Raw genomic sequence first — 57,671 nt, 5'->3', positions numbered from 1 at the left:
CAACCGCTCAGCGGGAACAGCTGGGTACTTTGTCGCGGCTGACCGTACGGGTGCCGGATGGACGTTTCGTGCCGTTGAATCAGGTCATGACGCTGGACCACTATCAGGGATTCCAGACCCTGCGCCATGCCGACAGCGAGCTTGCGGTGGACGTAGGGGCCGCCCTTAATGCCTCGGTGCTGACGGCAGACCGGGCGCTGGAAAGCCTGGAGGCCTCGGTGTTGCCGGAGCTGGCCAATCGTTACAACCTGCATTACAGCTTTGAAGGCCGCTCGGCGGACCAGCGTGAGACCCTGCAGGACATGAAAGCCGGTCTGTTTATCGGGCTTGGGCTGATGTACGTGGTGCTGGTGTGGGTGTTTGCCTCCTGGAGCCTGCCGCTGATTGTGATGGCGATCATTCCGTTTGCCCTGGTGGGCGCCCTGTTGGGGCACTGGCTGATGGGGCTGCAGTTAACCATCCTGTCGTTGTTCGGCCTGTTCGGCCTGTCGGGGATCGTGGTCAACAACGCGATTATTCTGGTGTCGTTCTACAATCAGCAGCGGTCGCGGGGGCTGTCCATCGAGGCGGCATTGAACGAGGCGGTTGTGCAACGGGTGAGGGCTGTGCTGCTGACCTCGCTGACCACCATCGGTGGCCTGTTGCCGCTGCTGTTCGAGACCTCGCTGCAGGCCCAGTTCCTGATTCCCATGGCAACCTCCATCGCCTTCGGGCTGGGACTGTCGACACTGCTGGTGCTAGTGGTGATTCCGGCGTTGCTGTCCTATCTGGAAGGATTCCGGGTACGATTCAAACGCCAGGGCGGCGCTGATGCTGAGGGCGGGCTCCGCGAACCGATGAGCTGAATGCGAAAAAAGACGCCCGGCAGGGCCGGGCGTCGTCAGTTCGGGTCAGGCAACGTTATTCGACGGCGGTGGAACCGATGCGGTGGATGCTGACATCGGCACCGTTGAATTCCTCTTCCTCCGTCAGGCGCAAGCCAGCAACGGCATTGATCACGCCGTAAACAATCAGGCCGCCAATAAAGGCAATGGCCACCCCTGCGGCAGAACCGATGATTTGCGCCATCAGGCTGACGCCACCGAGACCGCCGAGGGCCTGCTGGCCAAAAATACCGGCGGCGATCCCGCCCCACACGCCACAGATCCCGTGCAGCGGCCAGACACCAAGCACGTCATCCAGACGTTCGATTTTGGCCTGGGCCCATTCAAACAGGTAGACAAAGATGGCTCCGGCGACGCCGCCGGTAATCAGTGCACCAACGGGGTGCATCAGGTCGGAGCCCGCGCATACGGCGACCAGACCGGCCAGCGGGCCGTTATGGATGAAGCCGGGGTCTTTGCGGCCCAGCACCATCGACACCAGGACGCCGCCCACCATGGCCATCAGGCTGTTGACGGCGACCAGGCCGCTGATGCCGTCCAGGGTTTGCGCAGACATCACGTTAAAGCCGAACCAGCCGACGGTGAGGATCCAGGCGCCCAGAGCCAGGAAGGGAATGTTGGACGGGGCGAATGCCACCACCTTGCCATTGCGGTAGCGGCCATTACGGGCACCGAGCAACAGGACCGCGGCGAGTGCCACCCAGCCGCCAACCGCATGCACCACAACAGAGCCTGCGAAGTCGTGGAAGCTTGCACCAAACTGGGTCTCGAGCCAGTTCTGGAAGCCGTAGTTGCCGTTCCAGATCATGCCCTCGAAGAACGGGTAAACCAGGCCGACAATCAGGCCCGAGGCAATCAGCATCGGATAGAAGCGGGCGCGCTCGGCAATACCGCCGGATACAATGGCGGGAATGGCTGCGGCAAAGGTCATCAGAAAGAAGAACTTGACCAGTTCATAGCCGCTGTTGGCGGTCAGTTCAGCGGCGCCGGCCATAAAATGGTTGCCATAGGCGATGTAGTAACCGAAGAAAAAGTAGACCACGGCGGAAATGCCGAAATCGGTCATGATCTTGACCAGGGCATTGACCTGGTTTTTATGGCGAACGGTGCCCACTTCAAGAAAGGCGAATCCGGCGTGCATGGCGAGGACCATGATGGCGCCGAGAAGGATGAAGAGGGTGTTGGCGCTTTGGGTCAGCGTGTGTACTGCACTCGTGATATCCACGGGTTGTCACTCCTGATTATTGGCCGCCCGGTTGCAATCGGGCGGGTTGTGCATGAAATCGACCCCTTCCGAAGCAAGACTTGTTCCAGATTGGGGCGCATGCAGTTTTTTCAGGAAGTTGGTGCTTTTAATTGGGGCGGCATGCCGTAACTTTCGATGAAGTTAGGTGAACTTGGCTCTAAAATGGTGCATTTTTGCCTGGGATTGCATGACTAAGCTTACTAGTGGTGCAATCTTCGAGCCCTACCATGCCAGACCGGCCGATGGTGCCGGGCTGCTCTCGATGTTCGGTATCAGGATCTCGTCCTGGTGGCCTTCGATCAGTTCCCGGAGCCGGGCTTCCTCTTCTGCCATCGGGCCGCTCAGGTCGATGATGATCTCCACCCGGCGGTTCAGCGCACGAGATTCCGTCGAATCGTTGTTTGCCCGCGGGCGGGTGTCGGCCAGGCCTTTGACCACCAGGCGCTGAGGTTCCACTGCGCCGCTCTCCAGCAGCACATTGGCCACCGAGGACGCGCGGACGGCTGACAGGTCCCAGTTGCTCCTGAAGCGGTCGCTGCGAATGGGCACGTTGTCGGTGTGGCCTTCAATGGTGAGTTTACCGGGGATGTCGGCGAAGACTTCCGCCATTTCCAGCAGCAGTCCTTCGAACTCCCAGGTGATGTCGGCAGAGCCGGATGGGAAGGAGCCCCGTTCCTCGATGCGGATCACGATGCGGTGTTCATCTTCGGCCAGCTGTACCCGGCCATCGCGGATGGCTTCATCCAGTACCTCGGCCACTCTGGTTGTGGTTTCCTGCACTTGCTGGTCAAGCTGACGCTGAATGTCGGCCTCCGCACGACCGCGTAAGGTGTCCAGTTCCGGTGCCTGTTCCGAGGTGGTTTGGCGTACTTCGTTGACCACCGTAGGCTCTGGCGGTGCGGGTGAGAACTGGTCGAAGACCGGACTGGTGCCCATCGGGATTTCCAGTGCAGGTACCTCCCTCTGAACGCCGAACGCCTGAGCCAGCTCACCTGCGATCTGCTTGAATTTCTGGGCGTCGATTTCAGAAAACGACAGCAGCAGCACGAAGAAGCACATCAACAGCGACATCAGGTCGGCAAAGGTGACCACCCATGCCGGGATACCTGCTTTTTCCTCTTCCGGAAGTTCGTCCATGCCGTGTTACCCGGCAGCCTGTTCGGCGTTACCGCTTTTCTCACGTTTGTCGGGGGGCAGATAGCTGGTCAGCAACTGCTCGATGATGCGGGGGTTCTTGCCTTCCTGAATGGCAACCAGCGCGTCGATATAGAGCGACTGCATGCGCGCCTCCTCGGTCATTCGCAGAGTCAGCTTGTCGGCAATAGGGCCAGCAATCATTGTGGCGAGCATCGCGCCGTAGAGCGTTGTCAGCAGCGCAACTGCCATGGCGGGACCAATGGATTTCGGGTCTTCCATATTGGAGAGCATCTGTACCAGGCCGACCAGCGTGCCGATCATTCCCATGGCCGGGCCGACATCGGCAAACGCAGAAAACACCTTGGCGCCCGAACGGTTGTGATCCAGCGTCATCAGGCGTTCCTTGGAGAGCAGTTCTTTGATGGTCTCGGCGGTCTGGCCATCCACCAGCATCTGGATGCCCTGCTGCAGGAATGGCGAGCTGGCTTCCCGTCCTTCCAGTCCAAGCACGCCACTCTTGCGGGCGACCTGGGCGATCTCGATGATTTCCTCGATGCTGTCCTGGGTCGCGGGGAGTTTGAACTTGAAGGCCCGGGCTGCCACCTTGAAGGCGCTGAAAAACTGGCCCACGCTGAACTTGGCCAGAACCACCAGCATGCTGCCGCCGAGCACAATCATCAGCGAGGGAATATTGAGGAATACGCCGGGCGACGCACCAAGAATAACGGAGGTGGCGATAAGGGCGGAGGCCCCTATCAGGCCGATCAGGGTGGCTAAGTCCACAGCGACTCCAAGGGAAATGGCATAAAAACAGGCGGAATATCATTGGCCCGGACATGTTCACGGGCTTTCCGGGCCGCCTCGAAACGATGACTTTACTGACGAATCATATCAGCCCAGGCATTTGGCAAACACCATCAATTTGTACCAGGCCCAGTGCCGGGGGCGGGATTTCCCTTGCTGGCTCTCCAGGCGGCGTAGCGGTGGAGGTCTGCTTCCACCAGGGTCAGACAGGCGGCGACGACGCCGGCGTCGTCGATCAGTCCGAAGCCGAGGATCAGGTCCGGAATCAGGTCCAGAGGATTGAGTACGTAAAACAGGGCGCCTGCGATGGCGGCGATGGATTTCCAGGGAATTTCCCGGTAATTGCCCTGCCAGTAATCCTTGAGCATATCCATCATCAGGCGAATATCGGTGCTGAAGCGGGACAGCCTGCCGCTGCTTTTCACCTTCTGTTCAATCCGTTGCTGTTCTGCCAGCAAGGTTTCGAGATTGCTCGGATCCACACGCCCGGCCTCTGAGTCGAGGGCCTCGCGGGCCTGTTTCTGGCTGATGCCTGCCATGATTTGCCTGCCTTCGGGTCTATACTTTCGAGTATGTCACTTTACCGCAAATCCAATCCATCGCCCTACCGCGATTCCCTGGTCGTGGAGGCCAAAGGGCTTGAACTTATCCGCCAGACGCTGGCCGCGGCGGACATCGGAGAGTTACGGGTGCCGCGGGTGGAGTCGGTCTCCGGGCGGCAACTGGTACTGGAGCAGATTGCCCCGGGGGCGCCGACCCCGGAACTGATGGCCCGGTTGGGGTTGGGGCTTGCACGCCTTCATGGCCTGAAGCAGGCGAGGTATGGTCTTGAATACAACAATTGCATCGGCTTGTCGCGGCAGCCAAACCGGATGACGGAAGCGTGGGGGCGGTTCTTTGTCGAGGACCGGCTAGGCTATCAGGTAGCCCTGGTCGAGGATGCCCGGCTGAAGGGCCAGTTCGAAGCGCTGCTGACACGCAAGCGGGATCGTCTGGTGGCGTTTCTTGACCGTCATTGCGAACACCCGAGTCTGGTCCATGGGGACCTCTGGGGCGGCAATGTCCTGTACGGGAACGATCAGGTCTGGCTGATTGATCCGGCGGTCTATTATGGAGACCGTGAGGTGGACCTGGCCATGACGGAGCTGTTTGGTGGCTTCAGTGAGGCGTTCTACCAGAGCTACGACGGTCAGCTGCCACGCAGCCGTGCCTATCCGGTCAAGAAATCCATCTACAACCTCTATCATGTGCTCAATCACTACAATCTGTTTGGCGCGAGTTATCTGCCCGCTTGTCGACGCCATTTCAAGGTTCTGGAGAGGTTGTGACACAGGGTCCTGCGGAGTTTCGGGCATAAAAAACCCCGGCAGGGCCGGGGTCGAAGACGTCAGAACTCAGTGTTGCCGGCGGCGACGTGCCATCAGCAGGCCGGCAAGGGCAATGCCCATCAGGGCGAGAGTGCCGGGCTCAGACACCGTGGCATAGGCGTGGTTGTCACTTTCAAACGCGTAGTTGTCGCTGGCAAGGTGAACTTGGTCGAAGCGCAGGTCGCCGAAAAAGAAGTTGATGAAGCGGTTGGTGGCGGAGGCCAGCTGATTGCCGTCCGCAGGTGCTGCAACATCGCCGCCGCCGAAGGTGTCGATCAGTACACCGGCCAGGAAGAAGGAAATGGTGTTATAGCTGTCGATGGAACCCCAGTACAGGCCGAAGTAGTTGGCGGTTTCACCCAGCTCAAGAATGGCCGTTCCACTCTGGTTGGGGTTGGGTACGCTCAGGTAGGGGTTGTCGCTGCCGGTGCCGGCCGGTGCCGCATAGCGGCCGCTCAGGTCACCGGTCACAATCTGGAAGTCGCCGCTGCAGCTGGCGTAGCCACAGCCCTCGCCGAAGTCGATTTCAGTCGCGCCCGCGACCTCCGTGTGCATCTCGCCTTCGTCGGACTGGGTGATCACCGTTGCCTGGGCGCCGGTAAAAGCCAGAGTCAGGGCGAGGGTGGTCATCCATTGGCAGAAGCGATTCATCGGTAATTCCTCATCCAGATGAAATTGTATTGGGGTTGTAAGACACCAGAGCAGGATGAGTGCCAAAAATTAAATGGCTTTAATAATCAGTGCGATATAAGGGTAAGGTTGGTTCTTTCGGAAAGCAGTGCTGTAAAGGAATCTGACGAAAGTCCGGGTTCTGGCTGGATATGCGTAAAAAAAGTGGACGCAATGCGCGCCCACCTGTTTAACAAATTTTACATTTCAGCGAGTGGCGACCGCCCGCGCGTCCTCGGTGCTGTCTTTACGGCGATCGAAAAAGATCTGCTTCGCCAGCGGCAGTCCCTTCACGCCCTGAATGGACAGGGTGGTGATCAGACCGCCAATCATCGCGCCGACCACGCCGCAGGTGAGGATGTCCTGGCCGGTAAGGAACAATCCGGGAATATCCGTTTTGGGCCGTAGCCAGGTCTGCTCGAAGCGTTCCGGTGTGTGGTCGAGACCGTAGATCTCGCCGCGGTTGTAGCGGCAGAACCAGGCGGTGGATAACGGTGTTGAGGTTTCAATGTAGTCCACCTTGCCCCGGAGTTGCGGCAGCTTGTCGTAAAGGGCCTCCATCAGCCTGTCGGTGATGGCCGTCTTGAGCGCCTCGTAGTCATCGCCGCGCTTGCCCCAGGTGGTGTCTTTCCAGCCCTCGAACTGCTCGTAGCTGGTCGGTGCCACAATCTCAATAGTGGCGGTGCCGGGCCAGCGGTTCTGGTAATCCGGATCTTTGGCCGCCGGAAAGGAAATGTAGATCACCGGAAACTCACTGTCTGGGTCTGCCAGAAAATGTTGCACGTTTTCGTCGTGGTGGGCGTTGGGGTAAATCCAGAAGTTGGTCTTTGGCAGGCCCAGTTCCTCGGGCGTGCCCTTGAGCCCGATATAGAGACCAATGTGTGGCATCGACGGCTCGATGTGCTGACGCTTGCGACGATACCCGCAGCGTTGGGCGGCTTCCGCGGGCAACAGCTGTTCAAAAGTGTTGATCACCCCGGCGTTGCTGATGATGAGCGGTGCGCGGATTTCCTCGCCGTCGCTCATGCGCACGCCTGCAGCCCGGCCGCGTTCAATCAGAATGTCGGTCACATCGGCGTAGGTCATGACCTCGCCGCCGCCCGCGCGAATGACCGGCAGGATGGTGTTGGCCATTTCCGAGGCACCCCCCACGGGGTAGTAGCCGCCGTGCAGGTAATGCTTGGCGATCAGCGCGTGGATCATGAAGCTGGACTGCTTCGGGGTTACGCCGCAGTCGCCCCACTGGCCCGTCAGTGCCCCGATCAGTTCCTCGTTGTCGGTCAGTCCGGACAGCACCTCGTAAGTGGTTCGGTTGAAGCAGTCTGGCAGTGCCACCGCTTTGAGCAGTTTGCCCAGGGCCTTGCTGGTGATCCCCGGCGCCAGCTTCGACAATGTGTACCACTGCATGCCTGCGGCGACCTTGCCCAGCAGTTGCAGGTAATCGTCGATGGCGCGCTGTTCTTCGGGGAAGGCTTTGAGCAGGGACTGGCGGAAGCCGTCGCGGCCGGCCTTGAGGTTGATGATGGTGTCGCCGAGGTAAAAACGGTCGTAGTGGCTGTCCATGGGCGCCCAGCGCAGCTTGCCGTCGGTGATGTAGTCGAACAGCTTGCGGCCAAGGGTATTGGGGGAGCCCATGTCGCCAATGTAGTGAACACCCACATCCCACTCATAGCCATTGCGGGCATAGCTATGCGTGTAGCCGCCTGCGGTGTAGTGCTGCTCCAGTACCAGCACCTTGCGGCCAGCCTTGGACAGGCAGGCGGCGGTGGTCAGGCCGCCGATGCCGGAACCAATCACGATGGCATCGTAGGGGCCTTCAAGCCGGTTGGCACGGTAGCGACGGCCAATCCGAATCGAGCTGGGTTTAAGGTTACTGGGGGATTCCGGGCGAGGCATATCGGTGGCTCCTGTTGGCGTTGTTGTTGAGCTGATTCCGTTTATATCATCATCGGGGACTGGCGGGTTAACAGAGTGAAACAGAACTTATAACGGGTGCTGTCTGTCTGGCCTTCTGTAACAAGGCGTGGGCGACTGAAATTTAGATCGGCTGAACATTATTCAATTGCATTGAAGATTGACACTTTATTACAAATATCGGAGCAAAGCGGTTTGCGCTGGGGCGTATCCGGGGGCATAGTTGGACTAACATGACAATTGCGTACGTTCGTACAGAAAAGGTGAGTGACGATGAAACTGAAAACCCTTCGTAATGCTTCAACCAAAGCTCTGATCAAGGCTCAGCTGGCGATGTCGGCTCCCAAGCAGCAAAAGGGTGCGACCGCACTGGAATATATTGTGCTGGCTGCCGCTATCATCATTATTGTGGGTGTTCTGGCCAGTAACACCACGGTGCAGACAACACTGACAAACGCGTTCAACAACCTGTTCACCAACGCCCAGACTCCCTAAGCCTTTCGGTAAAGCTGATTCAGGTAGCCAATCATGACTGGATGCAAGGTGGCGGCCTCTACGGAGTGCCGCCAGCGAGGGGCTGTTGCCCTCGAATTCCTGATGCTGTTCCCGCTGGTGGTGGCGATGCTCTACGCGGCGGCTATCTACAGCGTGCTGTTCTTCAGCAAATACCGCATGCAGGATGCGGTGGATCAGGCGGTGTCCAGTGCCATGCGGATTGATCGTAGCGCCTATGACAGCACGGAATTGGGCAATGCTGTTGTGACCCTGTCTTCGGGTACACTGGCAACCATGATTGCGGGCCTTCCCGATGCGTTGGTGGCCGGTGTGGATACCAATACCACCAACTGCGTCATGGTCGCGAGTAGCGGTGTGGATCTACTGCGCTGCAGCATTACGGTTAACAGTGCAGATAACCCGATCGTACCCACGATGAGCTTTGGCTTTCTGGGCGAATTTCCACCACTTCCGGACACCCTGAGTGCGCAATCGGTGATTGCCATCTGACAGATGTGCAAATTACGTCTAGCCTTCTGATGATGAGTACAGGGAGCAGTAACACGTATGAATTCCAGGCTAATGTATGCGTTGCCGGCATTCGCGCTCGCCCTGGTGGCCCTGGTGCTTGCCATTGCCGGTTTCCTCCGGGCACCTGAGCCGGTGGCCGGCGCAGCCGTTGTCACCCAGCCTGCGGAACCTGAACTTCCTCCTCCACCCAGTTATGACTATCTGGTCGCCACGACGGCGATGTCGCCTGGGGACGAACTCGAGGCGGACAACTTCCAGCGGGTCAGTTCACCCAGCCCGATAGAGGGTGCCGTGCCTGCGGATGCAGTGACTTTTGGCGAGCCGGTGGCCGCCGTCATGCGGGCTGGTGATCTTCTGCGTCAGGAGCAGCTGGAGGCCAGCAGCCTGGTGCGTTCGCTACTCAAACCCGGTACTCAGGCGATTGCCATTCCGGTCAACGATGTGTCCGGAGTGGGTGGTTTGCTCAAGCCAGGGGATGAGGTCAATGTTTACGCCTCATTTGACCGCTCCGACAAGAACGAGCCTGCGGCGTTGACCGTGCTGCGTAACGTGGTGGTGATCGCTGTGAAGGGGGTCGCCTATTCCGGTGAGGGGGTCAGCGAGGATGAGCGTCGCCGTAATGCCTCCGTGGTGCTGGCGGTGCCTGATGAACATGTGGCTGCCTTATTGCTTGCGTCCAATGAGGGTGATGTGCGGCTGGCTGCGCTGGCGGCCCCCGAGATGGATGCGGACACCTCGGACTCTCCCGCCGCTGTGGTCGTTGAGTCCAATGACCCGGATCCCACCTATCTGAAAGATCTGTTCCCGGCACCGCCGCCACCCCCGGCCGCGGCCCCGGCCCGGCCTGCCGGAAACCGGGTCCAGGTGTTTGAAGGTGCAGAGCAAAGGAGTGTTTATGTCCGCTAGCGCCATTGGCCGCGTTTGTGCGGCTTTGCTGTTATTGTGCTGGGGTGCGGCTGTCCAGGCGTTCGGTCAGGGCGCCCCGGTGACCTTGAGTAAAGGCGAGCAGCAGGTATTGTCGTTTCCCCAGCCGCTGACCAAGGTGGCGGTGTCCGACCCGGCCGTCGCTGCCGTGTCGGTGTCTGACGACAACGAGTTGATTGTGACGGCCATTGCCGAAGGCGTAGCGGTTCTGTCGGTTTGGCAGCGTGGCAGCGAAGAGCCCCTGCGAGCGCCGGTGGTGATTGCGCCCACGCTGGGGGACACCATGCCCTTCGGCACCCAGGTCCAGACCGATATCCGTATTGTTGAAGTGAACCGGAGCAAGCTCAATGCGCTCGGTTTTTACTACGCCAAGTTGTTCAATGGTGGTAGCTCGGCGGTGGGTATGGCCCCTCCCGGGCAGGGCTTTCGGGGCTTCCCCGGGCCAGGGGCGGGGCAGGCTCCGCTGAGTAGCGACGGCTTCAATCTGTTCAGCTTTGGCGCAAGCTCGCTGGCCATTATCAATGCCATGGAGTCTGGAGGCTTCGCCTATACCCTGGCCAAACCAACGCTCACGAGCCTGAGCGGGCAGTCCGCCACGTTTCTGTCGGGGGGCGAATTCCCGGTGCCGGTGTCGAGCGACAATGACTCCATCCAGATTGAATTCAAGGAATTTGGCATCAGCCTCAGCCTTACGCCGACGGTGATCAGCGAGCAGCAGGTGATCGTCAAGGTCGCACCGGAAGTCAGCGAGCTGGATTTCAGCAGTGGTGTTGAGACCGGTGGGGTGGCAGTTCCGGGGCTGCGGGTGAGGCGAACCGAAACCACGGTCTCGATGGGGCCGGGCGAGAGTTTCATCATCAGTGGACTGGTCAGTCGCAACACCATCAGCAACAGCGACCGTATCCCTGGCTTGGGCAATATTCCCATTCTTGGTGCCTTGTTCCGGTCCGACCGGATTGCCCAGGAAGACAAGGAACTGATCATGGTGGTTACGCCTCGCATTGTTTCACCGTTCGGTGCTGACCAACAGGCACCGGCGGAGATTGGTGTGGAGTACCACAACAGCAGTACGCGCTGGCTCGATATGGCCACTGGCTCAGCCAGTGGCTCTGAGCCGGTTCAGCATGGACTGAGTTGGTAAGCTATGGACAATCAGGACATTATCGTTTGTGTGGCCGATGATCTTGGGCTGCGGGTATGGCTGGAACGCTCTGTTGATGGTGCCTGGCCTATCGATTTCGTGGCCAGTTCGGACCTCAACCGGGTAATAAAAATGGTCGAGGCTACCCGCAGCTGCCTGGTATTTGTTGCCGTTGATGACGCCGAACCGGACCGGACCTTGCGGGTGATCAGCGCCCTGGTCAAGTCCTACCCCAATCTGAACGTGGTAACGCTGGCGAAACGGGTCACTCAGGACCACCTGCTGAAGTCTATGCGAGCCGGTGCCCGGGACTGCTTCCTGTCAGACAGTGACGCTGAGGAAATGCGTGCCCAGATCAAGGTGTTGCTGACGCGCGAAAAGACCCCGGCTGCGGGTGGGGGCAGGACGGAAGACCGGGCGAGACCGCTGGTGAATCTGATCACCAGTGTGAGTTCCACGGTGGATACCCGTTTCCTGACCCAGAGTTATGCGTTTGCGGCCGCCCAGCGGCGACCCGGTCAGCGGATTCTGGCCATTGATACGTCGGCCACTGAGCGCCACGTATTCTATCTCGATTCCAACAACCGCCTCACGCTCAATGACCTGCTGCTCAGTTCAGACTCGCTTGATGAGTCGCTGGTGGATACCGCACTCGAAGAGTATGTACCCGGGTTGAGAATGCTGGCCGGCAACCTGCCGTTGGCCAATCTGACGGAGGAGCGCAACGCCGATCTGTTCATCGCGTTTGCCCAGCTGATGCAGATGTTTGATTATATTGTGATCAATGTCGATCCTCTGCTGGCGGACTATTGGGTCAAGGTGATCGGGTTGCAGGTCTCACGTCTGGTGATGGCGATCCACCCGGTGGTGGAACAGGCTCATCTGGCAAGGGAGAAGTTCCAGTCCTGGGATTCAGAACTGTCAGAGAAATGTGCGCGTCTGTTGCTGGTCGATGGCTACGAGGACAAAATCCCGCCTGGGCTCAGTCAGCTGGAGGCTGCCGTTGGTGTGCACTCACTCGGGGCATTGCCGCTCGACTGGTCAAACCGTCTGCTGGCGATGAATGCGGGTATTCCCATTCATTCACTACCTCGCCGTTCGGCCTTTAACCGTAAGCTGGACAGCATGCTAAAGAGGGCGGATGAGCGTCTGGCTGGGGGTAAGTCGCAGGGCAAGGCGGCCAATACCCTTCGCCGAGCCTGAGGAGGGATGACCGTTGGCACGAGTTGACCAGGAATTCCAGGAGCTGAAAAAACGTGTCCACTTCTTTGTCGTGGAACGTCTGGACGAAGAAGGCATTGAGGTCGGTCGAACCGGCCGTGATGCGCTGTTCGACTTTGTCGAAAACAACGTATCCGGTTTTATCAGCCAACACCGGGTGCCGTTGTCGACCAATGACCTCAACAGCCTGGTGCGGGAACTGTTTGATGAAGTGACCGGCTTTGGCCCCCTGGAGCCGTTACTGGCCGACAATCGCATCAACGATATCCTCGTTAATGGCCCGGAAGATGTGTTTGTGGAAATCTCGGGGGTGTTGCAGCGCTCCAGTACCCGCTTTATTGACGACGACCATGTGATCCGGGTGATTCGCCGCATCATTTCGCCTCTCGGCCGGCGCCTGGATGAAGCCAGTCCGATGGTCGACGCGCGCCTGCCGGACGGTTCACGGGTCAATGCGATCATTCCGCCGATTGCCCTGGACGGGCCTTCGATCAGTATCCGTAAGTTCACCCAGAAGCACCTGTCCGCGAATGATCTGGTCACCAGCGGTTCCATGACACCGGAGTGTCTGTCGTTGCTGATCAAGGCGGTGGAGTCCCGACGCAATATTGTCGTCAGTGGTGGTACCGGTACCGGCAAGACCACGATCCTCAACATGCTGAGCCAGTACATCCCCCGTGAGGAACGGGTGGTCACCATCGAGGACTCGGCGGAACTGGCCCTGAACCATCCCCATATCGTGCGCCTCGAAACCCGGCCGGCGAATACCGAAGGTACCGGTCAGATCAGTGCCCGTGAGCTGGTGATCAACTCTCTCCGTATGCGCCCGGACCGGATCGTGCTGGGTGAGGTCCGTTCCGGTGAGATTATCGAACTTCTGCAGGCCATGAACACCGGCCATGAAGGCTCCATGAGCACCATTCACTCGAATTCGGCCCGCGATGCCATCATCCGAATTGAAACCTTGCTGGCGGTCAACGGATACGACGCCGGCGAGCGCGCCATTGGCCGGCTGATCGGATCCTCCCTGGATGTGATTGTCCAGCTGGTGCGGCTTCCCAATGGGCGCCGTTACATCAGCGAAGTGGTGGAACTGAAACCGACCGCGGACGACCCCGTCCACATGGACTACCTGTACCGGAGCGATCTCAATGAGCAGTCTGGACTGGTATAGGCTGGCGACAATTGTGGCGGTGGCCGCCCTGTTGGTTCTGGGCAGCCAGCTTACCTGGTCGTGGCTGAGGTCACGGCGAGCAGTGGCCCGACAGGTCCAGGCGCGGCTGGTTCCGGCCCGGGAATTGGGATCGGGCAATGTTGCGCGGGTGAAGCTGGGCCCGCTGGAAAAATTTCTGGTACAGGCTGATATCCATATTTCGCCGGGTAGGGCGCTCACTTTCCTGTTTGTGGCACTGGTTGGGGTGCTGCTGGTCGCACTTTACGAGGGGGCCATCGTTACCCTCGTCACCGTCTTTTTTCTGGCCACCGTCTGCGTGATGTACTGGAAAGTTCGATTCCAGAAGCAGCGGCGGATTATCCACGAGGAATTGCCCGGTATTGTCGACTCGGTTATGCGAAATATTGACGCGGGCCGCTCACTCGAACATGGACTGATTCATGCCTTTGAGGATTCGTCACCGGTCTTTGAACCGCTGGTGTTCCGCCTGCGCAGTGCCGTGGAAGCCGGACGGGACTATACCCGGCTGTTTGAGGATTTTGCCGCGATCTACAACATTCCATCGCTGATTATGGTGTCCATCGCGCTGCGCACGTCGTCCCGCTTCGGTTCGTCGATCCGGCCGGTGCTGCAGCAGGTAGCGTCGTCCCTGCGTTCGCAGCAGGACATGCGGCGCGAGTTCCTGGCGGCTACTGCGGAAACCCGGTTTACCGCTGTGACCTTTGCGGTGTTGCCGCCGGGTCTTGCGCTGTACATGGTGACGATCAACGAACAGTACTCGCAGGTGCTGATGGAGACCTCCACCGGTCACACCATGCTGATGGTTGCCGGGGTGCTGCAATTGCTCGGCATGACCCTGATCTGGCGCATGATCCAGGGGGTGGGCCGTGAGTAATTTGCTGTTTTCCGCCTCGATCCTGCTGGCATTGGCGTCCGTCTGGATGGCCCTGGTCAAGATCCCCCAGTGGCGGATGAAAGCCCGGGTCATGGCCCGGCTTCGACACCAGGGCGCCCTTGAGGAAGAAGCTGCGGCGACGTGGCTGGCTTCGCTGGCGGAACGCTTTACCCTGCATCCGGCGATCCGGGGTGATTATGAAGAGATGGGGGAGGCCCTGGAAATTACCGGCCGTACCGAGGAGCAGGCGCGTATCGATTATCTGCTGATTTGCTGGGTGATGCCCGCGATTGCCATTACGATCGGCTTTGTACTGACCGGTGTGGTGTGGGGCAGTCTGGTGGCCGTTGTGGGTTTTTTGCTGCCCCGGCGCATCATACGCTCGATGGCTGTCACCGCGGAAAAGGAGCAGAACCTCGAAGCCATTGAACTGTGCCACATGACGCGCATGCTGCTGGAAGCCGGCCTGTCTATTGAGCGTGCCCTGCGGCTTATCGCCGCCCAGGCAAGACCGGTCATGCCCCGGCTGTCGCTGCGGCTGGACCGCTTCAACCGAATGATGGAAGCGGGTGCGGACCGAACCAATGCACTGAACGAACTCGGCCGAAACAAGCGAATTGTGGTGCTCAGGAACTATGTCTCGCTCATGAAACAGAGCAGCAAACTCGGTGCCGGCGTGTCGAAAAGCCTCGATCAGGTTATCCATGAGGCCCAGAGCGCCGAGCGAAGCCGTTTGAAGGAAGAAACCAACCGGATCGGTGCCAAGATGACGGTGATTATGATGGTGTTCATGTTGCCGGCATTGTTTACTCTGATCGGTGGGCCAGCGGTGATGTCCATTGCCGAAACCCTGTCCCGCTAGATGTCCGAATAGAAGAAAAAAGGAAAACCGAATGCAGCAAACCCGTTTACAGCACTTCTCCCGCGCGGCTCCCATGAGTTGGCGGCGGCTGGCTGTGACCACCCTGATGGGGCTGGTGCTGTCCGGATGCGCCGGTACACCATCCAGTTCCCGGGAGGATGAGGTGGAACCGCTGGACGTGAACTGTCAGGCGCCAATCCAGCCCGAGGAAGAGGTTCACCTGGACCTGGTGGACCGGCTGGCGGAAAGCGGCAAGCCCTACGCCGCGCTGGCGCAGCTGGAGGGCCAGCCACTGACCACCCCGGATCACTGGGTGAGAAAGGGGCGCCTGCTGGCCTCCACCCAACAGCTGAGGGCCTCGGAGCAGCTGTTCCGTTCGCTCGCGCAACAATGCGACACCGCGGAAGCCCACCATGGCCTGGGTATGGTGTTGTTGAAGACCTGGCGCACCGAGGCCGGTCTGGCGGAGCTGCGGATTGCCCGCGCTGATTCGCCGTCATCCGGCAATATTCGCAATGATTACGGCTACGCCCTGCTGCTCAGCGGTGAATATGAGCATGCGGCATACGAACTGCGTACCGCACTGGAACTTATGGATGGGAAGGGCCCTGTGCGTCAGAACCTGGCGGCGGCTTACCTGCTGACCAACAACGATCAGGGGCTGAAGGTGCTGACCGAACGCTACGGTTTTGGTGTCGATGAAATCGCCCATGCCCAGCGCCTGGCCGATAGTATCCGGAGGTAAATATGAAAAAAACCGTTGCATTGGCACTGCTGGCGTTGCCCCTGTTGGCCCGGGCGGGTGATTACCCCCACGGACTGTCCGACACGATGATTGAGGAAAAACCCCGGTCCCAGCTGGAGCAGGAACTCGACCGTCAGCGGGCTTCCGGCCCCCCCGAGCAGGGCGAGATGTCGGCCCAGGTCTATGTCGATACCCAGAAGCGTATTTCTGAGACTTTTCGTCGGCCGGTACCGGACAATCTGTCTGACCTGAATTCCCGGGGGGAATGATATGTTGCGTCGCCAGCGGGGAGCTCTCATTTTTATTACCCCCCTGATCCTCACCATTATTGCGTTGTTTTCGGTGATGGCATTGGACGGCGCGCGTATATACGGTGTTCGCAGCAATCTCCAGAATCAGGCCAATGCGGCTGCCTCGGCCGGGGCCGAGGCCAGCCAGGCGTGCGGTGGTGTTGATGTCAGTGTCGACACCATGAAAGCGAGGGCTCTGGCTGCAGCGCAGGCGCAGGGCTTTACCGGCACGGCGGAGGATCTCGACCTCCGGGTTGGCGTGATGGTCCCAGACCCGGCCAACCCGGACCAGTTGCTGTTCCAACAGGTCAACGACATCGCCGCCAGCAACTCAGTGCGGGTTGCACTGAGCCAGACGGAGCCGGTTTCAAGGCTCCTGCCCCAAGCCATTCTGGGTACGGTGACCTTGTCTGCCTCCAGTGCCGTGCGCAAGGAGGTCAGGGCAACACTCAGTGCCGCCGGATCGACCCTTGGGGTCAGCGGCGGGCTGCTGGGTGGTTTGTTGGGGGCGGTATTCGAGAACCCGGGCTATAGCCTTGACCCAACCAGTCTCGAAAGTCTGGAAGGTACCCTTTTTGAACTTGGGGAATTGCTGGCGTTTCTTGGCGTGGATACCCTCGAGGAGGCGCTTCCGCTGGGTGCGGATGAACTGGCCGCGGCGCTGAGGGAGATTGTCGGGAATGCGACCCCGGCGGGGGCCTTGCTGGACGATCTGGTCGGAGCGACCGGTATTTCCACGCTGCAGATTGCCGATGTGCTGACCGCCGTCGGTGATGTCGAAGTGTCCGGGACCAATAAGATTGAACTGCTGAACCTGGTCAACAGCCTGTTGCTGAATGTTATTCGTCAGCAGCAGCTTCTGAATGGCACGCCTTTGTCATTGGTAAATCTCGGGGCGGCCGGGCTGCCGCTGCTCTCCTCGATTGACGAAAACAGCCTGGTGGTGAATCTGTACGTCAATCGACCGCCCAAGGTTGTGGTGGATGTGCCGGCGAGAAAGAACCTGAACGGCGAATGGGAGGGGGCGTTCTACGCACCGGATATCGGTATTGAAGTGATCGTGAATGCCGAAATCCTGCCAATCAATCTGGTGATTGCTGAGCTGGAGGTTGCGAGTCTGACCATTCCGTTGGCCGTGGACCTCGGAGGCGGCGATGGCTATCTGTCATCGGCCCTGTGTGCCCGGGGCGTCAGCAACGACGTCAAGTTTGGTTTGCAGCTCAATCGCCAGGTGCTGGAGCTGGCCACCGGAAGTATCGATCTGAACACCGGTGACATCGTGCCGCAGCCGATTGATGCAGAAGTGGGCAAGGTGAGTGTGCTGCTGGGGCTGATAAGTCTGGATCCCATTCTTAATGTGGAAGCGGAAATTACCGGAGAAATGGCCGGAACTTCCGGTGAGGTGATTCTTGAGCCGGATTACCCACTGTATTGCTCACCGACGGGCTGCTCCAAAGTGACCTACAACGATGCGGGCGGTGGCCTCTCGGCGTTGAATACCGATGTGAACCTCATCGACCTGAGCCTGTTGCAGGGCTCACTCGGTGGCGTAGACCTGACGCCCATCGTTGCCCCGGTTACCCCTCTGATCAGCGGTTTGTTGTCGGATGTAACCGCCAGTTTGACCGGGGCGGTGGTGAGCCCGTTGCTGCAGTTTCTGGGGGTAGGGGTCGGCGGCATCAGTGTGACGGTGAGCGAAGGCAAGCAGAACTATACTCAGATGATTGAGAACGTAGGTTTGGCCAATGGCGGCCAGGCTCTTTAAGCTGTGCCCCGCGGGGTGGATGGATAGACCTGATGACTGATGTTTCGTCCCTGATCCTGCCTGCAGTGATTGGTCTGGCCGTGCTTTTGCTGATTCTGGTGATTCACCGGGAGTGGCGGGTGCGCCGGCTGCGGATGGATAATCTGGTGCTGTTACAGGAACTGGGGGAGTCACAGCGCCGGGTCAAGGAGAGCAGCCGGGAGTTGCGGGAGCTGTTTGACCATTCCGCCATCTCGGTGATGTTGCTTGACCGTTACGACCACAGTGTTCGCTATGCCAACGATCTGGCCCTGGAAATGTTCGGGGTCGACAGCGCAAATGCCCTGACGGTGGAAGTCATGCAGCAACCGGATGCCTGGCCGGTTTCCCCCTACAGTCTGGTGGATTTTGAATCGTGGCTTGGCAAGGCCGGCCGCCTGGGCATGCAGCGTTTTGAATGGAAACTGGTTAATCGGAGCGGCTATCCGGTCTGGCTTGATGCCACCCTCGCGTCTATCCCGTACGAAGGCCGCCAGATCCTGATGTTTACCGGGGTCAACATCAGTGCCCGCAAGATTGCGGAATCCACAGATTGGTTGCGCAATCGGGCGATGCTGGCGATGAACGGGGACCGGCCGTTGTCCGCTGCCCTCGACTTGATCGTGGCCATGTTCCAGTTCACATCGCCTTACGCCCGCTGTGCCATCATGACGCTCGATGAGCACACCCAGACCCTGCAGTGGGGCAGCCGGCCCGGTTTCGGCGAATCCTTTCTCAAGGCCATGGACAACCTGCCGGTACGCTATGGTGCGGCCACCTGTGGGAGCGCAGCGTCGATCCAGGGCCGGGTGGTCACCGCCGACATAGACAAGGATGACCGCTGGGACCGCTACCGGAAGGCCGCGGAGCAAGCCGGTGTTGCATCGTGCTGGTCGGAGCCGGTGCTGGCCAGCGATGGCCATGTGCTGGGTACCTTTGCGGTCTATCACGACAGGCCCTGGGAGCCTGCCGAGCAGGACATTGAGTCGCTGACCGGGCCGCTCTATCTGGCCAGTCTGGCGATCGAGCGCTACCAGGCCCGTGACCGTCTGCAACGTATGATCGCGGCGGAAAAAACCATCCGCGAGATCAGTGTCCAGTTGCAGACGATGGATGCGTCGTCCACCGACAGCGGGGTGAGTTCAGTCCTGAATTTCCTGTGCGAGTATCTGCAGGTCGACCGCAGCCTGGTGCTGCAGGGCTCTCAGGACGGAACCCTGTTCGAGGCGGTGTACAGCTGGCCGTTACTGGAACCGGACGAGGACGGTGAAGGTCTGGCGCTGACCCGGGAGGAGCTGGACTCGCCGTTGTCCGCCATCCGCGCCAAGGGTTTCTGCGTTATACACTTTCAGCAGTCTGACGCTGACGACGAGGTGTTGGAGTTGCTGATGCCCGAGCACGACACCGGCAGCTGTCTGATGGTGCCGATCGTACAGGGCGACCGTATATCTGGCCTGCTGGCCTTCTGCACCGGCGATGACAAGCATCGCTGGCAGGAATTCGACATCAATACCGTTACGCCAGTGGCGGCGCTGCTTGGCAGCGCCCTGAGCCGCAAGAACCTGATGGACGAGCTGACGTTCCAGGCGCTCCATGACCGTCTGACCGGGCTTTACAACCGGGGCAAGACCGAAGACCGGCTGCGTCAGGAAATTGCGCGGTCATCCCGCTATGGCAACACCTTCTCACTGATCCTGTTCGATGTGGATCACTTCAAGCTGGTTAACGATCGCTTTGGCCATAACGCCGGTGATGATGTGCTGGTGGAAGTGGCAGCGCAGCTGAGCAATAACATCCGCGTGGCGGACTTTATCGGGCGCTGGGGCGGAGAGGAATTCCTGGTGATTCTGCCGGAGACCAGCCTGGAATCCGGAGGCGAGGTGGCCGAGAACTTGCGAATGCATGTGGCCCAGCGAACGTTTCCCATACCCGATGGTGGTGTCACGGTCAGTGCCGGGGTTTCCGCGTACCTGCCGGGGGACAGCATACAGGACCTGGTCAAACGGGCGGATGCGGCCCTCTATCTGGCCAAGGAAGACGGTCGTAACCAGGTCAAAGTGTCGGCCTGAGTCAAAGGTCACCCAGAGGCTGCAGAAAGGCGACTATACTAGAGTTTCCGGTGCTGTCCGGCGCTGGAATATGTGAAACGAGGTCCAGTGGACAGGGAGAATAGCGTGGTCCGCTTAATTATTCTGGCGATGGGCGCGTTGATGGTCTCCCAGTGCCTGGCCGGTGAGACTGTGCGGGTAGGGGTTAATCACGCTCCGCCGTACCGTATTATTGCAGAGGGTGGGGTTTCCGGCTTCTATGTTGAAGTCTTTGAGGAAATCGCCGATCGCCTCGACTGGGACGTTCAGTACATTCAAGCGCCGTTCCGGCGGATTTTGCGACTGATGGAAAGTGGCGAGGTCGACTTCATGCTGGGGCCGCTCAAAACGGCCGAGCGGGAAGTCTACATGGATTATGTCGTTGACGCCTTTCCCCCGGAGCGCCGGCTGTTTTTCTACCGGCAGCCGCAAAACCGGATCCTGTCCTACGATGACCTGCTGGACAAGCGCATCGGAGTGTTGCGGGGCAGCCGCTACTTCCCCGCGTTTGACAACGACCCGCGGCTGATCCGCGAAGCGGGTATTCGCTATGAAAACCTGATGCGCATGCTGGAGCGGGATTACGTGGATGTGGTCATCGCGCCGGAGCTGGTCGGGCTTTATACCCTCAAGCAGGAGGGTGTAGAAGCCGAAGTGTCCCCGTTTTTTGTGCCCGGGGAGCGCTCGTGGATTGCCGTTTCCCGCAAGTCCCGGTTACTGCCTTACGGCGATGCGATCCGCCAGGCCATGGCTGAGATCCAGGCCTGGCATATCTACGACCGCCTGTTGCTCCGCTACCTCCAGCGTACCAGTCGTATGGGCGAACCGTCGGTCACGGAAGAGGTGAGTGTGCAGTAGGGGCGGGGGCCGGAGGGAACCGGCCCCGGTGTGAATCAGTCGTTGCTGTTGCCTTCCCAGCGTGCGACCTGCTCCCGATCCTGTCCTTGCTCCAGGATACCCTGGTCCTGGCTGCTGAGGGCAACCTGGGGATCCCGGGACAGCCCCTGGGCCGCCATGTCACCGGTTCTTCTCGCTTCCTGCTCCTGACGGATGTAGTCCAGTCGCTCCTCACGATCGGCCCGCTTTTCTTCGCGGAATTCCTCGTTACGCAGGCGGAACTGGTTTTCCAGGTCACCCACCACGCTGTTGATGAAACCGTCACAATTGTTCAGTGACAACAGGTAGCGGGGCTGCTCCAGGTTGTACTGGCCAGACACTGCAAAGGTGGAGCTGACGGCTTCGGTGGCGAGCGCGAAATAGGTGGCATCGAAGCTGAACACGTCCTGTTCCGACGATGCGCTGTGACGGTCGGCGCCGCGGAAGTGGGTGGCGCGCATCACGGTGCCTTCGCAGTGCAGGTCAAACAGGTTGGATTTGAAGAAAATTTCTGACCAGAACAGGTGACAGATGCGCGCGATGGAGCGACCAAAGCCCAGCAACAGCAGGGCGGCCAGAACGATGGCAACGGTGCCGCCGGCTGGCACCAGCAGTTGTTCAATCACTGTGCTGGCGTTTCCGGAACCTTTGCCGCCGAACTGCTGCATGGCCGAGAGGTGATCCAGGCCGCGTTCCACGCCCAGCCACAGCATCAGGGTGCCGATGAGCATGAGCAGCTGGCCGGCAACGGTGCCGCCGATGCGTGCCCAGCGGAGGGCTTGCGGTTCGGGAATGTCCTCGACGGTGGGTTGGATTTCCGCAATCAGATCGCCGTTGAACTGCTCGTTTTCGCGGTTGGCTTCGCCGGTATCGTTCTTGTCCAGATAGACCCGGTTCGGCAGCTCAAGCTGGCGTTTCTGCATCAGCACCAGGTCACGCAGGGTGGTGAAGATCTGCCGTGGGTGGAGGTCGAAGCGCCAGCTGTTGTTCAGTTCTGAACTGGAGGTCTGGATGCGCACCATGCCAATACGGGCTTTTACCATGACCGTTGCCAGGGCGGCGGTGATCAGGGCGCCGATCACGGCGAGGGTCAGCAGGGCGCCGGTGTTAAACACAGGTTCCAGCAGTGGCATGCCTTCTGCAAGGCGGGCCTGGTCGCGGGGAGACTGAACGTCCCAGAAGAAACTCCAGCCTTGGGCAAACAGTATGGGAATGGCGATGGCACCGATCACTACCAGGGCCAGTCCGCCGCTGTTGAAGCTGTGGAGCCGAGTCATGTTGTTGCGGGAGAGAGGGTTGCCGAGCTTGACCCAGACCAGTGCCAGATAGATAAACAAAGCACTCTGTAACAACAGAGAAACCACCGTGGAACCAACCTCACCGCCGGTGCTGCCGGCAAAAGCCATGTACACCACGAGGCTGGCCACGAGGAAGGCGGCAATCGCAACCAGGCTCTTGGTCAGTTTCATGGCGATCACCTGCGCCATGTTGCGAATGGGCCAGGGGGTCACGATCAGGTTGGGAAACACAGAGTGTACCGCCCGGGCGAACCAGGTCTTGGGCTCCACAAAGGTCGGGTTGGACTTGCTCATCAGCATGTTGTGCAGCGTTGAAGCGGTGTACAGGCTGGGCTCATTCTCAGCGACCGCTTCACGGGCCACGTTTTTGCTGAGGCTGGCGGGCGCCGCGCGACCCACGAAGAATCGCATCATCTGGAACAGGCCGCCGCCAAGGGCCTTGAGGCCAGCACCGACAAACAGACCGCCGAGAATCAGGCTGACCCAGGCGCTGGTTTTGTCTGTGTTCAGCAGGGATTGGATCTGCAGCAGCAGATAGACGCCGATCGCGGTCACGATCAGTCCACGAATGGAACGCACCAGCCCCTCAAAACGGAACGGGTTGCGGATATTGAGTTTTTGAGCTCCGTACTCAAATGCCATGGTCGCTTTCCTTCAAGAATATACGCCGGTCAGAAAAACGCAGAAGTCTAGCCTGATTTTGTGACATCATTCAGAAGTTTTTGAAAAATAGTGCAAAATTCTCGGTTGCCGAGCGCTTGAGATCTTTCAGAGGAATACTGCCATGACCACTGCTCCGTTCGACCCTGGCCGGCCATGCCCTTGTGGCAGCGCCCGGCCGTACGCTGACTGTTGTCAGCCCTGGCACGTTGGTCAGCCGGCGCCGACGCCGGAAGCGTTGATGCGGTCGCGCTATACCGCCTTTGTACTGGAGCTGGCCGAGTACCTGAGTCAGACCTGGCACAGCTCTACCCGGCCGTCGTCACTCTCCCTTGAGGGCTCGCCCCAGTGGCTGTCGCTGCAGGTGCTGTCGGCAGGGACCCGGGGCGACCGCGGGCAGGTGCATTTCCGCGCGGTCTACCGGTCGGGTGACGGGTTTGGCTATCTGGAAGAGCAATCGGATTTTGTGCTCGAGCAGGGCCGCTGGTTCTATGTCGCCGGTGATACCCGTGAGGGCACCCTCAAACCTGGCCGCAATGATCCCTGCCCCTGTGGCAGTGGCCGTAAACACAAGGCCTGCTGCCGCTGAGCGAGTGTCGGAATAGCGCTGTTTACGCATAGGTTTTGGTTAAAAAATGTGCTATTGTCCGCGCCCTTTTTGAGAATTATCAATTGTGCTCGCGTACAATGGCGTTTTCGGGAGCCGCAGCCGGTTCCTGTGCTGCTGTCGCGCCACCAACGAGGATTTCCGGTTACTCCATGCAAACCGCCAAGCCCCTGTTCGATCACCCCAAATACTGGGCCGAGTGTTTTGGTCCGTCGCCGTTCCTGCCGATGTCGCGGGAAGAGATGGATCAGCTGGGTTGGGACACCTGTGACGTCATCATTGTCACCGGTGACGCTTACGTCGATCACCCATCGTTTGGCATGGCGGTGATCGGCCGCCTGCTGGAAGGGCAGGGCTTCCGGGTGGGTATCATTGCCCAGCCGGACTGGAACTCGAAAGAAGACTTCATGAAGCTCGGCAAGCCCAACCTGTTTTTCGGGGTGGCCGCAGGCAACATGGATTCCATGATCAACCGCTATACCGCTGACCGCAAAGTCCGCTCCGATGACGCCTACACCCCCGGCGGTGAAGGTGGCAAACGCCCGGATCGTGCCAGCCTGGTGTACAGCCATCGCTGCCGTGAAGCCTTCGCCGATGTGCCCATTGTGCTGGGAGGCATTGAGGCTTCGCTGCGCCGTATTGCCCATTACGATTACTGGCAGGACAAGGTCCGCAAATCCATCCTGGTTGATTCCGGTGCCGATATCCTGCTGTTCGGCAACGCCGAGCGAGCCATTGCGGAAGTGGCCTTCCGCCTGTCCTGTGGTGAAACGGTTGAAAGCCTGACGGATATCCGTGGTACCGCTTTTGTCCGCAAGGACAGTGCGGATGGCTATTATGAACTGGATTCCACCCGGGTGGATCGCCCCGGTCGGGTCGACAAGATCATCAGCCCCTACGTCAATACCCAGGAGCTCCAGGAGTGCTCCAGCAGCCAGCAGGCGGCCGTGGAAACCGGCACTGAGCTCGACTCAGACACCACGGTGGTGGTCGATCTGTTGCCCAGCTCCCGCATCGAGCGGGACAAGACCGTCATCCGGTTACCGTCCTACGAAAAGGTCCGCAACGATCCGGTACTGTACGCCCATGCCAACCGGGTGTTGCACCAGGAGACCAACCCCGGTAACGCCCGGGCCTTGGTGCAGAAGCATGCGGGCCAGGATATCTGGTTCAATCCGCCGGCGATTCCGCTGACCACCGAGGAGATGGACTACGTCTTCGATCAGCCGTTTGCCCGGGTGCCCCACCCCAGCTACGGCGAGGCGCGGATTCCGGCCTATGAGATGATCCGCTTTTCGGTCAACATCATGCGTGGCTGTTTTGGGGGGTGTACTTTCTGCTCGATCACCGAACATGAGGGGCGGATCATCCAGAACCGGTCCCACGATTCCATCATCCGTGAAATCGAAGCCATGCGCGACAAGGTGCCGGGCTTCACCGGTGTGGTCTCGGATCTCGGCGGCCCAACCGCCAACATGTACCGCATCGCCTGCAAATCGCCGGAAATCGAGGCGGCCTGTCGCAAGCCGTCCTGCGTCTACCCGGGTATCTGCTCAAACCTCAATACCGACCACTCCTCACTGATCGAGCTGTATCGAAAGGCCCGCGATCTGAAAGGGGTGAAGAAAGTACTGATCGCCTCCGGTCTCCGTTACGACCTGGCGGTGGAGTCCCCCGAGTATGTCCGCGAGCTGGTCACCCACCATGTAGGCGGTTACCTGAAAATTGCTCCGGAACACACCGAGGAAGGCCCGCTCAGCAAAATGATGAAGCCGGGAATCGGCAGCTATGACCGCTTTAAGCGGATGTTTGAGAAGTACTCGAAAGAGGCAGGCAAGGAGCAGTACCTGATTCCCTACTTTATCGCGGCTCATCCGGGCACGACCGATGAAGACATGCTCAATCTGGCGCTGTGGCTGAAGCGAAACGGCTTCCGTGCGGATCAGGTGCAGGCGTTCTACCCATCACCGATGGCGACCGCCACCACCATGTACCACACCGCTCGCAATCCGCTGAGCCGGGTCACCTACAAGACCGATAAGGTCGACACGGTGAAAGATCCCCTGCAGCGACGCCTGCACAAGGCATTCCTGCGTTATCACGATCCCAACAACTGGCCGATGCTCAGAGAGGCCCTGATGCGTATGGGGCGGGCTGACCTGATCGGGCCGGGCAAGCATCAGTTGATTCCCAAACATCAGCCCCGGGTGGAAGGTTACCAGAGCGCACGTCGCAAAAACTCGACCCCGCCTGGCAGCCGTAAATCTGGCCGACCTCTGTTGACCCAGCACACCGGTTTGCCTCCACGTGACACAGGCGCTGGTGAGGGCAGCCGCAAGGCCGGCAAGCGCCGTCCGGTCAAGAACGTTACCCGGCGCTAAGCTGACGCGTTGAAAGAAGGCCGCCCTTTTAATGGCCTGCGTCACTGCGATTGGCTAAGGTGAAAAAAAGTCGCCGATTGGGAATACAACTTTGGGAATGGTCAGGGCATGAATCTCCGCAAGCGCAAGCCCGATGTCCGCACGGTTTTATGGGGTGGCTGGCTTTGTGTGCTGCTGGTAACGGTGCTTGGGGTCCGGGTGCTGGACCAGCAACACCGTGACAGTTACCAGCAGCAGGTTCGGGGTGATGTGACGCGGGAGCTGTCGATCCTGCGGGCACAGTTTGAAGGCGCCATCGGTGAGAACCTGCAGGTTGTGCAGGGGCTGGTGGCTGTGATCTCTTCTGACCCTGATATTACCCCGCATCGTTTTGCCTCCATTGCCAGTGCGATCCTGGCTCAGAAGCAGGAACTGCGCAATATTGGTGCGGCCCCGGATATGGTCATTCGCATGGTGCATCCGTTGGCTGGCAACGAAGCGGCGCTGGGGCTCGATTATCGAAAAAATGCCCTGCAGTGGCCGAAGGTCCGTCAGGCGGCGGAAACCGGTGAGCTGGTTCTGGATGGCCCGGTCGATCTTGTCCAGGGGGGCGAGGCCTTTATTGGCCGGGTTCCTGTGTTCGTTGCTCCGGCAAGCGGCGAGGAACGTGTCCTTTGGGGACTGGTGTCGGCGGTTATCGATGTTGAGGCCCTGTACCGGGAAGCCGGTCTCTATCAGAGTGGGAACCTGGCGGTGGCCCTGCGTACCCTGGGTAATGATGCCGTGCCCGGTGAGGTGTTTTTCGGGCCTGCGGGGTTGTTCCGGCAGCAACCGGTCACCATGCCGGTTGTACTGGGTGGTAGCCGCTGGCAGCTGGGTGCCACGCCAGCGGGCGGCTGGCCGACTCACCCGCCCGATGTTGTCCGCTTCCGTGCCCTGTTGCTGCTGGCGTCGGCCCTGATCCTGTTGCCGGGTCTCGGAATGACACTGTCGATCCAGCGCGAGCGGAAGAGCCGGAGGCGCCTGCAATCCCAGTTTGAACTGTCGCCCCAGGGGATGGCTCTGGTGGAGAGCCACAGTGGTCGTCTGCTGCGGGTCAATGCCTCTCTGGGCGCCATGACAGGGGTGGACGCCGAGACCCTCCGCACGACTCCGATCAGTCGTATCCTCCCGTCGCCCATGCCTTGGGCCAATCGCGACCAGGACCGTCGCTTTGGGCCTGTTGAGAGCCTCTGCCTGCACGCGGATGGCGGCAGCTTGCCTATCCTGTTGTCGGGCGTGCGGGTTCGTGAAGAGGGCGACCGGGAATTGGTGTGGCTGTCGTTTCAGGACATCTCCGAACAGAAAAAGGTCGAACAGATGAAGAGCGAATTCATCTCGACCGTCAGCCATGAGTTGCGGACCCCGCTGACGTCCATTTCTGGCGCTCTCAAACTCCTCTCGGAAGGGATGGTTGGCGAGCTGCCGGAGAAGGCTCGTGACATGGTCGGTATTGCCCGGAAAAACAGTGAACGACTGACTTTGCTGATTAATGACTTGCTGGATATGGACAAGCTGGTGTCCGGAAAACTGGGCTTCAATATCCGCCCACTGGCCCTGGCCCCCCTGATCAAAACCAGCCTGGAGAATCTCTCCACCTATGCCCACAACCACGACGTCAGCCTCGCCTACGACAACCAGTCCGGGCAGGCGGCGGTACTGGCCGACGATCTGCGCTTCCAACAGGTGATGGATAACCTGTTGTCCAATGCCATCAAGTTTTCTCCCGCCGGAGGCCGCGTTACGGTGACCAGTGAGTTACTTGATGGCCAGATCCAGCTGTCAGTCTGTGACCAGGGCGAGGGTATTCCCGAAGCGTTCCGCACCCGGGTGTTCGAGAAATTTGCCCAGGCCGATGGCTCTGATCGACGGATCAAGGGCGGGACGGGGCTTGGACTGGCAATAACCCGGGGCCTGTTGCAGCACATGAACGGCAGCATCCGTTTTGAGTCGGAACCGGGGATCGGCACCTGTTTCTACGTTCTGCTGCCACGGGCGAACTGATGGGCGGCGTGGCGGGGGTTTGGGTTCCCCGGCAACATCGGTATGATTGGCCGCTAATCGATTGATACGATGACCAATCCGAGGACTCCATGAAACAATTACCCCTGCTGGTTGCGGTGTTGCTGATGCTGGTTTTGAGCACGGCAACGCGGGCAGAACAGACCTATACCCTGAAGCTGGCTGAAACCTGGGGACCGAATTACCCCATCCTCGGGGATGCCACCCGCAATATGGCGGCGATGGCTGAAGCCATGTCCGGCGGACGCCTCCGGATCCGCATCGATTCCTCTAACCGGCACAAGGCGCCCTTTGGCATCTTTGACATGGTCAAGGCCGGTCAGTACGACATGGGCCATACCGCGTCTTACTACTACAAGGGCAAGATCCCCAACGCCATGTACTTCACCACCGTACCGTTTGGCATGATCGCGCCCGAACAGTATGCCTGGTTCTATTTTGGCGATGGCATGGCGCTGATGGAAAAAGTCTACGCGCCCCATGGTTTGCTGTCGTTCCCTGGCGGTAACACGGGCAACCAGATGGGCGGCTGGTTCCGCGAGGAAATCACCTCCCTGGATGACCTGCAGGGGCTGAAAATGCGTACCCCGGGGTTTGCCGGCGAAGTGATGGCGGAACTCGGGGTGGCGGTGACCAACATTCCCCCGGGTGAGCTGTACACGGCCCTGGAGCGGGGCACCATTGATGCTTTGGAATGGGTGGGGCCGGCACTGGACTTCAATATGGGCTTCCACCAGATTGCCGATTATTACTACTCCGGCTGGCAGGAGCCGGGTGCCGAGGTGCAGTTCCTGATCAATCAGCAGGCCTGGGAGCGACTCCCCGCCGACCTGCAGGAAATTCTTCGGGTGGCCATGCGTACGGCGGCCTATGACATGTACATCCAGAGCACCCATCAGAGTGGCGTTGCCTGGAGCCAGATGCAGCAGGCGTACCCGGATGTCCAGCACCGCACGTTCCCGCCGGAGGTGATTGACGCCCTTCGTGCAACCACCGACCGGCTTTTGCGGGAAGCGTCGGAAAATGACCCGTTGGCGCGGGAGATTGTTCAGTCGCAACAGGACTATCTGCGTCAGGTACGCCCTTGGATCAACATGTCTGACCGTGCTTATCTGAATACCGTCGCTCCGACCGACTGAGGTCGGGGCCGATAGCCTCGCCCCGCCTTACTCCCCGAACCGCTCCGCTCTCATGCCGCCTTGTGGCCCTGGCCGGAATCTCCGGTACCAGCGCCATGGGAGCCTTGAGGGCTTCGTCCGCATCCGCTTGGTGCGGCTCATGTGCTTCCACAACGATACGCGGTTGATGAGGCGCGGTGAGAATGACGAAAATTTAATCAGTCAGTGCTAAGCTTCCTGAACAAGCATAATAATTATAATGGCCTTGATCAGGATGCTGCCCGGAGCCGGTGAAGGCCTTGTTCAGCCATTATAACGGCGATCACCAAGAGGTGAGCATATGAACGATGGCCTTGGGGAGTGGTTGAATTCGACGTTCATGGGGCATGGGCACTGTTACCTGTGGCGAAATGACCTGGTTTATCTGCACTCCATTTCTGATGGCGCGATCGCGCTGTCATATTTCACCATTCCCGCCGCTCTGTATGTATTGATGGCCAAGCGCAAGGACCTGGAATACCAGTGGATGTTCGTGCTCTTTGCCTTGTTCATCTTCGCCTGCGGCGCCACCCACGTTCTCTCGATCTGGAATATCTGGAACGGCGACTATTATCTGTCCGGCGTCGTCAAGGCCATCACGGCGGTGGTGTCCATCCTGACCGCTATCCTGATCTGGCCACTGATTCCCCAGGCGCTGGCTTTGCCCCGGCCCATGCAGCTGCAGCAGGCCAATGAGGGGCTGCGTGCGGAGATTTCCCTTAGAGAAAAATCTGAACGGATGCTGGCGATGGCCAGTTCCGATTTACAACGTCGGGTCGATGAACTGACGGAGACCAAGCGGCGCCTGGAGCAGGAAATCAGCCAGCGTGAACGCATGGAAATGCGGTTCCGCAATCTATTTGAAGCAAGCCCGGTCGGTCTAATGCTGGTCAAGCAGGACGGTCGCATCCAGCTGGTCAATCAGAGGGTGGCCAGTATGATCGGTATGAGCGTGGATACCCTGCACGGCTCTAATGTCAGGGAGCTGGTTGTTGGGCCAGATTGGCGCAAGCATGGCTGGCAACGCCAGGATGCTTTGGCCTTGGGAGAGGGCGGCCGGCAACTGCCGGTGGAAGTGGGTGTGAATCCTTTGGAGGCAGGTGAGGGTGCCCCCATGGTTGTTTCTCTGGAAGACACCACCGAGCGTCAGCAGCATGAAACGCGCCAGCGGGAATACACCGAGGCGCTGAAACGATCCAACGAAGAACTGGAGCAGTTTGCTTTTATCGCCTCCCACGATCTGCGAGAGCCACTGCGCAAACTACTGTCATTTACCCAACTCCTGACCTCGGGGCGCTATGGCCAGTTTGATGAAAAGGGGCAGCAGTTCGTAAGCTATATTCGGGATGCTGCCGAACGCATGGACGCGCTGCTGAGCAGTCTGCTCAAGTATAGCCGGGTCATTTCCCAGGGTAATCCGTTTGAGTCGGTGGATCTTAATGACGTTGTGCGCGACGTGCAGAAGGATCTTCAACTCTCCATTGCCGAGGCAGGGGTAAACATTCACGTGCAGGCACTGGGAACAGTATTCGGGGATGCGGTGCAACTGCGTCAGCTCTTCCAGAACCTGATCAGTAACAGTATCCGTTATCGACGAGAAGGTGTTCTGCCGGAGGTCAGCATTACCGGAGAGCCCCTGGCCAATGCCCGCTATCGGCTGAGCGTTAAGGATAACGGTATCGGTTTTGATATGAAGTACAAGGATCAGATTTTTGAGATCTTCAAACGGCTGCATGGACGCAGTGAATATGAAGGTACCGGCGTGGGCCTGGCCATTTGCCGAAAAATAGTGATGCGCCATAACGGCACCATTGCGGTGGAAAGTGTTCCCGGTAAGGGAGCTGAGTTCACGATTGTGTTGCCGACCGACAGGAGCAACAACACCCTATGAATCCGTTCCCGATACTCCTGGCAGAGGACGACGCGATGGACCGGATTCTCACCGAGGAAGCCTTCCGTGAGAGCCGGCTGACCAACCCGCTCTTCTTCGTAAATGATGGGGAGGAGCTGATGGGATATCTTCGCAGGCAGCCTCCCTATGATGATGTTTGCCAGTATCCGATGCCCGGTATCATCCTGCTGGATTTGAATATGCCACGAATGGATGGCCGGGCCTGCCTGCGGGAAATTCGCGGCGACCCTGAACTCAACCATTTGCCCATTGTGGTTCTGACCACTTCGACGGAACAGGAGGAAGTGGTCCGGAGCTACAATCTTGGCGCCAACTCCTTTATGAGCAAGTCAATTGACTTCGAGGCTTTTGTCTCCCAGATCAAGGCTTTTGGCGATTACTGGTGTTCAATAGTGGAGTTGCCTGATGGCGAATAAGCACCTGCACGTACTTATGGTCGATGATGACCATGCTGATTTTGCCATCGTTGAGGCGTTACTGGGCACGGCAACGCGAACCAGTTTCGAGCTGTCCCATGTGAGCAGCTTCGAGGAAGCTGAGGCCTGTTTGCTGGAACGCAAATACGACATCTTCCTGGTGGATTATTTTCTGGGGTCGGAAACCGCGCTTCCCCTGCTGGAAAAGGCCTTGCGTCAGTCGGTGGTCCGTCCGATCGTCGTACTGACCGGTGCTGATGGCGATACCCTGGACGATGTCGTTATTGAGCATGGGGCCGCGGACTTTCTACCCAAGTCCGAGCTGACGACGGAGCTGTTGGAACGGACCATCCGGCATGCCGTGGAGCATAAAAAAGTTCTGCTGAGACTGGAACGGTTGGCGAAGCAGGATGCATTGACGGGGCTGGGTAATCGCCTGCTGTTTGAGGAGATCCTTGAAAAAACCCTGGCAAGGGCCAAGCGTAATCAGGGCAAGCTGGCCGTATTGTTCCTCGACCTTGACCGGTTCAAGGAAATCAACGATAGCCTTGGTCACCCCACCGGGGACCTGTTGCTGCTCCTGGTCGCGGACCGGTTGCGCAAGCTGATGCGCGATTCCGATGTCATTGCCCGGATAGGCGGGGATGAGTTTACGGTGCTGCTGGATGATCTGGGGGATTTCCAGGACGCTGTGCTGGTGGCAGAGAAAATCATCGAATGTCTGGGCAAGCCATCTGCAATCAGGGGAAATGAGCTTGTTGTGAGTGCCAGCGTTGGTATCGCTGTCTACCCGGACAATGGTGAAACCCCCATCGAACTGATGCAAAAGGCAGACATCGCGCTCTACGAAGCGAAACGGCGAGGGGCGGGGCGGACCCAGTTCTTCACGGCGGGGCTCCAGACGCAGCTTGAGAACAACCTTGAAATTGAACGGGGGCTTCGTCGCGCTCTGGAGCAGGAAGCCCTGGAGCTTTTCCTGCAACCCAAATGGATGCTGGACGACACACGCATACTGGGCTTCGAAGGGCTCTTGAGATGGCGCCGGGGTGATGAAGTCATCGCTCCGGATCTCTTCATTCCGGTGGCTGAACGTACCGGGTTGATCCTGCCATTGGGGGAGTGGGTCATCGATGAGGCCTGCGCGATACTGTCTCTCTGGCAAGACCAGGGGGTTGACGATTTCACGCTCGCGATCAACGTATCGCCCATTCAGCTGCAGTCCCCGTCATTCAAGGAGCTGCTGTTTCAGACGATTTACCGGCACGGCGTGGACCCCAAACGTCTGGAGCTGGAGCTGACCGAGGAAACCTTGATCGATGTGACCGAAGAGGAAGGCCGGATTCTCACGGACCTGAGGGAGATCAGGAGCATGGGTATCAGAGTCGCGATAGATGACTTTGGCACCGGGTACTCATCCCTGCGTTACTTAAAGCATTTCCCTGCAGAATACCTCAAGATCGATCGCAGTTTTGTTTCCGGTGAGCATGACGGTCTCAGCGAGCCGGCCATTGCGAAGGCTGTGGTTACCCTGTCGGACTCCCTCAGTTTGGATTCGGTGGCGGAGGGGGTCGAAACCGAGGAGCAGCGCAGTCTGTTGCGGGAAATGGGGTGCCGGTTTGGTCAGGGTTACCTGGTGGCCCCACCCAAACCGCATGATGAGGCCTTGGAGTTTGCACTTCGGCACAACAGGACGTTGTGATCGTGAGTGCGCCATTTCAGCTCCGTCAGCTTCAGGGAAGAGAACAATGAGCTCTAGCAAGTCATTGTCAGACAAAGTGATTTGGTTGGCCGCTTCGCACGATAAAGAGCGCCGCCAGTTGGTGGACGCGCTGTCCTACAGTGGCCTGGCCCACCGCATGCGTACCTATGATTCTGCCGAGGGCCTGCTTGGTCAGCTGGACGCCAGCAACGCCTATCCGGGCTTGATACTATTGGCGCTGTCTGATGGTGAGGTACCCGGCACCCTGGATATCCTGACCCGGGTGAAGCAACATCCTGTGCTTAGAGTGGTGCCGGTGATCGTGTTCAAACCAGCGGACAGCGCGTGCGACACCCTCGAATGCTACCGTCGGGGTGCTGCGTCCGTGATACGTCAACCGCTGGGGTTCCAGGGATTGGTGGAGGTCATGCGGATCATGGAGAATTACTGGGTTTCAGTGTCCCCGCTACCGGAACTGCGAAGTTCCTGATTCTGTGTGTCTTCCCGAACCGTTGCTCTTGGCTTCTCCGCCCAGCCATGGGTGGAATTCCACCCAAACCCCTCTGATGAACGGGTAGGTCTGCACCCATAGAGATGTCCGGCTATTCGCTTGAGGCGCTCTCCCGCGCGGTTTTCCGCGAGTTGGCCTGGTGGTTGCTGTTGGTCTGACTGACAACAACAGCAAAACGCCAACCTGGGAGTTTCCTATGAGCCAAAACATCCGTGTGCTGATCACTGCAGCAACGCTTTCCGCAACTGTGCTGTCTTCGAATGCGATTGCCAGCGACCGAGCTGACTGGCCGCAGAATTTTACCGTAGGGACGGCTAGCCAGGGCGGCACCTATTTCGCCTATGGCTCCGGTTGGGCCAACTACATGTCCGAGAACCTGGGCATTTCCGGCGGTGCCGAGATCACCGGTGGCCCGGTGCAGAACATGGCGCTGGTCCATACCGGTGACCTGGGCTTCGGGCTGACCACCATGGGGCCGGCCAGTGAGGCACTGGAGGGCAAGAGCCCGCTGGCACCGGGCATGAAGCTCGACAACGTCTGTGCCATGTTCCCGATGTACCAGACACCGTTCTCGGTAACCGTCCTGACCAATTCCGGCATTACCCGCATTGCTGACATTCCTGAAGGCGCCCGGATCGGCTTCGGCCCGGCCGGCTCCACCTCGGATACTTATTTTCCGCGGATGATGGATGCCCTTGGCGTGCAGTACGAGCGCCGCAACGGCAGCTGGGCCGACTTGGGCGGACAGTTGCAGGATGGCCTGATCGACGTCGTGGCGTTCGCCGCAGGTATTCCCATTCCGGCGGTGAGTCAGCTGGAAGTTCAGTCCGACATTCGCATCATCGAATTCAATGAGGATGAAGTTACCCGGATTACCGCGGAATTCCCGGTTGCGCCGTTTACCATTCCGGCCAACACCTACAGCTCCCTGAACGCGGACTCCCAGGCGGTGTCCATGTGGAACTTCGCAGTGGCTGGCTGCGATATGCCGGAGGAGCTGGTGTATGAAATGACCCGTCTTACCCTGGAGAACAACGACAAGATGGTCTCCATCCACAAGGCGGCGACCACCAGCGTTGCGGAGAATTACGTCCATAACACGGTGATCCCCTGGCATCCGGGTGCAGCGCGCTGGTTCAACGAGAACGGTTACACCATTGACGTCAGCCAGATCAAGTAACTGAAGACTCCTTTAACCAGGGTTTATCTGCCATGAAATCCAATAGCCAATCACTCATCGAGAGCGATGACCACATGCTGGCCCACGGTGTCGACGACGAGCCGGTCGAGGGTAATCGCCGCCTGTTCGGGCGTCGTCTGCTGGCCTTTGTCAGTGTGCTGGCCATCGCTTATGCCGTGTTCCACCTCTATGCCCTGAACATTTCTCCGCTGGAGACCTGGTCGTACCGTATCGTCCACGTCTGCGGGGCGCTGATTCTGGGTTATGTGCTGTTTTCCGGTGCCCGTTTCACGGACACCGGCGCTGGTGGCTTCCGCTGGACCAGCTGGGTGGCCCTGATCCTGCTGTTGCCGGCGGGTTACGCACTGTTCCAGACTCTCAATATGTACCAGCAGGTTCAGGGCGGTGCCCTGCGCCTGCCGGTGGATCTGGAAACCTGGCACTACGGCTGGCCATTGCTGGCGGCCACCGGGCTGGGCATCGTGCTGAGCTGGCTGCACCGTCGTGATCGTGCCGTATTCAGTTTGCCGGACCTGGTGCTGGTAGTGTGTTCCATCGCGACGGCAGCCTACCTGCTGGTGGTGTACAACACCCCGATGCGGATGAGTACGGGCACGCCATTTGCCCCGGTGGGGATTTCTTTTGCGGCGATTGCCGGTACAGCCCTGATCATGGAAATGACCCGCCGGGTGGCCGGCATGGCGCTGGTGATTATCGCGCTGGTGTTTCTTGGTTATGTCTTCGCCGGGCCATACCTGCCGGGCTTCCTGGGCTATCCCGGCTTATCCATCCAGCGGTTCTTCAGTCAGGTGTATACCGACGCGGGCGTGCTGGGGCCAACCACGGCGGTGTCGTCCACTTATATCATCCTGTTCATCATCTTTGCGGCTTTCCTACAGGCGTCAAAGGTGGGTGACTACTTCGTCAACTTTGCCTTTGCTGCTGCCGGTCGTACCCGCGGTGGCCCTGCCAAGGTCGCGATCTTTGCTTCCGGGCTGATGGGTATGATCAACGGCACCAGCGCCGGTAACGTGGTGTCCACCGGCTCCCTGACCATCCCACTGATGAAGCGGGTGGGTTACAGCAAGCAAACCGCGGGTGCCGTCGAGGCTGCTGCGTCGACCGGTGGTCAGATCATGCCGCCGATCATGGGGGCCGGGGCCTTCATCATGGCTGAAATCACGGGTATTCCCTACACCGAGATTGCCATTGCCGCGATCATCCCTGCGATCCTGTATTTTGCCTCGGTCTACTTCATGGTGGATCTGGAAGCGGCGCGTCTGGGCATGCGGGGCATGCGTGAAGACGAACTGCCGTCGCTCAAGCGGCTGGCCCGACAGGCCTATCTGTTTGTGCCAATCCTGATCCTCATCGTGGCCCTGTTCATGGGCTACTCGGTCATCCGTGCCGGAACCCTGGCCACCGTCTCCGCGGTGGTGGTGAGCTGGCTATCGCCACACAAGATGGGGCTGCGTGCGATCCTCAATGCGTTGCAGCTGTCCGGCATTATGTCGGTGCAGATCATCGTGGTGTGCGCCTGTGCAGGGGTGATTGTCGGGGTGATATCCCTGACCGGCGTTGGCGCTCGTTTCTCGTCGCTGCTGCTGGGAGTGGCGGAAACCAGCCAGCTGCTGGCACTGGTGTTCGCGATGTTCATCTCCGTGCTGCTGGGCATGGGCATGCCAACCACGGCCGCCTACGCTGTCGCCGCATCCGTCGTCGCCCCGGGCTTGGTACAGCTGGGTATCGAGCCGCTGACCGCGCACTTCTTCGTGTTCTACTTTGCCGTGGTGTCGGCAATCACACCGCCGGTGGCGCTGGCGTCCTATGCCGCTGCGGGTATTTCCGGAGCCAACCCCATGGAGACCTCAGTCGCATCGTTCCGCATTGGCTTGTCAGCGTTCATCGTGCCATTCATGTTCTTCTACAACAGTGCCTTGCTGATGGATGCCGGGGTGTTCGAGATTGCCCGCGCCCTGGTCACCGCCACCATAGGCGTTTACCTGTTGTCCAGTGCAGTACAGGGCTGGTTCGTGCGGGGGCTGGCGCCCGGTTACATCCGTGTGTTGCTGATGGCAGCAGCGCTGATGATGATTGAGGGCGGTATCATCACTGACCTTGCCGGTGTGGTGGTGGTTGTCATGGCTTACCTGGCGCAGAAGCGCCGGGTAGCACTGGCAACGCCTGTGTCCGCCTGAGGCCAGGCGGCAGGGCGTCGCGTCGCCCGGTATCTTGCCATACACTGTAGGAGCCCCTGTTTGCCCGCTACCGGGTGAACAGGGGTTTTCCTGTTCAAGGCGGAGCCATGGTGTATCGATTCGCAATCATTGGACTGTACCTACTGACAGCGGCCCTGTGCTGGCTGTTTGGCGGCTGGTATGGCTTTCACCTGCTGGAGCAGGAGAGCCAGAAGGAATCTTTCCGTTACCAGCAACTGGTGGGCAATGAACTTAACCGCTACCGGCCGATTCCGGAGCTGGTGGCCCAGCACCCGGTGATGCGTTCGGTGCTGCAACATCCCGGTGACGTCAGCCTGGTACTCCAGAGTAATATCCAGATGGCACGGATGGCGTCTATTGTCGGAGCCTCCGATGTCTACCTGCTTGATCTTTCCGGGCTCACCATCGCCCACAACAACTACAACCGAGACAACAGCTTTATCGGGCGACGTTTCGATTACCGGCCCTATTTTCAGCGTGCGATTCGCAACCGCGGCATCGCCATCTATTTTGCCCTGGGCATTACATCCGGCCAGCGCGGACTCTATTTTTCCCACCCGGTGTGGTCTGCCCGCGGCGATATGCTTGGGGTGCTGGTGGTGAAGATGCTGGTCACCGAACTGGAAAACCAGTGGCAACGTCCGGCCAGTTTTGCCGATGCGGAAATGGTGGTGCTGGATGGCGACGGAATAAGTTTCCTGTCGAGCCGGCCGGAATGGCTGTACCGTAGCTTTCGCGCCACCGGCGCACGGGAACCGGATCCTCAGCGTCTGGTTGAGCGCTATCCTGGTATGGAATTACAGCCGGTGCCGCGCATCAATCTCGGGCGGCCCTTGGGTGTGTCAGAGCACTCTGAATTGGTGCGTTACCCAAGAGACAAGGGCGAACAGGCGTATCTGGTGGTGGCGACGCCATTGCCTCAGCTGGACTGGTCGCTGCGGGTGATCATGGGTACCCAGCCGGTGCTGCTGTCCCGTATCCAGTTCCTGCTGGTGGGGTCGGTGCTGTTTTTTGGCGGCTTCCTGAGTTGGTTATACCTGAGGGAGCGCTATCGTCGTGAGGCGGAACTCGCGCAGCGGGGGGTTCAGCTGGAACAACGGGTGGCAGAACGCACCGCTGATCTGGAAAACTCCAACCATCGATTAGTGGAGGAGGTGCGCCAGCGCGAACGCGCGCAGGGTGAGCTGAGGGAAACCCAGCAGGAACTGATCCAGGCGGCCAAACTGGCGGTACTCGGGCAGATGTCGGCCGGTCTCAACCATGAGATGAATCAGCCACTGACGGCGATCCAGAGTTATGCCCGCAACAGTCGTCGTTTCCTCCAGCGCGGAGAGCTGACGGCGGTGGATGAAAACCTGGCAGAAATTGACGGCCTGTGCCGAAAAATGGCGGAGCTGACCCGCCAGTTCAAGGTCTTTGCCCGCAAATCTGAAGGGTTGCCCGCGGTGGTTGATCTGCGTCTACCAGTCGATGCCGCGCTGAAGATAATCTCCGCCCAGGAGGCCTGCGCGAGGGTGACTTTCGATTGGCGCCGACCGGCCGAGCCGGTGTTATGCCACGGAGACCTGATCCGCCTGGAACAGGTGATGGTGAACCTGCTGGCCAATGCAGTGCAGGCGGTGGACATGGCGGCTGAACCCAGGGTTGAGATCGCTATCGAGGCGGGAGACGGCTGCTGGCGGTGTCGGGTGAGGGACAATGGCGCGGGTCTGGCGGGCAACTCGGAACAGATGTTCGAGCCGTTTTTTACCACCAAGTCCTTAAGCCAGGGCTTGGGCTTGGGGCTGTCTATCTCTCGTCAGATTGTCGAGGCCTTGGGCGGTCACCTGACCGGGCGCAACCGCGACGATGGCCAGGGGGCCGAATTTATAGTGGAGCTGAACCAGCGAGAGACCAGTGAATGACTGAAACTGCGGTGATCTTTATCGATGACGATGCCGATATCCGTCGGGTCATGGCCCAGAGCCTGGCGCTCGACGACATGCCGGTACAGTGCTTTGCGGATGGCGCCAGCGCCCTGGCCGGAATCCATGGTGAGTTTGAAGGAGTGGTGTTGTGCGACTACAACATGCCGGGGATGAATGGGCTTGCCGTGCTTGAGAAGGTCCACGAGATCGACGACACCATACCGGTCGTCATTCTGACCGGGCAGGGGGACATCAGCACAGCAGTCTCCGCCATGCAGAAAGGTGCTTACGATTTCATAGAAAAGCCGTTTGACCACGATGAATTACTGGAGCTGCTGCGCCATGCTCTGGAGAAACGCCAGCTGGCGCTGGAAAATCGCCGCCTCAAGGCGCAGCTCAAGCATCTTGCCAAGCCGGGGCCCCGCCTGTTGGGGGACTCGGCGGCGATGCAGCGGGTTCTGGCCACCATCGATCCGCTGCTGGAAACCTCCGCGAATATCCTGTTACGGGGCGAGACCGGCGCGGGCAAGGATGCCATCGCCCGCTACATCCACGAGAACAGCCCGCGACGTCAGCAGAATTACGTTGCGATCAACTGCGGAGCGGTGCCGGAGAACCTGATCGAGAGTGAACTGTTTGGCCATGAAGCGGGGGCTTTCACCGGGGCCGAGCGCCGCCGGATCGGTAAGTTCGAACATGCCCACGGTGGCACCCTGTTTCTCGATGAAGTTGAGAGCATGCCGCTGGCGCTTCAAGTGAAAATCCTGCGGGTGCTGGAGGAACGCAAGCTTGAGCGGCTGGGCAGTAACACGCCAGTGGATGTCGATGTGCGGGTGATCGCTGCGACCAAGGTCGACCTGAAGCAGCTGAGCGACAGCGGTGAGTTTCGTGCCGACCTCTACTACCGGCTCAACGTGGTGCAGGTGGACATTCCGGCGCTGCGCGAGCGTAAAGAAGACATTCCGCTGCTGTTCCACCATTTCGCACTGATTGCCGCCGCCCGTTACGATAGGGAGTCCGTTCCTCTGACAGCGTCCCAGGCCAGTCGCCTGATGCAGTACGACTGGCCTGGCAATGTGCGGGAGTTACGGAATCTGGCTGAACGCTACGTGTTGCTGGGGGTGCTGGCTTTCGAGGATTCCGGCGTGACCATGCCCGGCTCCGCCGCCGCGCACCAAACCCTGGGTAATATGGTGGATGCCTTTGAACGCAGCGCCATCATCAGTGCCCTGAACGCCAACCGTGGCAGTATCAAGGACACCATGGCCCAGCTCAGGGTGGCAAGAAAGACCCTTTATGACAAGATGAAGAAGCACGGGCTCGACAAGGCAGAATTCCGCGACTGAGCCGGTAACGCTGGAGTCGACATTCGCCTTGGCTGGGGACAGGGTGTTCCGGGCTGTTTATACTCAGGAACAATGTCGCCACACGAATGATTCCGACCTGTACTATGTGTCAGTCACTGCTCCGTACTTTATGGTTTGTAATAGGGGTCATGATCGCCGGCCCTGTCTTCGCGCAGCCCTCCGCCCTGGACCTTCAGGAGGGTTGGCAATACCGTTGGGGGGACTCGCCGTTCAACGCCCAGGGCCAGCCGCTCTGGGCACTGGAGCCGGAAGCGGGCGAATGGCATGACATCGGATTTCCCTCCAACCCTCCTGATCGCCGTGGCCGCAGCAATGTCTGGTATCGGGTGACCCTGCCAGAGGGCAGCTGGCATGACCCGGTACTGTATATCTACAGCGTGGATCTGATCGTCGAGGTCTATCTCAGCGGCGAGCGGATCTATCGCTACGGCACGTTCGATGAACATGGGCAGGGGCAGTTTGAGGGCTGGCCCTGGCACGCCATCGACCTGCCGCCGGACTTTACCGGGAAATCCCTGTATTTCCGTATCTTCTCCAATTACACCGACATCGGCTTGTGGGGGGAGGTACAGATCCTGGATCGCCAGGGCCTGTACATGGGAATCCTGAGTCAATCCATAGAATCCCTGGCGGTGGCGGCGTTCAGTGGCCTGATTGCGCTGCTGGCGGTGGCGTTTGCCCTGGTTCAGGCGGAACGGCGGAGCTTCGCCTCTGTGGCGCTGTTTTCGTTCAGCATCGGGGTCATGCTGGTGGCGGAGAGTCAGGCCAGTTTGCTGATTGTTCACGCCCCTTTGTTTTGGGATTACCTGGCCGCAGGCGCCTATTTTACGGTGCCGGTGGCCATCGCCCTGCTGCTGGCCCAGTGGCTGAGCAACACCCGCCCGAAGGTGATCGGCTGGATCTGGAAGTTGCATCTGGTCTACCTGGTGGGCGCTTTGGGAATGGCGCTGCTGGGCTTGGTGGATTTGTCGAGCACCTTCCCACCGTTCGATGCCCTGTTAGCGGTGACCACGGTGATCCTGTTTGTCTCGGTGCTGCGTCGCTGGCGTACGGTGAATGTTGAACAACGGCTGATCATTGCCTGTTACGCCTTGCTGGCCGGGTTGCTGCTCCTGGATATGGCGGTGGCCCACAGCCTGTTGCCCTGGGGCCGGGTTCCGGTGAATCACGGTGCCCTGGTGTTCTCCCTCGCCATTGTCGCCATATCCCTGCTGCATTACCGTCGCACTCAGCAGGCCATCCACCTGCTGAATCACTCACTCGAACGGAAGGTCGGTGAACGGACCCGCAAGCTTGAGCAGCTGGCCCAGCGGGAGCGGGTCCGGGCTCATCAGTTGGCAGTGGATAATGAGCGGGCCCGGTATCTCAGCGATCTGGTCGTCGAACTCCAGAATTGCCACAGTCTGAAAGAGGGCATCACGCTCTGGGCCGGTCGGTTGGTGGAACTCTGCCAGCCGCTGTCGGGGCGAGCCTACGCCAGGCTCGAGCAGCAGGGCGGACTGATGCTGATGGCGGAGTGGGGATCGCCGTCGGCTGAGCGGCCGTTGCCGAAGGACATCCTGGATTCGATTCCGCCGCCGTCTCTGTATGTCGGGACAACGCTGCACAGCGAACTCGATGCCGACGGCGCGGCACCTGAGTACCCGTGGTGTCTGCAGCTGAGCTTGCCCAGCCAGAGCCAGGGACGGTTTGTTGCTGGGGTGGTCCTGCTGGAATCACCCCAGGGCGAAGGCTCAGGTGATGCTGAGTTTCATTCCCTGCCATTGTTCCTGTCGCTGCAACAGACCATGGAAAAAATCGCCATCACCCTGGCGTCGCTGGCGTTGCGGGAAGAACTGGAGCGACTGTCCTATGAGGATGCCCTGACGGGGCTCAAGAACCGGCGTTATTTCGAGGAGCTGCTCCGTCACGAGGTGGCGTCGGCCCGGCGCAGCGAATTGCCATTGTCGTTGCTGATCATCGACATCGACTTCTTCAAGCGATTCAACGACGACTTTGGTCACCCTGCCGGCGATGCAGCGCTGAGGGCCGTCGCCGACGTACTGAAGAGCGAGGTGAGGGACAGCGACGTGGTGTGCCGCCTGGGTGGGGAAGAGTTTGCGGTGTTGATGCCGGGGGCGGCAAGCCACCCTGCGCTGGATCGGGCGGAACTGTTACGACGCGGGGTGTCGGATTTGCAGGCGGGGCCGGATGGTCCGGAACTGCAGGGGCTGACCATATCCGTGGGGGTGGCCTCCTGGCCGGATACGACCCGAGACATTGATCAGTTGTTTCTGGTCGCAGACCAGGCCCTGTACCAGGCCAAGCAGAATGGCCGCAACTGCGTGTCGGCCGCCTGACGGACGGCCGACACGCCCCGCTTATGGTGCTGCGGTATAGCTCTGGGTGGAGTAGTCCGACAACGCCGGCTTGTTGAGGGTACCGACCGCTTCGACGTAATCCACGAACGACTGGGCATAGTCGAGGAACGTATCCACGGCGCGACCGTCATTGGTGACAGTGCCAAACGTCAGGTAGCCGTCCCGGCCGCCAGCGGTGAAACTGTTGGTGACCACGTTGAGGACGTCAGCATCGGTCAGCGCCCGCCATACACTGCCGTCTCTATCCCGCACCTCGATATTGAACAGTCGCTTGCCGGCCGCCCGGCTCATGTCCACATTCCAGCGCAGACCTGCGGCATACGGATAGGCACCGCTGGAACCGTTCGGGTCGTGGGCGAAATCCGCGGCTTCGTTCAGCACCTGCCGGATTTCGGCACCGGTCATGGTCAGATCCACCAAGGTGTTGGCGAAGGGCAGCAGGGTGTAGGCATCGCCGATGGTGATGTCGCCCTGGGGAATGTCGGTGCGCACACCGCCGCCGTTCTGGATGGCGACGTCTGCATTCTTGCTAAGGTACAGAAAGGCCTGGGCCATCAGGTTGGAAATGTCACTGCCGTGGTCCCGGGTCTGGGCGTCACAGCCTTCAATGGCACTGCGGCCTCCGGCACCGGGGATGCGTTCCAGGCACAGGTCCTCGGTGGCGGTGCCAACAACCTGGTTGCGGAATGTATCGAGCTGTTCCGTGTAGCGCTGCAGAGCGCTGGCAACGGTGGCGTCTTCGGTAACAAGGCTGAGTTGGGGGTCAGCGGCAACGGCAGCGAGAATGGCCTGGAGTTCACTGCCAGCAGGCCGGTAGTCTTCTCCCTGATCGTTTTCGCGGCTGATGGAATCGCTTAACAGCAGGTGGGGGACGCCGGTACACGCGGTGACCTTGCCGTCCGCATCCCAGGCTACCGTCAGCTCGCCCAGCACCTGGGCGTACTGCCAGGCCTGCACTACACAGACCTTGTCGCCATCGGCGTTGGTCAGCTCGGTGGGGTAGGCGCCCCCGGCCGTCAGGCCATAGTTGTCGAAGTTGCCTAACAGGGTGTGGGAGTCGCCCCCGATGATCACATCGACGCCGGACAGGGCCTGGGCCAGAACCAGGTCGTTGCGGTATTGGTAGTGGGTCAGCAGTACGATCTTGTTGACGCCATCGGCCTGCAGCTCATTGATCATGGCCTGGGCGGTAGCAGTCTCGTCGAGGAATTCGGTGCTGGCGAGGGGGCTGGAGCTGGCCTGGGTCTTGCCGGCAATATCAATACCGATGATGCCCACCCGCTGGCCGCCGATCTCCCGAATCGCATAGGGCTGGAGGTAGTCGTCTTCAGCCACCGGCGCCAATGGCGTGCCCAGGGCGGGTTTGACGTTGGCCGCCAGTACCGGTGTATTGCAGCTGCCGCTGGCAAGGTAATCGAGGAACTGCTTGAGGCCCTCGTCGCCGCGGTCGAATTCGTGGTTGCCCAGGGCAAAGGCGTCAAAACACACCAGATTCATCAGTTCAGCATCCGCCTCACCTTCGAACGAAGTGAAGTACAGGGTGCCGGTCACGGCGTCGCCGGAATGCAGCTTCAACACGTTATCCAGAACGGCTTCCCGTTCCAGGATCTTGCTGGCTATCCGAGCAAAACCGCCGGATTCAAACGTGGTTTCCTGACCCGCGATCGTCAGGCTCAGGGTGTCGGCTTCAAGGTGGGAATGGTGGTCGTTGATGTGGAGAATGTTGACTTCAAGGGGGGAGCCGTCGTCATCGTTGCAGCCTGCCAGTGCCAGCAGGGGAATCAGTACCATCGCGGGTTTGCGAATCATGTGCTTACTCCGTGGTTTACTGGGTATCAACCCGGAGCTTCGCTGCTGAATGTGTCAGCGATGTGATGATTCGATGGCGGTTGGACGACGGTAAAGAACGACATCACCCGGCCCTGGTGGGCCGGGTGATGTCAGCTTCAGGCCTCGGAAGGACGGGCGAAGCGGTTGGCGCGGCGGAAGGTGCCGAAATCGTTAAAACGTACACCCATTTCGCGCATGACCTTGTGAGCGGTTGGCGCAGTCCACTGGCGGATATAGAAAGGTTCCCTTACCGCGAAGTGGTGGATGGCGTGAGTGCTGCCGAAGTTGAAGCAGAACAGCTGCATGGGCATCAGCCACCAGGGGTTCAGCACCTGACACTGCTGCATCACGTTGCGGGCTTCAACGTCACCGTAGTAGTGCATGTTGGAGCTGATAAAGTGCAGGCAGAAGGTGCGCAGCAGCGACGGCAGCATGTAAACGACCGCAGCGGTGTTGAGCACGTCCAGACCCTGGCTCAGGGTTGCACTCAGTTCAATCGGGGAGCCCATGAAGTCGGCACCGATCAGTACAGCGTTGGCGACCACCCAGGTGTGGAAACAGACGTAATACAGGTTGCCGATAGGCATGTAAGAGGTCAGCTGCTCCAGCCGCATGCGGCGAACTTCCTTGCTGTCTTTCGGCTTCTGGGAGCGAATATAGGCTCGGGTGGCACGAAGCATCTCCAGCGGGCGCAGGATTATCGCCAGCATGTTGTCGCCGGTCATCAGCAGACGGCGCAGACCCCAGGGGGTGCCGTTGGTGATGCCACGTTCTTCCAGGTCGCTCTCGGTACCGGAAAACTTATGGTGATGCAGGTGCAGCTTGCGACGGACAAACGGGTTGACGGTACTGGCCCGGGCGACCCAGCCTACGGCCAGCATCAGGTCGTTGATCCAGGGCCGGTTCTTGAAATACATCAGGTGGATCAGGTCGTGTTCCAGTTCGTGGATAAACGACGCAAAGATGGCAGTCACCGGCACACACAGCCACCAGGGAATCACTCCGGCAACATAGGCCCAGCCGCTGGCGATCATTCCGAGCACGGACACGATCATGATGGTGGCCCCGATGGTGTTCTGGTGCCGCAGCCAGCTGTGCCGTTCCCGCAGCGCACGGCCGGCATCGAGCACGGTCTTGCGGATGTGTTCGGTTTTTTGAAGATCGGTCATCGCGTTGTTTGAGTTGTTCATATTTCCGTTGTCTCCGAAAAGGGGGCTAACACGGTGTCTCTATGGCAGCCATTATGTGGCCGGGTTCACAAATTGCGGCTATGATTGGGTGTCAAAAAGTGATCATTAGCCGCCAAACGGGTGTCATAATAAAAATGACTGCAAGCTCATCCGCGCCGGTGGTACCCGGCACCTACATTTTGCTGCTGGCCGACGTGTTGGAACGTTGGTCGCTGTCCATGGACACCTTGCTCGATGGCACTGGCATTGATCCGTCCACCTTGCTGCAAGCGAACTGCCAAGTTCCCCAGCCGACCTTTGCGGCCCTGCTGCGACGGGCGATAAAACTCACCAACGAACCTGGCATTGGCTACCACGTGGGGCTTCAGATGAAAGCCTCCTACCATGGCGTCTTTGGCCAGGCGGCGATGGTGGCAAATAACATGCGGGAAGTGATCGAGCTGACCCAGGCCTTTACCAGCCTGTACTTCAGCATCATGACGCTGCACTTCGAGCAGCAGGGCGATCAGGCGATCCTGCGTTTTGAAGAAACCCACCCACAGTTTGAACTGGGGAATGTTGGCGCCCAGGTGATGTTGCTGGGCTTCGCCACCATGGGCCAGAGCCTGACGGGCAAACCGGTCAGCGGTATCGGCATGGTCAAGGTGGCCAGACCCGAGTATTTCAGTCGCTTTGAACACCTGGTGCCGGGAGAGGTGCGGTTTGAACAGCCATACAATGGCTTGATCTTCCCGGCGGAAATCCTTGACCGCCCGCTGGTGATGGCGGACCCGATTGCAGCCAGGCTGGCACGGGAACAGTGCAAACAGGAACTCAACCGGCTGGCGGGCAACTCCTCGACCTATCAGCTGGTCCGGGATCTGGCGTTTGATGAACAGCAGGGCTTTGCTTCCATGGAGGAAGTGGCAGACAAGTTACATTTGTCACCGCGTACGCTGCAACGACGGTTGAGCGACGAGGGCGTCAGCTACCGCGAGGTGGTGGAACATATCCGCCGCGACCGTGCGCTGCGACTGGTGGCTTCTGGTGGCCTGAGTATTGGCCAGGTTGCGGATCTGTTGGGCTATAACGACGTCACCAACTTCAGCCGGGCATTCCGGCGCTGGACCGGAGAATCACCCCGGGCTTACCGCCAGGCGCGGGAAGTTCCCCTCCACAGCTGACAATTCTTTAATCCAAATCTGTCCACGAGCACGGTATGTTGCCTGTACGCCTATTGCTGGCGGTTGCAGGTACACACATTCGTTGACGCAGGTAAGGGAATGCTATGGGAAAGAAACGGCTGATCGTGTTGATGGCGGCCTGGTTGCCATTGACGGCACTGGCAAAGGTTACAGCGGTGACCCTATACCCGGGGCAGGCCACGGTGACCCGGGAAGAAACCGCCATGGTGCAGGCGGGAGACGGCGTGATCGAGATCCGCAATCTGCCTGCCGGGCTGTTGGAGCGATCCCTGCGGGTCGCGGTCAGCGGGGCGAATGGCACGGTGATTCGTGAAGTCAGCGTGGCGACCGAGCAGACCACCGAAACGCAGGCCCAGACATTGTCAGAGCTGCGTCAGGCGCTGCAGACCGTGGAAGACGATATCCGCGCCCATGATGATGCCATTCGTGCCTGGCGCTACCGTCTGGATCTGCTGGACCGCTACACCCGCGATGATGGCGAAGGCACCTTGCCGGACAATGTGGCGGTGGTGGCCGACAGCCTGTTTGATCAGGCCAGCAAGTCGCTTTCCAATATCCGCACGATCGAGCAACAAAAGCGTGAGCTGGTGGCGGAACAGGATCGGCTGCAGCGTGAGCTGGCGGTCATCAGCCAGGTACCGCGACAGGTCAAGAATCTGGCTATCGGCTACAGTGCCGGTGGCGCGGCTGAAGTCAGCGTGCAGCTGCAGTACCAGACCCGCAATGCCGGCTGGAGCAGCGCCTACGAGGCTCGCCTGGATACGGCCGCTAACGAGTTGGGGCTGACCCATCAGGCGGTGGTGTACCAGAATACCGGCGAAGACTGGCATAACGTTCAGTTGAGCCTGTCCACGGCCAATCCGGATGTGGGGGGCCGGCTGCCGGACCCATCACCCTGGATTCTCAATCCACAACCGCAGCCTATGCTGGGTAAGGCCATGGAGATGGATGCCGTCGCCATGGCCCCGGCGGCGCGGATGCCTCAGGATGAGCCGCAGGTTGCGGCGGCGCAGATGGCGACCCTGGAATCCAACGGCCTGACCCAGTATTACCGTATCTCCGGTCAGGTCAGCATGGCAGATGGCACCCGTGACAAGCGTCTTACCGTTGCCGGTTATCAGCTGCCGGCGAAGGTCATCCGCCAGATGGTGCCTGCGCTATCTGGCCTGGGGTATGTCGTCGGGGAGACCAAGTACGACGGCGAGGTGACCCTGCCGGCGGCCCAGATCACCCTTTATCAGGATAACCAGTTCATAGGGCAGGGCTGGCTGGCGCAGACCGAGCCTGCAGACAGGCTGGCTATGTCGTTTGGTGTCGATGACAAGGTGACGGTCGAGGCGGTGCGGGAGACCGACCAGCGCGGTGAACGCGGTCTGATCAGTGGCCAGCCTTATCTGGAGCGGGTTACCCGCTATGAGGTTACCAACGCCCACACCACGCCCATTGACCTGAGGGTGGTGGACCGTCTGCCGGTGTCCCGCCACGACGACATTCAGGTGACCTATCAGGACATCACCACGCCATATCAGGACAGCGTCGACAACAAGCCCGGCGTTATTGCCTGGGATCGGGTGGTGGCCCCTGGCCGCACGGTCACCTTCCGGGCCGGTTTTGAGGTGAAAGTGCCAGAGGGGCAGGACCTGCCTTATATTCCCTGAGCCGTTGCCCTGACCGTGAAGCAAAAAAGCCCGCGACGAATGCTGCGGGCTTTTTTGTGGATGGGCAGGTATTCCAAACCAGTCTGGAGGTGGCTTGACCGGACCTTGAGTGGGGCCGGCGATTGCCGCAAGATGTCCAGCCATGCGATTGATCTTGAGCCGAAAAGGGTTTGATTCCTCCGCCGGAGGCTGCCCCAGTCCACTGTTTCCTGATGGCAGCGTCTATGCCTTGCCAATTCCGGATGCCCGCTCGCGGATCCGTTACCGGGAGATCCGTCACCAGGGCCTTAATGTGGCGGATCTGGTCGCGGGGCTGAGTGGCGACTGCAAACGCCGTGGCCAGGGGGCTCACCTCGACCCGGATCTGATTGCTGCGGCCTATCCCCGTGAACCGGGCTGGCGCCCGCTGTTGGGTCAGAGTGGTGCAGCCCAGAGCCATCTCCGCAATCAGGGGGTTGGCGTGGGTGACCTGTTTCTGTTCTTTGGTTTATTCCGGGCTGCCGAGAAGGTTGGTCGGCAGTGGCGGTTCGTCAAGGGCAGCAAGGCGTTTCATGGGTTCTGGGGATGGTTGCAGGTTGGCCAGATCGTGACCGTCGACCAGCTGGCCCCTGAGGCGCTGCCCTGGGTCCGTTACCATCCTCACCTGCATGGCGAAGCTGACCCCAATAATACCCTCTACCTGGCCGCAGAACGGCTGCAAGTGGCGGGCGCGGAGGGCGATCTGCCTGGCGCCGGCATCTTCCGGCGCATGTCCGATGGTCATCGGCTGACCGCTACGGCAGCACCGTCTCCCACTCACTGGCAGCTACCCACCGGGTTTTTCCCGGGAGCAGGGCGCGTGCCGCTCAGCTATCACCACAACCCGGATCGCTGGCAACTCGATGATGCTGTCTGTCACCTGAAAGCTGCGGCGAGGGGGCAGGAGTTTGTGCTGGATATGGCGGCTTATCCCGATCTGAAGAGCTGGCTCGCGGGTCTCTTTGTTTAGTCATATCAGGCCATTGTGGTTGTTTTGACGACGCTGGCTGAGACCTGGGTCATGCTTTCGCCCGGTCAGTGCTTGTCCCGTAATTTTTCATCATTGTTTAATAAAAGCGCAACCGCGATTAATTATCATCTTTTGGTCTGGGCCAGAACGTGGTGGTCGTTATCCGAATGTGTTCTTCGACAATACCTATAACAACGATTATGAAGGAATAGAACATGCCTCACCCCGGTTCCAATAAGGTCCCTGCCAACGGTCTTTCCCGTCTACTTCAAGCAAGCCTGTTGGAACTGCGGCGACAGCTGTTCGAGTGACCTGGGCCGGTGTCGGCTCCCTATTCGGCAGTACTTGGACTATCTTTTATAGAGGGGAGCGTGTGCTCCTGAACGTCACAGTCAAAGGAGGGAGTCATGTATGTCCATCAGCGACCATGCCTTGAAGGTCGATTTTCCCGATTATAAGGAAGTCATCCGGGAACTCCGCAAAACCGATCCCCAATTTCGTGAACTGAGTGACCAATACGACGCACTGGACAAGAAGATCCGAGGCCTGGAAGTGCGCGATGTACCAACCGACGATGACCATTTCCGGGATATGAAGCAGGAACGGGCGCACCTGAAGGACCGGCTCTACCACCAGTTCAGCAAACACTCCTGACCTTTTCCGGCAGGCCATAATGACAAAGCCCGGCATTTAGCCGGGCTTTGTCATTTCTACAGCGGGATCCGTTCGTGACCCTTAACGTACACCTGCGCGGCGCAAAGCAGCCGGGGTGTATTCGTTGGAGCGGCGCTCGGTGCCGTAGCTGTAGGGCTCGGCTTCCTCGTTGGTCAGCCCCATGACCAGGTAACGACCAGACAGCAGGTCGTACAGGGTCTCGAAGGCGTAAGCCGGGATGTTGGCATCATAAATCTGCATAGCGTGGGCTTCTGCCACCCGCCACAGGTTGCCGCGGCCATCGTAGTGGTCGACGACGGCGATCTGCCAGGTGTCTTCGTCGATGTAGAAGTCCCGCTGGGCGTAGATGTGGCGCTCACCATCCTTCAGGGTGGCACGTACATGCCAGACCCGATGCAGCTCGTAGCGGGCCAGATTCTGGTCAATGTGGCCGGGCTGGATGATGTCTTCGTAGCTCAGGCTGGCATCGGTCAGGCGGTAGGAGTTGTAGGGGATGTAGAGCTCCTTCTTGCCCACCAGCTCCCAGTTATAGCGATCCGGAGCGCCGTTATAGAGGTCGAGGTTATCTGAAGTACGCTGGCCGTCGGCCGCAGTACCCGGGCCGTCGTAGGCTACGTTCGGGGCGCGACGCACCCGGCGCTGGCCGGAGTTGTAGAGCCAGGCACGGCGGGGTTCTTCAACCTGGTTGATGGTTTCGTGCACCAGCAGGACGTTACCGGCCAGACGGCTCGGTGCGGTGATGGCCTGCTTGAAATAGAACATCACGTTGTCGTCTTCACCAGGGGCGAAGTCTGCCAGCGCGACCCGCTCAGTAAAGAACTCGGTGAATCGGACCGGGCTGAAATCACCATTAGGCTGCGGGGTGACCTGGGCCACATTGCGAGTGAAGGAACCGCCACGGTAGCGGGTGATGTGGTTGAAGATGACTTCCAGTCCGTTCTGGGGAATCGGGAACGGGGTGGCGGTGGAGTAGTTCTCGAGGCCATTACCGCTGCTAACCAGACCCACGGTGGTTGCGTTTTCGATGGTCTGCTGCTGTACAGCTTCCGGATAGGCAGCGGTACGGCGGGTTTCAAAGACCGGAATGAAATAGTCGTCGTAGGTCTTGATGGTAGCGATCTGGCCGGGGGTCAGATTGTCGGCGTACTGGTCGACGTTGCTGCGATCGATCTTGAACAGCATCTGATCCTGGGGGAACGGATCGACGTAGCGACCATCGCCCTGGTAATTGGCCGGGGCCTCGGTCAGGCCGCCGGTCCACTCGGGAATCTGGTCGCCATTGCCGGCTTTCTCGGCGCCGATCGGGGTCAGAGTGTCGCCCAGTTTGGCGGCTTCCGCCGCAGAGACCTGGGCCAGGGCAGAGTTGCCGATGGCCAGGCTACCGACCAGCAGGCCGGTGGAGAGCAGGGATAGTCTACGCATGATTAGAGTCTCCGGGTTATGTTGTTATCAGAATGAGTAAGAGATACTGGCGGCCGCAAAATCGCGGTCGTTGATGGTGTTGAAGTCACCACCAAAGTAATTGGTGTAGCTCAGCGACACCTTGTAGGCGTTCTGGTATTCAGCATCGAGACCCAGGGCCACCGCTTTGCGGCCTTCGTTGAAGTTGCCACCGGGGTCTGGTGCATAGCCTTCAACATCGTGCGCCAGGAACACCTTGGGCTTCAGGTTGATACCAGCGACGGCGTTGGGGTAATCCCAAACGAACAGGGCACGGTAACCCCATGAGAAGGCCGTGGTGAATCCGTCATCGACACAGTTGGTTGGGTTGATGTTGGCGCTCTCGGTACAGAAATCACCGCTGAAGTTTTCACCGTCCAGAGGCAGCGGACCGGCGCCGTAAAGGGAGGAGCGGCCGAAGCGGGCTTCCGAGGAGTTCGGGAAGTCATGGATGTAGGTGGCACCAACTTCACCGACAATGATGAAGCGGGCTGCGCCCATGATCCGGTCGATAAAGTGAATAACCGTGGCCTGGGCCTGGGAGACACCGAAACGGTCGTAGCCGTCGATTTCCTGGCCAGCGTAGTTGAGGCCCGGGTTTTCGGACTGGAGCTGTTGCTCGCGGGTACTGAGTACCTGGCCATCGGGGCCCCGGAACTGCAAACCGTTATAGATCAATTCCAGCGTGTTCCACTGGATCGGCATGTTTTCCCGGTAGCTGTACTCGGCACCGAGCGAGGTGCCGGTGGGCAGGGTGGTGTTGAGGCTGATGCCGTAAAGGTTGATGCCTTTGGGGTAGTCGATGTAATAGCTCGGGAACCGGCTGAAGGGCTGGTCAGGGTCATTGAACTGGGTGCTGTCGGCATCGCCCGGGTTGTTGGCGATCACGCTGAAGTAGGGCAGGCGGCTATTGTAGCGGGTGTAGAAAAAGCCGAGCTCCGCATCCAGGTCGGCGAGGAACCAGCGCATGGCAACACCGAACTGGTCCTGTTCACCGGGTTCGACATCTCCGGCACGGGGCGCAAAGAAGCCTTCCTGGAAGGCCTGGGCATCCGGCACCTGGCCGGCCAGCAATACCGGGCCACAGCCATCGGCGGCAACGTCGTTGGTGGAGAAGTAGGTGCCGCAGTCGTCAATTTTGAAGCTCTGCCAGTCGGTCTGGACAAAGGCTTCGAGGGTGAGATCCGGGGTTATGCCGATCGAGGTGTAGAGCATTTCCACGGGCAGCAGTACGTCCTTGAGTTCCGCCCCTGGGGCGCGGAAGGCCGGTACATCGATGGGGTTGACCGCATTGATACCGCCGAGGATAAAGGTACTTTCCCCCCAGTTCACGACCTGACGGCCATAGCGGATGGACACCGGGGTGTCACCAAAGTACCAGTCACTGAACACATAGGCATCCAGCAGTTCGACACCGGCGGCATTATCGTGGCCATCCTTGCTCAGAGAGCGGGTCTGCCCTACTGCATCGGTGGCGAAATCCTGCTCACGAAGGATGTGGTCGTAGTAGTAGGTGACTCGGGTGAGAGCGCCTACCCGGGTCAGTACGTTGCTGTCGGGCGCGTAGTCCAGAAACAGCTCGGAACGGCCACGGAGGATCTGGGAATAGAAGTCATTCTTTTCGAAATTCAGGTTACCGTCATCGAAGTTGTTGGACGACGCGCCGGTATTGGAGAACGCAAATTCAGGCCCCAGGTTACCCTGGGAAATGAGGTCTGGATCTTGATCTTCGAGACGAATCCCAACACCCGCGGTAAGGGTCGTAGACAGCGATGCGTTGATGTCATAGAACTCGAAATCAAAGGCCTGGGCAGTCAGGCTCAGGGAGCCTGTGGACACGGTGGCGAGGGCCAGCGCGAGTCGGGACAGGGTGAATCTGGTCTTGTTCATGGCTCTGAAACTCCACGTTTGGCGGTGATCGGGGCGAGGCTCGTCCAGACGCCCCGGCCGCCTTTAATTAAGCTTTACTTGTTGTTGTCAGTTGCGTGTGCGCTGTGTCAGAGCGGCAGGATGTCGATCAAGCCGCCGCCGTCGCCGCCATCACCGCCGTCGCCGCCGTCACCACCGCCATCCGGGTTCGCACCGGGGTCGGTGTTGCCGCCAGTGTCACTGCAGTCGCTGCCAGACTGGTCGGCATCCTGAACTACGCAGGGGTTGGTGACAGTGACAGCCCCGGTGTTAAACAGGGAGAGCAGCTGTGCGGCCATTTCATTAAACACGGCGCTGGAGCTGAAGGGGTCGGAGCCCTTCTGGCCTGCCGAAATCGGGTTGCCGTGGGAGCCTTCCAGATAGCGGGTGATCATCGGGAACCCGGTCGCCAGCGGGGTGGATTCCGCGCCCATGGCTGCAGCAAAGGGGTCGGTGCCGGCCAGTGGGGCCCGCTCGCTGTCGATGACAAAGCCGGTTTCAGCGATCACGGTTTGCAGCGGACCCTGACCGTAAAGCAGGTCGTCAGCGGCATTGGGGATCGTACTGTCGGTAGGCCGGTCCGCATCGCCACTGGCACCCACAATGGACGTCAGCAGAGTCGGAATGCCATTGCTGGCGTAATAGCTGGCAAAGGCTGTGGGGTCCGCGGAATCCAACAGGCCCTGGAACACGTCGAAGTAGATGTTCATCTCCGTGCGTCCCTGGCTCAGCAGGCCGTCAGACGCGGCATCCAGACCGGGCAGCAGCTGAGGTGCGACCGCCGGCGAGTTTTCTGCCAGACGGGTGAAATGACCACCGGTGTTGAGGAAGTTGGCGGCCTGGATCGGCGCCAGATTCGTGTTGCCCGCGGCAATGGCTGCGTTAGCGATGTGCGGGAACGCAACCCCACCCATGCCGCTGAGGGAATGGCTGAGGAAGTAGACCCGGTTAAGGTCAAAGTTGATACCGTTGGTACAGTTGCCCGCTGTCTGGCAGGCGTTTATGGCATCCTCAATACCCTGCAACGACGCGTTGATATTGAGCAGGTCCAGTACGCCCTGGCGCATGTTGTCCCGGGTGTTCATGTAGTTGGCAAAGTTCAGGAACAGGCTGCCGGAGCCGGGGGCGGTCAGCTGGCTGGCCGGAACGGCGGCCAGGTTTGCATCCGCGGCGAAGCCGAAGTGACGCTCCACTGCATCGGGCGAGGCGTTGGCCTGTTCGGTGATTGGCGTCAGACCCACCAGACCGCTGTCAAAGATGCCATGCAACGGCTGATCGACACCGATCGTGACAAAGCAGTCGTCACCGTTAACGGGGCCGCCGTCATCGGTCAGACACAGCAGCGCGGCGGCGGTACCCATGGTCAGCACCGCGGAGCGATCGGTGGTGGCGGCGTGCTGGTACATGATCACCGGGTAGCCATTGGCTGGGGGCGCGCCGAAATTTTCATCCGGCGTGGCGATCACAATGGGAACCTTGGTGTCCGTGACCTTGGCCGGGAACGGGAAGCGGTAGGTGATCCGGTCAGAGATCGCATTGTCCAGGCTGTCACTGGCGCTGAAATCTGCGGCCGTCCAGCCACTGGATTGGATGGGCGTGCCATCGGCGCCCTCGGGCAGGGGCTGGTAATAGGGCAGGGTAATTTCGCCTTCATAGACCTGAATGTTGACGTTGACCTCCGTCACGCCAAGATCTACGGCTGTCTGCTCCAATGCGGGGTTAACCTCGGCGCCTTCCTTCTGGCTGAATACCCGTACCGTACGGGCTTTCGGGGTGTCCAGCAGGGCGTCCGCCTCGGCCGCGAGCGTCGCGGCGGCGGCGCTCTGATCGAGCGTGCTGTCGGTGGCGTCGGCGGTTGCGGCTTGCAGGGTAAAGGCCAGGCTCCGGTCGCCACTGCTGCCGACCACATCGGCATAGCTCAGAGCGATGCCCTGGGTGCGGGCATCGGAGAGGATAGCGGCCAGCGCGGCATCGTAGAGCCGGTAAGTCGGATCCGTCAGGCGGTTGTAAATTTCATCATTGACCGCCTGATTGCCACCGCTCACGGCTTGCTGGGTCAGGTTGTAGCTGCCGTTTAACAGCAGGGCAAGGTTGTCCTGACGGGCCTGAATCTGGAGTTGGCGAAGGAAATGGGTTTGCGGAGCGGCATTCGCCAGCAGCACATCCTCCACCGCAGTCGTCGTGATGTGGGTGGCCATGGGGATGTCGGCGAACTGCTTGCTGACGGCGCCCGCACCCAGAATGTTGCGCTTGAAATCAAAGTAGTCGGCGGTCACTTCACGGGCCGGTGCCATGGCCTCACGGAACGGCTCCAACGCTTCGTTGGACAGCGTGCGGCTGGTATCGGAAACGCTCTGGTAAGTGACGGATCCCACCAGTGGCTCGCCGTCGGCATCGACAATGCTGTTGCTGAGGGCGGCAGCGTATCGGGTCTTGGCTGACAGCGGCGTCACCGGGGTGATGCGGATCAGGTTGTTCTGGCCACCGTCGATGTCCAGTAGGTCCACCCGTACCCGCGGTATCAGCAGGTCGGCAAAAATGGCGTCAGCACCGGCGGTGTCGCCGCTTTCCTGCAGCGCGAGGGCCTGACGGTAACGGTTTGCTGAGCGAATGCCGGCTACCTCACCCTCCAGGTGTTGCAGGCTATCGCCTGAGGCATACTCAAGCTCGGTCAGGAACACATTCTGATCAGGGTTGGGTACAACCTGGCCGTCCTGTTCAATGAACTCACGCGCGTCCAGCGTCTGGCTGGCATCGATGCTCGCTTCAATTTTCAGGTCGATGGCGGCCAGTACAGAGTTGCCATCCAGGTGGCCGAGACCGGTGGTGACCGGGTTGGCCGGGTCGGTTCCGTCCAGCATGGTGCCATCGCCGGTCTCATCAAGGAAGAACAGGGCGTCGCTGGGGATTGGGAACGCGGTATCCAGTGGTGCAAATACCGGACTTGTGCCTTCGGCAATGGCGGGAAAGTCGATCTGGTAATCGGGGTTAACGTTGTTGCCAGTACGACCGCCACTGTCCAGGCAGCCAGCCAGCCCAACGCTGGTAATGGCCGCCGCCAGTAGTGACTGCTTGCTGTTGATCATGTCTGTACACCTGTTGTTTTTGTGATTGAGCAAAGCGCTGCGTGCTTGGTGATAAGACGAAAGTGGTAGACATCTGGTTCCGTAACAAACTGTCAAATTATGAAAATTCATTCACCTTTTTTGATAAGTGGCTGATGTTTATGTGCTTATTCTTGGTGGTTGAAGCGGTCGGGTCTCATTTTTCAAATAAAAGTCTGGAATGAATGCAAAATCTTTGGGGGGATGGTATTCGTTTTGGGATGAACGCACGGATGGTGAACGTGGTATTCTGGTATAACTATGTCCCGGATACTGTTGAATCTTTCGCCGTTCCGGCGCTGTTTTCCCGGTACTCACTGCTAATCAGGAATTAACCATGAGGGTAGCTGTTTGAGTCTGCTTCCTTTCCGAGTCTCGAAGGCCAAACGCTTTGAGCAAAAGGTGCAGCCTCATATGCAGAGCATGTACGCTTTTGCGTACCGCCTGACCGGGCAGCGTGATGACGCTGAAGACCTGGTGCAGGATGTCATGGTGAAGTTGTTTCCGCGGCTTGAGGAGTTGGAGGAGGTTGAACAGCTGCGGCCCTGGCTGAACCGCGTCCTGTATCGCCAGTTTATTGATAATACCCGCAAGAAAGGCCGCCAGAATGAAGTGTCAGTCAGCACGCTGACCGATGGGGCTGATCAGGACAGCTTTCTCGACAGTTTTGATGCCCACACCCAGGATGCGTTTGAGTGCATTACTCAGGAACAGTTGGCGGGAACCCTCGCCCGGGTTATGGAAAGGTTGTCACCGGACCAGCGGACCTTGTTGTTGCTGCACGACGCTGATGGCTGGCGCCAGGAGGACATTGCCCAGGTGCTCAATGTTCCGGTGGGTACCATCAAATCACGGCTCCATCGCTGCCGGGCAAAACTTCGGGAATTATTGCAAAAAGAAGTGGAACCTTTTGGCCACCGTGAGCGTGTGAGTGA

General features: G+C 59.5%; 45 protein-coding genes (2 of these 45 running past the window's edge). 33 read left to right on the top strand and 12 right to left on the bottom strand.

Translation table 11 applies throughout. The features are described from left to right. On the top strand, window positions 1-845 hold the 3' end of the coding sequence (locus BLV11_RS09895) for an efflux RND transporter permease subunit (RefSeq protein ID WP_091813099.1). 2,302 nt of this gene lie to the left of the window's left edge; the window shows 845 of its 3,147 coding nt (coding positions 2,303-3,147); its start codon lies off the left edge, out of view; its stop codon occupies window positions 843-845. Between the two features lie 55 nt (window positions 846-900). Here the strand turns inward: BLV11_RS09895 and BLV11_RS09890 are convergent, their stop codons facing one another. The 4 genes from BLV11_RS09890 to BLV11_RS09875 all read right to left on the bottom strand — a co-directional run bounded on the left by BLV11_RS09890 (window position 901) and on the right by BLV11_RS09875 (window position 4,610). Further along, window positions 901-2,109 (bottom strand): ammonium transporter, encoded by a 1,209-nt coding sequence (locus BLV11_RS09890; RefSeq protein ID WP_091813097.1) that lies wholly within the window; start codon window positions 2,107-2,109, stop codon window positions 901-903. 243 nt (window positions 2,110-2,352) lie between these two features. After that, window positions 2,353-3,267: a flagellar motor protein MotB gene (locus BLV11_RS09885; protein WP_091813095.1), complete on the bottom strand. Its 915-nt coding sequence runs from the start codon at window positions 3,265-3,267 to the stop codon at window positions 2,353-2,355. 6 nt (window positions 3,268-3,273) lie between these two features. Further along, complete coding sequence (pomA, locus tag BLV11_RS09880; RefSeq protein WP_091813093.1) at window positions 3,274-4,050, bottom strand: flagellar motor protein PomA; 777 nt, start codon at window positions 4,048-4,050, stop codon at window positions 3,274-3,276. Between the two features lie 134 nt (window positions 4,051-4,184). Then, complete coding sequence (locus BLV11_RS09875) at window positions 4,185-4,610, bottom strand: YkvA family protein (RefSeq protein ID WP_091813091.1); 426 nt, start codon at window positions 4,608-4,610, stop codon at window positions 4,185-4,187. A gap of 33 nt (window positions 4,611-4,643) precedes the next feature. Between BLV11_RS09875 and BLV11_RS09870 the strand changes: the two genes are divergently transcribed. Next, window positions 4,644-5,399 carry a fructosamine kinase family protein gene (locus BLV11_RS09870; RefSeq protein WP_091813089.1) on the top strand — a complete coding sequence of 252 codons (756 nt, stop codon included), beginning with the start codon at window positions 4,644-4,646 and terminating at the stop codon, window positions 5,397-5,399. Between the two features lie 66 nt (window positions 5,400-5,465). Here BLV11_RS09870 and BLV11_RS09865 read toward each other — a convergent pair whose 3' ends face one another. Together BLV11_RS09865 and BLV11_RS09860 are read right to left on the bottom strand one after the other, a co-directional pair. Then, window positions 5,466-6,089, bottom strand: a complete 624-nt coding sequence (locus BLV11_RS09865) for an Npun_F0296 family exosortase-dependent surface protein (protein ID WP_091813087.1) — start codon at window positions 6,087-6,089, stop codon at window positions 5,466-5,468. A 225-nt stretch (window positions 6,090-6,314) separates the two neighbouring features. Then, complete coding sequence (locus BLV11_RS09860; RefSeq protein WP_091813084.1) at window positions 6,315-8,003, bottom strand: phytoene desaturase family protein; 1,689 nt, start codon at window positions 8,001-8,003, stop codon at window positions 6,315-6,317. Window positions 8,004-8,294: 291 nt separating this feature from the next. On the opposite strand from BLV11_RS09860, the gene BLV11_RS09855 reads away from it, so the two are divergent. The 13 genes from BLV11_RS09855 (at window position 8,295) to BLV11_RS09795 (ending at window position 21,027) form a co-directional block, all read left to right on the top strand. Then, window positions 8,295-8,516: a Flp family type IVb pilin gene (locus BLV11_RS09855; protein ID WP_091813082.1), complete on the top strand. Its 222-nt coding sequence runs from the start codon at window positions 8,295-8,297 to the stop codon at window positions 8,514-8,516. 33 nt (window positions 8,517-8,549) lie between these two features. Then, window positions 8,550-9,026, top strand: coding sequence for a TadE/TadG family type IV pilus assembly protein (locus BLV11_RS09850; protein ID WP_091813080.1), 477 nt, complete (start codon window positions 8,550-8,552; stop codon window positions 9,024-9,026). Window positions 9,027-9,083: 57 nt separating this feature from the next. Then, a complete protein-coding gene (cpaB, locus tag BLV11_RS09845) occupies window positions 9,084-9,953 on the top strand; it encodes a Flp pilus assembly protein CpaB (protein WP_091813078.1) in 870 nt (289 codons plus the stop codon). Beyond that, entirely contained in the window at window positions 9,943-11,112 is a 1,170-nt protein-coding gene (locus BLV11_RS09840) for a type II and III secretion system protein family protein (RefSeq protein WP_091813075.1), read from the top strand. The genes cpaB and BLV11_RS09840 overlap by 11 nt, the downstream gene beginning before the upstream one ends. Window positions 11,113-11,115: 3 nt before the next feature. Next, window positions 11,116-12,315: a CpaE/TadZ family protein gene (locus BLV11_RS09835; RefSeq protein WP_091813072.1), complete on the top strand. Its 1,200-nt coding sequence runs from the start codon at window positions 11,116-11,118 to the stop codon at window positions 12,313-12,315. Window positions 12,316-12,328: 13 nt separating this feature from the next. Next, window positions 12,329-13,507 carry a TadA family conjugal transfer-associated ATPase gene (locus BLV11_RS09830; protein WP_091813071.1) on the top strand — a complete coding sequence of 393 codons (1,179 nt, stop codon included), beginning with the start codon at window positions 12,329-12,331 and terminating at the stop codon, window positions 13,505-13,507. Then, window positions 13,485-14,402, top strand: coding sequence for a type II secretion system F family protein (locus BLV11_RS09825; RefSeq protein ID WP_091813069.1), 918 nt, complete (start codon window positions 13,485-13,487; stop codon window positions 14,400-14,402). The genes BLV11_RS09830 and BLV11_RS09825 overlap by 23 nt, the downstream gene beginning before the upstream one ends. After that, complete coding sequence (locus BLV11_RS09820) at window positions 14,395-15,264, top strand: type II secretion system F family protein (RefSeq protein WP_091813067.1); 870 nt, start codon at window positions 14,395-14,397, stop codon at window positions 15,262-15,264. The genes BLV11_RS09825 and BLV11_RS09820 overlap by 8 nt, the downstream gene beginning before the upstream one ends. Window positions 15,265-15,295: 31 nt before the next feature. Then, the gene (locus BLV11_RS09815) at window positions 15,296-16,009 is read left to right on the top strand and encodes a tetratricopeptide repeat protein (RefSeq protein ID WP_091813065.1); all 714 of its coding nucleotides are present in this window, start codon (window positions 15,296-15,298) and stop codon (window positions 16,007-16,009) included. A 2-nt stretch (window positions 16,010-16,011) separates the two neighbouring features. After that, window positions 16,012-16,278, top strand: coding sequence for a hypothetical protein (locus tag BLV11_RS09810; protein WP_091813062.1), 267 nt, complete (start codon window positions 16,012-16,014; stop codon window positions 16,276-16,278). Between the two features lies 1 nt (window position 16,279). Beyond that, window positions 16,280-18,064: a Tad domain-containing protein gene (locus tag BLV11_RS09805; protein ID WP_091813060.1), complete on the top strand. Its 1,785-nt coding sequence runs from the start codon at window positions 16,280-16,282 to the stop codon at window positions 18,062-18,064. A 32-nt stretch (window positions 18,065-18,096) separates the two neighbouring features. Then, window positions 18,097-20,151 carry a diguanylate cyclase gene (locus BLV11_RS09800; RefSeq protein WP_091813058.1) on the top strand — a complete coding sequence of 685 codons (2,055 nt, stop codon included), beginning with the start codon at window positions 18,097-18,099 and terminating at the stop codon, window positions 20,149-20,151. Between the two features lie 105 nt (window positions 20,152-20,256). Continuing rightward, window positions 20,257-21,027: a substrate-binding periplasmic protein gene (locus BLV11_RS09795; protein WP_245725981.1), complete on the top strand. Its 771-nt coding sequence runs from the start codon at window positions 20,257-20,259 to the stop codon at window positions 21,025-21,027. A gap of 35 nt (window positions 21,028-21,062) precedes the next feature. On the opposite strand, the gene BLV11_RS09790 is transcribed toward BLV11_RS09795, so the two are convergent. Beyond that, the gene (locus tag BLV11_RS09790) at window positions 21,063-22,985 is read right to left on the bottom strand and encodes a hypothetical protein (protein ID WP_091813053.1); all 1,923 of its coding nucleotides are present in this window, start codon (window positions 22,983-22,985) and stop codon (window positions 21,063-21,065) included. 142 nt (window positions 22,986-23,127) lie between these two features. On the opposite strand from BLV11_RS09790, the gene BLV11_RS09785 reads away from it, so the two are divergent. The 13 genes from BLV11_RS09785 (at window position 23,128) to BLV11_RS09725 (ending at window position 42,738) form a co-directional block, all read left to right on the top strand. After that, window positions 23,128-23,592: a YchJ family protein gene (locus BLV11_RS09785; RefSeq protein ID WP_091813051.1), complete on the top strand. Its 465-nt coding sequence runs from the start codon at window positions 23,128-23,130 to the stop codon at window positions 23,590-23,592. Window positions 23,593-23,762: 170 nt separating this feature from the next. After that, window positions 23,763-25,991, top strand: coding sequence for a YgiQ family radical SAM protein (locus tag BLV11_RS09780; RefSeq protein WP_091813049.1), 2,229 nt, complete (start codon window positions 23,763-23,765; stop codon window positions 25,989-25,991). Between the two features lie 108 nt (window positions 25,992-26,099). Further along, on the top strand, window positions 26,100-28,013 hold the full coding sequence (locus BLV11_RS09775; protein WP_091813047.1) for an ATP-binding protein: 1,914 nt from the start codon (window positions 26,100-26,102) through the stop codon (window positions 28,011-28,013). A gap of 125 nt (window positions 28,014-28,138) precedes the next feature. Then, the gene (locus tag BLV11_RS09770; protein ID WP_245725989.1) at window positions 28,139-29,170 is read left to right on the top strand and encodes a TRAP transporter substrate-binding protein; all 1,032 of its coding nucleotides are present in this window, start codon (window positions 28,139-28,141) and stop codon (window positions 29,168-29,170) included. 319 nt (window positions 29,171-29,489) lie between these two features. Beyond that, on the top strand, window positions 29,490-31,079 hold the full coding sequence (locus BLV11_RS09765) for a sensor histidine kinase (RefSeq protein WP_091813043.1): 1,590 nt from the start codon (window positions 29,490-29,492) through the stop codon (window positions 31,077-31,079). Further along, window positions 31,076-31,516, top strand: coding sequence for a response regulator (locus BLV11_RS09760; RefSeq protein WP_091813040.1), 441 nt, complete (start codon window positions 31,076-31,078; stop codon window positions 31,514-31,516). Before BLV11_RS09765 ends, BLV11_RS09760 begins: the two co-directional genes overlap by 4 nt. Beyond that, window positions 31,506-33,215 (top strand): putative bifunctional diguanylate cyclase/phosphodiesterase, encoded by a 1,710-nt coding sequence (locus BLV11_RS09755; protein ID WP_245725980.1) that lies wholly within the window; start codon window positions 31,506-31,508, stop codon window positions 33,213-33,215. Before BLV11_RS09760 ends, BLV11_RS09755 begins: the two co-directional genes overlap by 11 nt. Before the next feature lie 46 nt (window positions 33,216-33,261). Further along, window positions 33,262-33,705: a response regulator gene (locus BLV11_RS09750; protein WP_091813036.1), complete on the top strand. Its 444-nt coding sequence runs from the start codon at window positions 33,262-33,264 to the stop codon at window positions 33,703-33,705. Between the two features lie 217 nt (window positions 33,706-33,922). Then, window positions 33,923-34,906, top strand: a complete 984-nt coding sequence (locus tag BLV11_RS09745; protein WP_091813034.1) for a TAXI family TRAP transporter solute-binding subunit — start codon at window positions 33,923-33,925, stop codon at window positions 34,904-34,906. A gap of 32 nt (window positions 34,907-34,938) precedes the next feature. After that, window positions 34,939-37,104, top strand: a complete 2,166-nt coding sequence (locus BLV11_RS09740; protein ID WP_091813032.1) for a TRAP transporter permease — start codon at window positions 34,939-34,941, stop codon at window positions 37,102-37,104. 107 nt (window positions 37,105-37,211) lie between these two features. Next, on the top strand, window positions 37,212-39,029 hold the full coding sequence (locus BLV11_RS09735) for a sensor histidine kinase (RefSeq protein WP_091813030.1): 1,818 nt from the start codon (window positions 37,212-37,214) through the stop codon (window positions 39,027-39,029). After that, entirely contained in the window at window positions 39,026-40,378 is a 1,353-nt protein-coding gene (locus BLV11_RS09730) for a sigma-54-dependent transcriptional regulator (RefSeq protein WP_091813028.1), read from the top strand. The genes BLV11_RS09735 and BLV11_RS09730 overlap by 4 nt, the downstream gene beginning before the upstream one ends. A gap of 149 nt (window positions 40,379-40,527) precedes the next feature. After that, entirely contained in the window at window positions 40,528-42,738 is a 2,211-nt protein-coding gene (locus tag BLV11_RS09725; protein WP_245725979.1) for a sensor domain-containing diguanylate cyclase, read from the top strand. Window positions 42,739-42,759: 21 nt separating this feature from the next. On the opposite strand, the gene nadN is transcribed toward BLV11_RS09725, so the two are convergent. Both nadN and BLV11_RS09715 read right to left on the bottom strand, forming a co-directional pair. After that, a complete protein-coding gene (nadN, locus tag BLV11_RS09720; protein ID WP_091813023.1) occupies window positions 42,760-44,568 on the bottom strand; it encodes an NAD nucleotidase in 1,809 nt (602 codons plus the stop codon). A 137-nt stretch (window positions 44,569-44,705) separates the two neighbouring features. Then, window positions 44,706-45,779 carry a fatty acid desaturase gene (locus BLV11_RS09715; protein WP_091813021.1) on the bottom strand — a complete coding sequence of 358 codons (1,074 nt, stop codon included), beginning with the start codon at window positions 45,777-45,779 and terminating at the stop codon, window positions 44,706-44,708. Between the two features lie 134 nt (window positions 45,780-45,913). Between BLV11_RS09715 and BLV11_RS09710 the strand changes: the two genes are divergently transcribed. From BLV11_RS09710 to BLV11_RS09695, 4 genes are all read left to right on the top strand, one after another. Beyond that, window positions 45,914-46,942 (top strand): helix-turn-helix domain-containing protein, encoded by a 1,029-nt coding sequence (locus BLV11_RS09710; RefSeq protein ID WP_175528322.1) that lies wholly within the window; start codon window positions 45,914-45,916, stop codon window positions 46,940-46,942. 104 nt (window positions 46,943-47,046) lie between these two features. Then, window positions 47,047-48,621, top strand: coding sequence for a mucoidy inhibitor MuiA family protein (locus BLV11_RS09705; RefSeq protein ID WP_091813016.1), 1,575 nt, complete (start codon window positions 47,047-47,049; stop codon window positions 48,619-48,621). 142 nt (window positions 48,622-48,763) lie between these two features. Then, window positions 48,764-49,609: an Nmad3 family putative nucleotide modification protein gene (locus BLV11_RS09700; protein ID WP_091813014.1), complete on the top strand. Its 846-nt coding sequence runs from the start codon at window positions 48,764-48,766 to the stop codon at window positions 49,607-49,609. 411 nt (window positions 49,610-50,020) lie between these two features. Further along, window positions 50,021-50,263: an HP1242/YdcH family protein gene (locus BLV11_RS09695; RefSeq protein WP_091813012.1), complete on the top strand. Its 243-nt coding sequence runs from the start codon at window positions 50,021-50,023 to the stop codon at window positions 50,261-50,263. Between the two features lie 81 nt (window positions 50,264-50,344). Here BLV11_RS09695 and BLV11_RS09690 read toward each other — a convergent pair whose 3' ends face one another. From BLV11_RS09690 to BLV11_RS09680, 3 genes are all read right to left on the bottom strand, one after another. After that, window positions 50,345-51,706 (bottom strand): DUF1329 domain-containing protein, encoded by a 1,362-nt coding sequence (locus BLV11_RS09690; RefSeq protein ID WP_091813009.1) that lies wholly within the window; start codon window positions 51,704-51,706, stop codon window positions 50,345-50,347. 27 nt (window positions 51,707-51,733) lie between these two features. After that, window positions 51,734-53,614, bottom strand: a complete 1,881-nt coding sequence (locus BLV11_RS09685) for a DUF1302 domain-containing protein (RefSeq protein ID WP_091813007.1) — start codon at window positions 53,612-53,614, stop codon at window positions 51,734-51,736. A gap of 107 nt (window positions 53,615-53,721) precedes the next feature. Further along, complete coding sequence (locus tag BLV11_RS09680; RefSeq protein WP_091813005.1) at window positions 53,722-56,718, bottom strand: hypothetical protein; 2,997 nt, start codon at window positions 56,716-56,718, stop codon at window positions 53,722-53,724. Between the two features lie 432 nt (window positions 56,719-57,150). Here BLV11_RS09680 and BLV11_RS09675 point away from each other — a divergent pair, with 432 nt between their 5' ends. Beyond that, on the top strand, window positions 57,151-57,671 hold the 5' portion of the coding sequence (locus BLV11_RS09675) for an RNA polymerase sigma factor (RefSeq protein ID WP_425433826.1). Its footprint extends 4 nt past the window's final position; the window shows 521 of its 525 coding nt (coding positions 1-521); it begins with the start codon at window positions 57,151-57,153; the stop codon falls past the right edge of the window.

This window comes from Marinobacter mobilis, from assembly GCF_900106945.1.
In the GTDB taxonomy this organism is placed as follows: Bacteria; Pseudomonadota; Gammaproteobacteria; order Pseudomonadales; family Oleiphilaceae; genus Marinobacter; species Marinobacter mobilis.
Note: the sequence above shows the minus strand (reverse complement) of the source record. Positions and strands in the feature narration are given on the sequence as shown.

What these genes read in the sequence shown, in the direction of transcription:
- BLV11_RS09730 (WP_091813028.1), top strand. Translation starts at nt 39,026, where the DNA reads ATGACTGAAACTGCGGTGATCTTTATCGATGACGATGCCGATATCCGT.
- BLV11_RS09760 (WP_091813040.1), top strand. Translation starts at nt 31,076, where the DNA reads ATGAATCCGTTCCCGATACTCCTGGCAGAGGACGACGCGATGGACCGG.
- BLV11_RS09865 (WP_091813087.1), bottom strand. Translation starts at nt 6,089, where the DNA reads ATGAATCGCTTCTGCCAATGGATGACCACCCTCGCCCTGACTCTGGCT.
- BLV11_RS09775 (WP_091813047.1), top strand. Translation starts at nt 26,100, where the DNA reads ATGAATCTCCGCAAGCGCAAGCCCGATGTCCGCACGGTTTTATGGGGT.
- BLV11_RS09710 (WP_175528322.1), top strand. Translation starts at nt 45,914, where the DNA reads ATGACTGCAAGCTCATCCGCGCCGGTGGTACCCGGCACCTACATTTTG.
- BLV11_RS09875 (WP_091813091.1), bottom strand. Translation starts at nt 4,610, where the DNA reads ATGGCAGGCATCAGCCAGAAACAGGCCCGCGAGGCCCTCGACTCAGAG.
- BLV11_RS09700 (WP_091813014.1), top strand. Translation starts at nt 48,764, where the DNA reads ATGCGATTGATCTTGAGCCGAAAAGGGTTTGATTCCTCCGCCGGAGGC.
- BLV11_RS09870 (WP_091813089.1), top strand. Translation starts at nt 4,644, where the DNA reads ATGTCACTTTACCGCAAATCCAATCCATCGCCCTACCGCGATTCCCTG.
- BLV11_RS09825 (WP_091813069.1), top strand. Translation starts at nt 13,485, where the DNA reads ATGAGCAGTCTGGACTGGTATAGGCTGGCGACAATTGTGGCGGTGGCC.
- BLV11_RS09855 (WP_091813082.1), top strand. Translation starts at nt 8,295, where the DNA reads ATGAAACTGAAAACCCTTCGTAATGCTTCAACCAAAGCTCTGATCAAG.
- BLV11_RS09810 (WP_091813062.1), top strand. Translation starts at nt 16,012, where the DNA reads ATGAAAAAAACCGTTGCATTGGCACTGCTGGCGTTGCCCCTGTTGGCC.
- BLV11_RS09755 (WP_245725980.1), top strand. Translation starts at nt 31,506, where the DNA reads ATGGCGAATAAGCACCTGCACGTACTTATGGTCGATGATGACCATGCT.
- BLV11_RS09680 (WP_091813005.1), bottom strand. Translation starts at nt 56,718, where the DNA reads ATGATCAACAGCAAGCAGTCACTACTGGCGGCGGCCATTACCAGCGTT.
- BLV11_RS09740 (WP_091813032.1), top strand. Translation starts at nt 34,939, where the DNA reads ATGAAATCCAATAGCCAATCACTCATCGAGAGCGATGACCACATGCTG.
- BLV11_RS09800 (WP_091813058.1), top strand. Translation starts at nt 18,097, where the DNA reads ATGACTGATGTTTCGTCCCTGATCCTGCCTGCAGTGATTGGTCTGGCC.
- BLV11_RS09705 (WP_091813016.1), top strand. Translation starts at nt 47,047, where the DNA reads ATGGGAAAGAAACGGCTGATCGTGTTGATGGCGGCCTGGTTGCCATTG.
- BLV11_RS09835 (WP_091813072.1), top strand. Translation starts at nt 11,116, where the DNA reads ATGGACAATCAGGACATTATCGTTTGTGTGGCCGATGATCTTGGGCTG.
- BLV11_RS09770 (WP_245725989.1), top strand. Translation starts at nt 28,139, where the DNA reads ATGCTGGTTTTGAGCACGGCAACGCGGGCAGAACAGACCTATACCCTG.
- BLV11_RS09790 (WP_091813053.1), bottom strand. Translation starts at nt 22,985, where the DNA reads ATGGCATTTGAGTACGGAGCTCAAAAACTCAATATCCGCAACCCGTTC.
- BLV11_RS09685 (WP_091813007.1), bottom strand. Translation starts at nt 53,614, where the DNA reads ATGAACAAGACCAGATTCACCCTGTCCCGACTCGCGCTGGCCCTCGCC.
- BLV11_RS09735 (WP_091813030.1), top strand. Translation starts at nt 37,212, where the DNA reads ATGGTGTATCGATTCGCAATCATTGGACTGTACCTACTGACAGCGGCC.
- BLV11_RS09765 (WP_091813043.1), top strand. Translation starts at nt 29,490, where the DNA reads ATGAACGATGGCCTTGGGGAGTGGTTGAATTCGACGTTCATGGGGCAT.
- BLV11_RS09885 (WP_091813095.1), bottom strand. Translation starts at nt 3,267, where the DNA reads ATGGACGAACTTCCGGAAGAGGAAAAAGCAGGTATCCCGGCATGGGTG.
- BLV11_RS09840 (WP_091813075.1), top strand. Translation starts at nt 9,943, where the DNA reads ATGTCCGCTAGCGCCATTGGCCGCGTTTGTGCGGCTTTGCTGTTATTG.
- BLV11_RS09750 (WP_091813036.1), top strand. Translation starts at nt 33,262, where the DNA reads ATGAGCTCTAGCAAGTCATTGTCAGACAAAGTGATTTGGTTGGCCGCT.
- BLV11_RS09695 (WP_091813012.1), top strand. Translation starts at nt 50,021, where the DNA reads ATGTCCATCAGCGACCATGCCTTGAAGGTCGATTTTCCCGATTATAAG.
- cpaB (WP_091813078.1), top strand. Translation starts at nt 9,084, where the DNA reads ATGAATTCCAGGCTAATGTATGCGTTGCCGGCATTCGCGCTCGCCCTG.
- BLV11_RS09815 (WP_091813065.1), top strand. Translation starts at nt 15,296, where the DNA reads ATGCAGCAAACCCGTTTACAGCACTTCTCCCGCGCGGCTCCCATGAGT.
- BLV11_RS09715 (WP_091813021.1), bottom strand. Translation starts at nt 45,779, where the DNA reads ATGAACAACTCAAACAACGCGATGACCGATCTTCAAAAAACCGAACAC.
- BLV11_RS09745 (WP_091813034.1), top strand. Translation starts at nt 33,923, where the DNA reads ATGAGCCAAAACATCCGTGTGCTGATCACTGCAGCAACGCTTTCCGCA.
- nadN (WP_091813023.1), bottom strand. Translation starts at nt 44,568, where the DNA reads ATGATTCGCAAACCCGCGATGGTACTGATTCCCCTGCTGGCACTGGCA.
- BLV11_RS09850 (WP_091813080.1), top strand. Translation starts at nt 8,550, where the DNA reads ATGACTGGATGCAAGGTGGCGGCCTCTACGGAGTGCCGCCAGCGAGGG.
- BLV11_RS09805 (WP_091813060.1), top strand. Translation starts at nt 16,280, where the DNA reads ATGTTGCGTCGCCAGCGGGGAGCTCTCATTTTTATTACCCCCCTGATC.
- BLV11_RS09780 (WP_091813049.1), top strand. Translation starts at nt 23,763, where the DNA reads ATGCAAACCGCCAAGCCCCTGTTCGATCACCCCAAATACTGGGCCGAG.
- BLV11_RS09785 (WP_091813051.1), top strand. Translation starts at nt 23,128, where the DNA reads ATGACCACTGCTCCGTTCGACCCTGGCCGGCCATGCCCTTGTGGCAGC.
- BLV11_RS09690 (WP_091813009.1), bottom strand. Translation starts at nt 51,706, where the DNA reads ATGCGTAGACTATCCCTGCTCTCCACCGGCCTGCTGGTCGGTAGCCTG.
- BLV11_RS09725 (WP_245725979.1), top strand. Translation starts at nt 40,528, where the DNA reads ATGATCGCCGGCCCTGTCTTCGCGCAGCCCTCCGCCCTGGACCTTCAG.
- BLV11_RS09860 (WP_091813084.1), bottom strand. Translation starts at nt 8,003, where the DNA reads ATGCCTCGCCCGGAATCCCCCAGTAACCTTAAACCCAGCTCGATTCGG.